This is a genomic window from Pseudorhodoferax aquiterrae, from assembly GCF_014652235.1.
Lineage (GTDB): Bacteria > Pseudomonadota > Gammaproteobacteria > Burkholderiales > Burkholderiaceae_C > Pseudorhodoferax > Pseudorhodoferax aquiterrae.
Map to the genome: position 1 here is coordinate 1 of NZ_BMYK01000029.1, position 55,655 is coordinate 55,655.

Annotated in this window: 56 protein-coding genes (1 of these 56 running past the window's edge); 33 read left to right on the top strand and 23 right to left on the bottom strand. The window is 68.6% G+C overall.

Going from position 1 to position 55,655, the window contains the following annotated elements; genetic code table 11:
- Positions 1-87: 87 nt before the first annotated feature.
- Complete coding sequence (locus tag IE209_RS28040; RefSeq protein WP_189690181.1) at positions 88-3,054, bottom strand: Rne/Rng family ribonuclease; 2,967 nt, start codon at positions 3,052-3,054, stop codon at positions 88-90.
- A gap of 552 nt (positions 3,055-3,606) precedes the next feature.
- Between IE209_RS28040 and IE209_RS28045 the strand changes: the two genes are divergently transcribed.
- The 4 genes from IE209_RS28045 to IE209_RS28060 are packed head-to-tail and all read left to right on the top strand — an operon-like array spanning position 3,607 to position 6,653.
- Positions 3,607-4,623: an RluA family pseudouridine synthase gene (locus IE209_RS28045; protein ID WP_373305447.1), complete on the top strand. Its 1,017-nt coding sequence runs from the start codon at positions 3,607-3,609 to the stop codon at positions 4,621-4,623.
- A 10-nt stretch (positions 4,624-4,633) separates the two neighbouring features.
- On the top strand, positions 4,634-5,293 hold the full coding sequence (locus IE209_RS28050) for an HAD family hydrolase (protein ID WP_189690183.1): 660 nt from the start codon (positions 4,634-4,636) through the stop codon (positions 5,291-5,293).
- Between the two features lie 20 nt (positions 5,294-5,313).
- A complete protein-coding gene (locus IE209_RS28055) occupies positions 5,314-5,676 on the top strand; it encodes a Rieske (2Fe-2S) protein (protein WP_189690184.1) in 363 nt (120 codons plus the stop codon).
- Between the two features lie 14 nt (positions 5,677-5,690).
- Positions 5,691-6,653: a S49 family peptidase gene (locus IE209_RS28060; RefSeq protein ID WP_189690185.1), complete on the top strand. Its 963-nt coding sequence runs from the start codon at positions 5,691-5,693 to the stop codon at positions 6,651-6,653.
- Positions 6,654-6,660: 7 nt separating this feature from the next.
- Here IE209_RS28060 and IE209_RS28065 read toward each other — a convergent pair whose 3' ends face one another.
- Together IE209_RS28065 and IE209_RS28070 are read right to left on the bottom strand one after the other, a co-directional pair.
- Complete coding sequence (locus IE209_RS28065) at positions 6,661-7,413, bottom strand: SAM-dependent methyltransferase (protein ID WP_189690186.1); 753 nt, start codon at positions 7,411-7,413, stop codon at positions 6,661-6,663.
- Positions 7,410-7,988, bottom strand: coding sequence for a Maf family nucleotide pyrophosphatase (locus IE209_RS28070; protein ID WP_189690187.1), 579 nt, complete (start codon positions 7,986-7,988; stop codon positions 7,410-7,412). The genes IE209_RS28065 and IE209_RS28070 overlap by 4 nt, the downstream gene beginning before the upstream one ends.
- 26 nt (positions 7,989-8,014) lie before the next feature.
- Here IE209_RS28070 and IE209_RS28075 point away from each other — a divergent pair, with 26 nt between their 5' ends.
- The 22 genes from IE209_RS28075 to nagZ all read left to right on the top strand — a co-directional run bounded on the left by IE209_RS28075 (position 8,015) and on the right by nagZ (position 27,081).
- The gene (locus tag IE209_RS28075) at positions 8,015-8,572 is read left to right on the top strand and encodes a YceD family protein (RefSeq protein WP_189690188.1); all 558 of its coding nucleotides are present in this window, start codon (positions 8,015-8,017) and stop codon (positions 8,570-8,572) included.
- A 160-nt stretch (positions 8,573-8,732) separates the two neighbouring features.
- The gene (rpmF, locus tag IE209_RS28080) at positions 8,733-8,915 is read left to right on the top strand and encodes a 50S ribosomal protein L32 (protein WP_005794249.1); all 183 of its coding nucleotides are present in this window, start codon (positions 8,733-8,735) and stop codon (positions 8,913-8,915) included.
- Between the two features lie 112 nt (positions 8,916-9,027).
- Positions 9,028-10,080: a phosphate acyltransferase PlsX gene (gene plsX, locus IE209_RS28085; RefSeq protein WP_189690189.1), complete on the top strand. Its 1,053-nt coding sequence runs from the start codon at positions 9,028-9,030 to the stop codon at positions 10,078-10,080.
- Between the two features lie 8 nt (positions 10,081-10,088).
- A complete protein-coding gene (locus tag IE209_RS28090) occupies positions 10,089-11,066 on the top strand; it encodes a beta-ketoacyl-ACP synthase III (RefSeq protein WP_189690190.1) in 978 nt (325 codons plus the stop codon).
- Between the two features lie 51 nt (positions 11,067-11,117).
- Positions 11,118-12,080, top strand: a complete 963-nt coding sequence (gene fabD / locus IE209_RS28095) for an ACP S-malonyltransferase (protein WP_189690191.1) — start codon at positions 11,118-11,120, stop codon at positions 12,078-12,080.
- Positions 12,077-12,823, top strand: coding sequence for a 3-oxoacyl-ACP reductase FabG (fabG, locus tag IE209_RS28100; RefSeq protein WP_189690192.1), 747 nt, complete (start codon positions 12,077-12,079; stop codon positions 12,821-12,823). Before fabD ends, fabG begins: the two co-directional genes overlap by 4 nt.
- Before the next feature lie 101 nt (positions 12,824-12,924).
- Entirely contained in the window at positions 12,925-13,164 is a 240-nt protein-coding gene (acpP, locus tag IE209_RS28105; RefSeq protein WP_056672556.1) for an acyl carrier protein, read from the top strand.
- Positions 13,165-13,185: 21 nt separating this feature from the next.
- Positions 13,186-14,430 (top strand): beta-ketoacyl-ACP synthase II, encoded by a 1,245-nt coding sequence (gene fabF / locus IE209_RS28110; RefSeq protein WP_189690193.1) that lies wholly within the window; start codon positions 13,186-13,188, stop codon positions 14,428-14,430.
- Positions 14,431-14,457: 27 nt separating this feature from the next.
- Positions 14,458-14,916, top strand: coding sequence for a hypothetical protein (locus IE209_RS28115; protein ID WP_189690194.1), 459 nt, complete (start codon positions 14,458-14,460; stop codon positions 14,914-14,916).
- The gene (gene rpoE, locus IE209_RS28120) at positions 14,913-15,536 is read left to right on the top strand and encodes an RNA polymerase sigma factor RpoE (RefSeq protein WP_189690195.1); all 624 of its coding nucleotides are present in this window, start codon (positions 14,913-14,915) and stop codon (positions 15,534-15,536) included. The genes IE209_RS28115 and rpoE overlap by 4 nt, the downstream gene beginning before the upstream one ends.
- Positions 15,537-15,570: 34 nt before the next feature.
- Complete coding sequence (locus tag IE209_RS28125) at positions 15,571-16,224, top strand: sigma-E factor negative regulatory protein (RefSeq protein ID WP_189690196.1); 654 nt, start codon at positions 15,571-15,573, stop codon at positions 16,222-16,224.
- Positions 16,225-16,252: 28 nt separating this feature from the next.
- Entirely contained in the window at positions 16,253-17,275 is a 1,023-nt protein-coding gene (locus IE209_RS28130) for a MucB/RseB C-terminal domain-containing protein (protein ID WP_189690197.1), read from the top strand.
- Between the two features lie 105 nt (positions 17,276-17,380).
- On the top strand, positions 17,381-18,790 hold the full coding sequence (locus IE209_RS28135) for a DegQ family serine endoprotease (RefSeq protein WP_229883098.1): 1,410 nt from the start codon (positions 17,381-17,383) through the stop codon (positions 18,788-18,790).
- A gap of 511 nt (positions 18,791-19,301) precedes the next feature.
- Positions 19,302-21,116: a translation elongation factor 4 gene (gene lepA / locus IE209_RS28140; RefSeq protein ID WP_189690199.1), complete on the top strand. Its 1,815-nt coding sequence runs from the start codon at positions 19,302-19,304 to the stop codon at positions 21,114-21,116.
- A complete protein-coding gene (gene lepB / locus IE209_RS28145; protein WP_189690200.1) occupies positions 21,116-22,084 on the top strand; it encodes a signal peptidase I in 969 nt (322 codons plus the stop codon). The genes lepA and lepB overlap by 1 nt, the downstream gene beginning before the upstream one ends.
- A gap of 11 nt (positions 22,085-22,095) precedes the next feature.
- Complete coding sequence (locus IE209_RS28150; RefSeq protein WP_229883094.1) at positions 22,096-22,464, top strand: DUF4845 domain-containing protein; 369 nt, start codon at positions 22,096-22,098, stop codon at positions 22,462-22,464.
- 9 nt (positions 22,465-22,473) lie between these two features.
- Positions 22,474-23,157, top strand: a complete 684-nt coding sequence (gene rnc, locus IE209_RS28155) for a ribonuclease III (protein ID WP_189690201.1) — start codon at positions 22,474-22,476, stop codon at positions 23,155-23,157.
- Positions 23,154-24,104 (top strand): GTPase Era, encoded by a 951-nt coding sequence (era, locus tag IE209_RS28160; RefSeq protein ID WP_189690202.1) that lies wholly within the window; start codon positions 23,154-23,156, stop codon positions 24,102-24,104. Before rnc ends, era begins: the two co-directional genes overlap by 4 nt.
- Before the next feature lie 4 nt (positions 24,105-24,108).
- A complete protein-coding gene (gene recO, locus IE209_RS28165; RefSeq protein WP_189690203.1) occupies positions 24,109-24,858 on the top strand; it encodes a DNA repair protein RecO in 750 nt (249 codons plus the stop codon).
- Positions 24,855-25,610, top strand: coding sequence for a pyridoxine 5'-phosphate synthase (locus IE209_RS28170; protein WP_189690204.1), 756 nt, complete (start codon positions 24,855-24,857; stop codon positions 25,608-25,610). The genes recO and IE209_RS28170 overlap by 4 nt, the downstream gene beginning before the upstream one ends.
- Complete coding sequence (acpS, locus tag IE209_RS28175; protein WP_189690205.1) at positions 25,607-25,999, top strand: holo-ACP synthase; 393 nt, start codon at positions 25,607-25,609, stop codon at positions 25,997-25,999. The genes IE209_RS28170 and acpS overlap by 4 nt, the downstream gene beginning before the upstream one ends.
- Before the next feature lie 2 nt (positions 26,000-26,001).
- The gene (gene nagZ / locus IE209_RS28180) at positions 26,002-27,081 is read left to right on the top strand and encodes a beta-N-acetylhexosaminidase (protein WP_189690206.1); all 1,080 of its coding nucleotides are present in this window, start codon (positions 26,002-26,004) and stop codon (positions 27,079-27,081) included.
- A gap of 4 nt (positions 27,082-27,085) precedes the next feature.
- Here nagZ and IE209_RS28185 read toward each other — a convergent pair whose 3' ends face one another.
- The 5 genes from IE209_RS28185 to IE209_RS28205 form a co-directional block, all read right to left on the bottom strand.
- Complete coding sequence (locus tag IE209_RS28185; protein ID WP_189690207.1) at positions 27,086-28,342, bottom strand: Hsp70 family protein; 1,257 nt, start codon at positions 28,340-28,342, stop codon at positions 27,086-27,088.
- A gap of 8 nt (positions 28,343-28,350) precedes the next feature.
- Positions 28,351-28,923, bottom strand: a complete 573-nt coding sequence (locus IE209_RS28190; protein WP_229883095.1) for a mechanosensitive ion channel family protein — start codon at positions 28,921-28,923, stop codon at positions 28,351-28,353.
- Positions 28,924-28,927: 4 nt separating this feature from the next.
- A complete protein-coding gene (gene lysS, locus IE209_RS28195; protein ID WP_189690208.1) occupies positions 28,928-30,457 on the bottom strand; it encodes a lysine--tRNA ligase in 1,530 nt (509 codons plus the stop codon).
- A gap of 63 nt (positions 30,458-30,520) precedes the next feature.
- The gene (locus IE209_RS28200; protein WP_189690209.1) at positions 30,521-31,081 is read right to left on the bottom strand and encodes a sugar transferase; all 561 of its coding nucleotides are present in this window, start codon (positions 31,079-31,081) and stop codon (positions 30,521-30,523) included.
- Positions 31,078-32,088: an NAD-dependent epimerase/dehydratase family protein gene (locus IE209_RS28205; protein ID WP_308433231.1), complete on the bottom strand. Its 1,011-nt coding sequence runs from the start codon at positions 32,086-32,088 to the stop codon at positions 31,078-31,080. The genes IE209_RS28200 and IE209_RS28205 overlap by 4 nt, the downstream gene beginning before the upstream one ends.
- Before the next feature lie 36 nt (positions 32,089-32,124).
- On the opposite strand from IE209_RS28205, the gene IE209_RS28210 reads away from it, so the two are divergent.
- Genes IE209_RS28210 through asnB form a run of 6 tightly spaced genes read left to right on the top strand, consistent with a single transcriptional unit; the run spans position 32,125 to position 39,720 of the window.
- On the top strand, positions 32,125-33,258 hold the full coding sequence (locus IE209_RS28210; protein WP_189690211.1) for a glycosyltransferase family 4 protein: 1,134 nt from the start codon (positions 32,125-32,127) through the stop codon (positions 33,256-33,258).
- On the top strand, positions 33,255-34,586 hold the full coding sequence (locus IE209_RS28215; RefSeq protein ID WP_189690212.1) for a lipid II flippase MurJ: 1,332 nt from the start codon (positions 33,255-33,257) through the stop codon (positions 34,584-34,586). Before IE209_RS28210 ends, IE209_RS28215 begins: the two co-directional genes overlap by 4 nt.
- A gap of 7 nt (positions 34,587-34,593) precedes the next feature.
- Positions 34,594-35,457, top strand: a complete 864-nt coding sequence (locus IE209_RS28220) for a class I SAM-dependent methyltransferase (protein WP_229883096.1) — start codon at positions 34,594-34,596, stop codon at positions 35,455-35,457.
- A gap of 22 nt (positions 35,458-35,479) precedes the next feature.
- The gene (locus IE209_RS28225) at positions 35,480-36,586 is read left to right on the top strand and encodes a glycosyltransferase (protein WP_189690213.1); all 1,107 of its coding nucleotides are present in this window, start codon (positions 35,480-35,482) and stop codon (positions 36,584-36,586) included.
- A gap of 3 nt (positions 36,587-36,589) precedes the next feature.
- The gene (locus IE209_RS28230; protein ID WP_189690214.1) at positions 36,590-37,753 is read left to right on the top strand and encodes a glycosyltransferase; all 1,164 of its coding nucleotides are present in this window, start codon (positions 36,590-36,592) and stop codon (positions 37,751-37,753) included.
- Positions 37,741-39,720: an asparagine synthase (glutamine-hydrolyzing) gene (gene asnB / locus IE209_RS28235; RefSeq protein WP_189690215.1), complete on the top strand. Its 1,980-nt coding sequence runs from the start codon at positions 37,741-37,743 to the stop codon at positions 39,718-39,720. The genes IE209_RS28230 and asnB overlap by 13 nt, the downstream gene beginning before the upstream one ends.
- Here asnB and IE209_RS28240 read toward each other — a convergent pair.
- Both IE209_RS28240 and IE209_RS28245 read right to left on the bottom strand, forming a co-directional pair.
- On the bottom strand, positions 39,690-41,660 hold the full coding sequence (locus IE209_RS28240) for a polysaccharide biosynthesis protein (RefSeq protein ID WP_189690216.1): 1,971 nt from the start codon (positions 41,658-41,660) through the stop codon (positions 39,690-39,692). The genes asnB and IE209_RS28240 overlap by 31 nt on opposite strands.
- A complete protein-coding gene (locus IE209_RS28245) occupies positions 41,660-42,328 on the bottom strand; it encodes an LON peptidase substrate-binding domain-containing protein (RefSeq protein WP_189690217.1) in 669 nt (222 codons plus the stop codon). Before IE209_RS28245 ends, IE209_RS28240 begins: the two co-directional genes overlap by 1 nt.
- 8 nt (positions 42,329-42,336) lie before the next feature.
- On the opposite strand from IE209_RS28245, the gene IE209_RS28250 reads away from it, so the two are divergent.
- Positions 42,337-42,891, top strand: a complete 555-nt coding sequence (locus IE209_RS28250; RefSeq protein WP_189690218.1) for a YggT family protein — start codon at positions 42,337-42,339, stop codon at positions 42,889-42,891.
- On the opposite strand, the gene accD is transcribed toward IE209_RS28250, so the two are convergent.
- From accD to IE209_RS28310, 13 genes are all read right to left on the bottom strand, one after another.
- Positions 42,888-43,760 carry an acetyl-CoA carboxylase, carboxyltransferase subunit beta gene (accD, locus tag IE209_RS28255; protein ID WP_189690219.1) on the bottom strand — a complete coding sequence of 291 codons (873 nt, stop codon included), beginning with the start codon at positions 43,758-43,760 and terminating at the stop codon, positions 42,888-42,890. The genes IE209_RS28250 and accD overlap by 4 nt on opposite strands.
- 37 nt (positions 43,761-43,797) lie before the next feature.
- On the bottom strand, positions 43,798-44,607 hold the full coding sequence (gene trpA / locus IE209_RS28260) for a tryptophan synthase subunit alpha (RefSeq protein ID WP_189690220.1): 810 nt from the start codon (positions 44,605-44,607) through the stop codon (positions 43,798-43,800).
- Positions 44,604-45,872, bottom strand: coding sequence for a tryptophan synthase subunit beta (trpB, locus tag IE209_RS28265; protein WP_189690221.1), 1,269 nt, complete (start codon positions 45,870-45,872; stop codon positions 44,604-44,606). Before trpB ends, trpA begins: the two co-directional genes overlap by 4 nt.
- Positions 45,847-46,551, bottom strand: a complete 705-nt coding sequence (locus IE209_RS28270) for a phosphoribosylanthranilate isomerase (protein WP_189690241.1) — start codon at positions 46,549-46,551, stop codon at positions 45,847-45,849. The genes trpB and IE209_RS28270 overlap by 26 nt, the downstream gene beginning before the upstream one ends.
- A gap of 59 nt (positions 46,552-46,610) precedes the next feature.
- On the bottom strand, positions 46,611-47,393 hold the full coding sequence (truA, locus tag IE209_RS28275) for a tRNA pseudouridine(38-40) synthase TruA (RefSeq protein ID WP_189690222.1): 783 nt from the start codon (positions 47,391-47,393) through the stop codon (positions 46,611-46,613).
- A 26-nt stretch (positions 47,394-47,419) separates the two neighbouring features.
- Positions 47,420-49,861 (bottom strand): FimV/HubP family polar landmark protein, encoded by a 2,442-nt coding sequence (locus IE209_RS28280; protein WP_229883097.1) that lies wholly within the window; start codon positions 49,859-49,861, stop codon positions 47,420-47,422.
- A gap of 259 nt (positions 49,862-50,120) precedes the next feature.
- Positions 50,121-51,284, bottom strand: a complete 1,164-nt coding sequence (gene asd / locus IE209_RS28285) for an aspartate-semialdehyde dehydrogenase (RefSeq protein WP_189690224.1) — start codon at positions 51,282-51,284, stop codon at positions 50,121-50,123.
- A 97-nt stretch (positions 51,285-51,381) separates the two neighbouring features.
- Positions 51,382-51,510 (bottom strand): hypothetical protein, encoded by a 129-nt coding sequence (locus IE209_RS34250; RefSeq protein WP_268245980.1) that lies wholly within the window; start codon positions 51,508-51,510, stop codon positions 51,382-51,384.
- 11 nt (positions 51,511-51,521) lie between these two features.
- The gene (leuB, locus tag IE209_RS28290) at positions 51,522-52,592 is read right to left on the bottom strand and encodes a 3-isopropylmalate dehydrogenase (protein WP_189690225.1); all 1,071 of its coding nucleotides are present in this window, start codon (positions 52,590-52,592) and stop codon (positions 51,522-51,524) included.
- Between the two features lie 23 nt (positions 52,593-52,615).
- Positions 52,616-53,269 (bottom strand): 3-isopropylmalate dehydratase small subunit, encoded by a 654-nt coding sequence (gene leuD, locus IE209_RS28295; RefSeq protein WP_189690226.1) that lies wholly within the window; start codon positions 53,267-53,269, stop codon positions 52,616-52,618.
- A gap of 14 nt (positions 53,270-53,283) precedes the next feature.
- Complete coding sequence (locus IE209_RS28300) at positions 53,284-53,406, bottom strand: entericidin A/B family lipoprotein (protein WP_189690227.1); 123 nt, start codon at positions 53,404-53,406, stop codon at positions 53,284-53,286.
- 11 nt (positions 53,407-53,417) lie between these two features.
- The gene (gene leuC, locus IE209_RS28305) at positions 53,418-54,863 is read right to left on the bottom strand and encodes a 3-isopropylmalate dehydratase large subunit (RefSeq protein ID WP_189690228.1); all 1,446 of its coding nucleotides are present in this window, start codon (positions 54,861-54,863) and stop codon (positions 53,418-53,420) included.
- 28 nt (positions 54,864-54,891) lie between these two features.
- A protein-coding gene (locus tag IE209_RS28310) for a LysR family transcriptional regulator (RefSeq protein WP_189690242.1) crosses the window boundary here: on the bottom strand, positions 54,892-55,655 show its 3' portion. Its footprint extends 205 nt past the window's final position; 764 of the gene's 969 nt are visible here — the last part of the coding sequence; its start codon lies off the right edge, out of view; its stop codon occupies positions 54,892-54,894.

Sequence of the window (55,655 nt, forward strand, 5' to 3'; positions counted from 1 at the left end):
TCCCTTTGTAGCCGCTATCAGCTTCGCCTGGGCTTAACTGACTGGCATTGCCCACGAGGCGGTCTTTTCGTTGGGGCGCTGCCGCCGTCAGAACGGCAACTGCATGCTGCCCAGGTCGCGGCGGGTCTCGACCAGAATCAGGGGCTCGTCGGAGATCTGGACCACGGGCGGACGCTCGCGCGGCACGTGCACGGGCTTGGGCTCGGCAGCGATGGCGGCCTGCACCGCAGCGCTCTTGGCGGCGTCGGTGGAGATCCACTGCAGGCCGGAGCCCAGCGCGATCTGCTCGAGTTCGCCGACCGGCAGCGTGAACGCCTGCACCGGGGGCAGGGCGCTCGCGGCAGGTGCTGCGGCGACGGGGGCTGGCGCCGGTGCCGCAGTGGCCACGGGGGCGGCGACGGCCGGCTGCACGACGGGTGCGGCAGCGGGTGGGGTGTCCGTCGGCACAGCGACGGGAGCGGCCTCGCCAGCTTCGGCGGCGTCGCCGTTGGCTTGCTCGGCCTGGCGCGGGGCACGCTCGCCATTGCGCTCGCGGCGGTCGCGGCCGTAGCGGTCACGCGAACGCTTCTCACGGCGCGGCGCCTCTTCGCCATCGGCACGCGGGGCGGCGGCTTCGTCCGCTTCGGCGGGCTGGGCCTCGGCAGCGCCTTCGGGCTGTTCCGTGGCTTCCTGTGCCTGGGGCGCCGAGAAGTAGGACGCACGCTCGGCGCGCTCCGGACGGGCCGGTGCCTCGTTCAGGGCTTCTTCGACGCCGTTGCCGCTGGCTTCGGCGTCGCCCACGCGCTCCTCGCGCTCGCTCCGGCCCCGACCGCGGCCCCGGCCGCCTTCGCGTGGTTCGCGCGGCTCACGGGGTTCGCGGGGTTCACGCGGCTCGCGTGCTTCACGGGCTTCGCCTCGCTCGCTGCGTTCGGCATTGCGCGGCGGGCGCTGGCGCTCGGCCGGGGCCTGCTCGGCACCGGCTTCGCCGTTCAACGGCAGCGTGGCCTGGCCTTCGTTGCGTGCCTCGGCGTCGGCGCGTTGGCGACCGCCCTGGCGTTCGCCGCGGCCGCGGCCGCGTGCCTCGGTGCCTTCGCCGCGGACCTCGTCGGTGCGCGGTGCGCGGGGTTCGCGCGGCTCGCGGGCTTCGCGCGGTTCACGCGCTTCGCGGCCTTCGCGCGGTTCCCGTCCCTCACGGCCTTCGCCGTTGCGGCTGCGGTTGCCGCGGCCGCCGCGGCCCTGGCCTTCGCCGCGCGGGCCCCGGCCTTCGGCCTTGGGTGCGGCCGCCGGCGCGGGCGCTGCCACGGGCGCGGGCGCCACGGGTGCGGGCACGGGTGCCGGACGGGCACCGAACAGGCTCTTGATGAAGCCGAGGAAGCCCTTCTCCTCGTGCACGGGCGGCACGTAGGCGGCGGGTGCCGGCGCAGGTGCCGGGGCGGGCGCCTCGACGGGCTTGGCCACGGGCTGCGGGGCCGGCGCGTCGGGCAGCACGCCCTTGATCAGCGGGGTTTGCTTGTTGGTGGGCTCCTGCGAACGGCGCGTGACGGCCGTGCGGTCCTCGACCTCTTCGGCGAGCTTGTAGCTGGCCTGCATCTGGTCCAGGCGCGGGTCGTCGTGCTTGAGCCGCTCCATGCGGTAGTTCGGCGTCTCCAGCGTCTTGTTGGGCACCATCAGCACGTTGATGCGCTGCTTCAGCTCGATCTTGGCGATCTCGGTGCGCTTCTCGTTGAGCAGGAAGGACGCCACCTCGACCGGCACCTGGCACAGCACCGAGGCCGTGTTGTCCTTCTGCGACTCCTCCTGGATGATGCGCAGGATCTGCAGCGCCGAGCTTTCGGTGTCGCGGATGTGGCCGGAGCCGCCGCAGCGCGGGCAGGGGATGGAGGCGCCTTCGGACAGCGCCGGGCGCAGGCGCTGGCGGCTCATTTCCATGAGGCCGAACTTGCTGATCGTGCCGAACTGCACGCGGGCGCGGTCCTGGCGCAGCGCGTCGCGCAGGCGGTTCTCGACCTCGCGGCGGTTCTTGGATTCCTCCATGTCGATGAAGTCGATCACGATCAGACCGCCCAGGTCGCGCAGCCGCATCTGGCGTGCCACTTCCTCGGCAGCTTCCAGGTTGGTGCGGGTCGCGGTCTCCTCGATGTCGCCGCCACGGATGGAGCGGGCCGAGTTCACGTCGATGGAGACCAGCGCCTCGGTGTGGTCGATCACGATGGCGCCGCCCGAGGGCAGGGTCACGGTACGGGCGTAGGCCGATTCGATCTGGTGCTCGATCTGGAAGCGGCTGAACAGCGGGGCGTCGTCGCGGTAGCGCTTCACGCGCGGCGCATGCTCGGGCATCACGTGCGCCATGAACTGGTGCGCCTGCTCGTACACGTCGTCGGTGTCGATCAGGATGTCGCCGATGTCGTGGTTGAAGTAGTCGCGCAGCGCGCGCACCACCAGGTTGGATTCCTGGTAGATCAGTTCGGGTTTGCGCAGGCTCTTGGCCGCTTCGTCGATGGCCTTCCAGAGCTTGAGCAGGTAGTTCAGGTCCCACTGCAGCTCGGGGGCGCTGCGGCCGATGCCGGCCGTGCGCGCGATGATGCTCATGCCCTTGGGGTACTCGAGCTGGTCCATCGCTTCCTTGAGCTCGGCGCGGTCGTCGCCCTCGATGCGGCGCGAGACGCCGCCGCCGCGCGGGTTGTTGGGCATCAGCACCACGTAGCGGCCGGCCAGCGAGATGAAGGTGGTCAGGGCGGCGCCCTTGTTGCCGCGCTCTTCCTTCTCGACCTGCACGACCAGTTCCTGGCCTTCGCGGATCACGTCGTTGATGCGCGCCTGGCTGACCGAGACCCCCTCCGCGAAGTACTGGCGCGAGATTTCCTTGAACGGCAAAAAGCCGTGGCGGTCTTCGCCGTAGTCGACGAAGCAGGCTTCGAGCGAAGGCTCGACCCGCGTCACCACGGCCTTGTAGATGTTGCCCTTGCGCTGCTCGCGCCCTTCGATCTCGATCTCGTAGTCGAGCAGTTTCTGCCCGTCCACGATGGCCAGGCGGCGCTCTTCGGCCTGCGTGGCATTGATCAGCATCCGTTTCATGGGTAGCGTCCTCTGGGCTCCAGCGGAGCCCGGTGTGTCGTCAAAACGTCGTGGTTCCGTGGGAACCTGTTTGATGCCTGAACGAACGCGCTTGAAACGAAGGGAATTGCCGGAGAGCCGTCACTCACGAGCCATCAGGCTCGCGCAGTGGGGCATGGGCGCGTGGATGGAGCAAGGGCTGTGCAAGGGCCTGTCCGGGCCGCGGGTGCGGTGGCCGGCCAGGCGTGCCAGGGCGGTGCGTGGCTCGCGCGCGAACCCGGCCGCGCGGGCGCACGCCCACTCTGGCAGGTTCGGGAAGGGGGCCTCCACACCATGTTCTTGCTTTGATCCGCCAGCCTGGCTGCGCTGCCATGGGCAGCCCGGCCAGGCCGGCTTGGGGTATTCCGTATCAGGGTTTCAATCGCGTCAGCCCGCCTTGCACGCCACCGGCCGCCATCTGGGGCCGCGCGGGCCCGGGATCTGCAACCGACGCCTGCAAGTGGCATCGCCTCCCAGCGGTTCGGAGTCGTGCTCTAAACTCGTGTCTTATCAAGCACTTAGGCCGAGGCGCTGGTGAAAAATATTATAGGTGCAGCGCAGGAGGTGTCGGCGCCGGTTGCAAAGCTCGTGGAAATCGGCCCCGATGCCGAGGGCCAGCGGCTCGACAACTACCTCTTGCGCGTGCTCAAGGGCGTGCCCAAGACCCATGTCTACCGCATCATCCGCAGCGGCGAGGTGCGCGTGAACAAGGGCCGCGCGGAAGCCGCCACGCGGCTGGCGCTGGGCGACAGCGTGCGGCTGCCGCCGCTGCGCCTGTCCGAGCGGGCCGAGCAGAAGTCCGATGCCATCGCGCGCAGCGCGCCGGCGCGCAACTTCCCGGTGCTGTACGAGGACGAGGCCTTCCTGGCCATCGACAAGCCGGCCGGCGTGGCCGTGCACGGCGGCAGCGGCGTGGATTTCGGCGTGATCGAGCAATTGCGCATGGCCCGGCCCGGCGCCCCCATGCTGGAACTCGTGCACCGGCTGGACCGCGAAACCTCGGGCGTTCTGCTGGTGGCCAAGAAGCGCAGTGCGCTCAAGCACCTGCAGGACCAGTTCCGCGAGCGCGAGACCGGCAAGACCTATCTCGCGCTGGCGTTGGGCCAGTGGCCGGCCAAGCGCAAGGTGCTGGACAAACCGCTCGTGCGCTACCTCTTGCCCGGCAAGCCCGGCACCGAAGGCGAGCGCCGCGTGCGCATCGCGGCGGCCGACGACCCCCAGGGCATGCGGTCCATCACCCTGGTCCGGGTGGCCGAGACCTTTGCCGACTTCAGCCTGTTGGAAGTGACCATCAAGACCGGCCGCACGCACCAGATCCGTGTGCACCTGGCCAGCGAGGGCCACGCGATCGCGGGCGACGATAAGTACGGCGATTTCGCGCGCAACAAGGCCTTGGCCCGCCAGGGGCTGTCGCGCATGTTCCTGCATGCCTGGCGGCTGCGCCTCACGCACCCCTCCAGCGGCGAAACGGTGCAGCTGGAGGCCGCATTGCCGCCCGAGCTGGCCGGTTTTCTGGCCGCCTGCCGGCCGGCTGTCACGGGCCAGGGGTGACAATCGCCGCATGCAAGCCCGACGCTTTGACCTGATCGCCTTCGACTGGGACGGCACGCTGTTCGACTCGACGGCCATCATCACGCGCTGCATCCAGGAGGCGGTGCGCGATGTCGGCGGCACCGTGCCCACCGACGCCGCGGCCTCGTTCGTGATCGGCATGGCCCTGCCCCAGGCCCTGGCCCATGCCGCGCCCGACGTGCCGCGCGAGCGCTACCCCGACCTGGCCGCGCGCTACCGCCTGCACTACATGCGGCACCAGAACGACATCGTGCTGTTCGCCGGCGTGCTGGAGTTGCTGCGCGCGCTCAAGCAACAGCAGATCCTGTTGACCGTGGCCACCGGCAAGTCGCGCCGCGGCCTGGACGAAGCGCTGCGCGTGGTGGAACTGCAAGGCCTGTTCGACAGCTCGCGCACGGCCGACGAGACCGCCGGCAAGCCGCACCCGCGCATGCTGCACGAGCTCATGCGCGAGTTCGACGTGGCGCCCGAGCGCACCCTCATGGTCGGCGATACCACGCACGACCTGCAGATGGCGCTCAACGCCGGCTGCCCCAGCGTGGGCGTGGGCTATGGCGCGCATCCGCATGGCGAGTTCGCCGCGCTGCAGCCCCTGTTCGTGGCCCATTCGGTCCGCGAGCTGCACGACTGGCTGCTGGCGCCGGCCTGAAGCTTGCAAGCAGCGCCGCCATGGACCGCGTTGCCCTGTGCAATTCCCGCGACCTGGTCGAAGGTGGCGAGGCCGTGCCCTTCGATGTGCTCTACCAGGGCCAGACCTGCCGCGCTTTCGCCGTGCGCTGGCGCGGCCAGGCCCATGCCTATCTGAACCGCTGCACCCATGTGGCCATGGAGCTGGACTACCAGCCCAACCGCTTCTTCGATGACAGCGGCGAATGGTTGCTGTGCGCCACCCACGGCGCCGCCTACCGGCCCGATTCGGGTGCCTGCGGCGGCGGCCCGTGTCGCGGCGGCCTGGTCAAGATCGCGCTGTCGGAGGAGGGTGGCGTGGTGCATTGGCATACTGGGCCCCAATTGCAACCTGTTTTCTTCTAGTCACCTGTAACGCCATGAGTGAACCGCACCCCTCCGGCTCCCCTCCGTCCGATCCCCAATGGGAGCGCAGCCTGCTGGAGCGGCTGGCCTTCGCATCGCTGAAGGAGCAACGCGCCGCCCGCCGCTGGAAGATCTTCACGCGGCTTGCCTGGCTGGGATTCTTCATCGCCCTGGCCTGGCTGCTGCTGTTGCGCGCCGCGCCGACGGCGGACACCTCGTCCTCCCACACGGCCGTGGTGGAGATCAAGGGCGAGATCGCCTCGGGCGCCGATGCCAGTGCCGAAGCCATCGTGGCCGCCATGCGCAGCGCCTTCGAGGACCAGGGCGCCCAGGCCATCGTGCTGCTGATCAACTCGCCGGGCGGCAGCCCGGTGCAGGCCGGCATGATCAACGATGAGATCCTGCGGCTCAAGGCCAAGCACAACAAGCCGGTCTACGCGGTGGTGGAAGAGGCCTGCGCCTCGGCGGCCTACTACATCGCTGTCGGCGCGGACAAGATCTTCGTCGACAAGGCCAGCATCGTGGGCAGCATCGGCGTGCTGATGGACGGCTTCGGCTTCACCGGCCTGATGGACAAGCTGGGCGTGGAGCGCCGGCTGCTCACGGCCGGCGCCAACAAGGGCTTCCTCGACCCCTTCAGCCCCATGAGCGAGACCCAGCGCGCGCTGGCGCAGAACATGCTGGACACCATCCACCAGCAGTTCATCGGTGTGGTCAAGAAGGGCCGCGGCGACCGGCTCAAGGAAACGCCCGAGACCTTCAGCGGCCTATTCTGGAGCGGCGAGCAGGCCGTGCAGATGGGCCTGGCCGATCAGCTGGGCAGCCTGGACTACGTGGCGCGCGACGTGGTCAAGGCCGAGGACATCGTGGACTACACGCGCCGCGAGAACGTGGCCGAACGCCTGGCCAAGCGTTTCGGCGCGGCCATGGGCGAGGGCGCCATGCGCGCGCTGAAGTCGGTGCCGGCGCTGCGCTGAGCGCTCTTCAGCGGCCGATCGCGAAAACCGCCGGCGCGTCGGGCAGCGGCGTGCCGTGCTGGCGCCAGACCTTCACGGTCTGGCTCAGGATGCTGGCCTGCCCCAGCGTCAGGCCGGTGGCGATGGCCAGCCGGGTGTTGTGCTGCAGCGTCTGCACCAGCGCGCGGCGCAGGGTCTCGGTGCGGTAGGGTGTTTCGATGCACAGCTGCGTCTGGCCGGTCCTGAGCGCCAGGGCTTCCAGCTCGCGCACGCGCGCAGTACGCGCCTCGGCCTCCTGCGGCAGGTAGCCGACGAAGGCGAAGTTCTGGCCGTTCAGGCCGCTGGCCGCCAGGGCCAGCAGCAATGCGCTGGGCCCCACCAGGGGCACCACCGCCACGCCCAGGGCGTGGGCCGCCCGCACCACCGAACTGCCGGGGTCGGCCACGGCGGGCATGCCGGCTTCGCTGACGAGGCCGATGTCTTGGCCTTGCAGCGCGGCCGCCAGCAGCGGTGTGGCGTCGAAGCCAGGGCCATGGTCCCCCTTCTTGTGCACTTCGCGCGGCAGTTCGGTCAGCACCTGCTGCTGCAGCGGTGTGGCAAGCGGCACGACGCCGTCGATGCGCTTGAGGTAGGCGCGCGTGCTCTTGGCGTTCTCGCAGATCCAGTGCGACAGGCGTGCCGCGATCTGCAAGGTGCCCAGCGGCACGGCGTCCTGCAGCGGCGCCTGCTCGGCGCAGCCGAAGTCCAGCGGCGCCGGCACCAGGTACAGGCGGCCGGTCACAGCAGTTTCACGCCGGCGGCGCGCAGCATGCGCGCGGTCTGGATCAGCGGCAGGCCGACCAGTGCGGTCGGGTCGTCGCTCGTGATCGCGTCCAGCAGCACGATGCCCAAGCCTTCGCTCTTGGCGCTGCCAGCGCAGTCGTAGGGTTGCTCGGCCTGCAGGTAGGCCTCGATCTCGGCGTCGTCCAGGTCGCGAAAGCGCACCTGGACGGGCACCAGGGCGGTCTGCGCGAAGCCGTCCGCGGCGTGGACCACCGACAGCGCGGTCTGGAACACCACGGTCTGGCCGCGCATGGCGCGCAACTGGGCGGTGGCGCGCGCGTGGTCGCCCGGCTTGCCGAGCGGCTGGCCGTGCAGGTCGGCGACCTGGTCGGAGCCGATCACGACGGCGTCGGGGTGTCGGGTGGCGACGGCCCGCGCCTTGGCCAGGGCCAGGCGGCGGGCGAGGTCGGCCGGCGCTTCGCCGGCCAGCGGGGTTTCGTCGACCTCCGGCGCCACCACGTCGAAGGCGATGCGCAGGCGTGTCAGCAGTTCGCGGCGGTAGCGTGAGGTCGATCCCAGGATGAGGCGTGGCATGCGGCGATTCTCTTACACTGCCCCGCATGACAGCCCCCAAGCAGGCACGCGGCCTGGACATCAAGGCCTTCGCCCAATCGGGCGGCAAGCGACAGCAGGAAGACCGTCTCGCGGACTACCCACGTTTGTTGGAAGAGGCCGCAGGCCGTGGCACCGACCGGCCCGTGCGCTGGCACGCGGTGGGCCAGCTGCGCCAGGCGGCGGGCGTGGCGCCACAGGTCTGGCTGCACTTGCAGGCCGAGGCCGACGTGCCGTTGACCTGCCAGCGCTGCCTGGAGCCGGTCGACGAGCCGCTGTCGGTGGACCGCTGGTTCCGCTTCGTGGCCGACGAGGCCCAGGCCGCGCGCGAGGACGAGGAGGCCGAGGAGGACGTGCTGGTGCTGGATCCGGCCTTCGACCTGCAGGCGCTGGTCGAAGACGAGCTGCTGATGGCATTGCCGCTGGTCCCGCGCCACGCCGTCTGCCCGGACGCAGTGCGGATGGAGGTGGCCGACCCCGGCTTCGCCCAGGCCGAGGCCGACAAGCCCAACCCTTTTGGCGTGCTGGCCGACCTCAAACGCAAACCCGACGAAAACCGCAACTAGCCGGAACGTTTGCAGCCGGGCTATAATGGCCGGCTTCGCGTGCCGCGGGCCCAGTGCAGATTGGGCTTCGTTTTGGCCAGATCGCTCCAGATATCTCCTCAGATGAGAGTTTCCGGGTTGCGATCCCCGCAAACCTCACCTTTGACCCAAGGAGCCAGACATGGCAGTCCAGCAAAACAAGAAATCGCCGTCCAAGCGCGGCATGCACCGTTCGCACAATGCGCTGAACGTGCCCGGCATCGCCGTGGAACCCACCACCGGCGAAACCCATCTGCGCCACCACATCAGCCCGAACGGCTTCTACCGTGGCCGCCAGGTGCTCAAGAACAAGTCCGAAGCCTGATCGTTTCGCCTGCAAGGCCCGTGGCTACCTGTCGTAGCGACGGGCCTTTGTTTTTGGTGACCGTTCACTTTTCTTCCGAATGCATGCGTCCCATGGACGTACAGTCGCGCCCATGATCACTCTGGCTGTCGACTGCATGGGGGGCGACCATGGACCCGGCATCACCTTGCCGGCGTGCCAGGCCTTTCTGGCCGCGCATGGCGACGCGCAACTGCTGTTGGTCGGCCTGCCCGAGGCCTTGAAGGGTTTCTCGCATCCACGCGCGCGCGCCGTACCGGCCAGCGAGGTGGTCGGCATGGACGACCCCGTGGAAGTGGCGTTGCGCAAGAAGCGCGATTCGTCCATGCGCGTAGCGATTGCCCAGGTCAAGGACAAGGCAGCCGACGTGGCCGTGTCGGCCGGCAACACCGGCGCGCTGATGGCGATCGCGCGCTACCTGCTCAAGACCGTTCCCGGCATCGACCGGCCGGCCATCGCCACGCAACTGCCCAATGCGCGCGGCGGTGCCACCACGGTGCTGGACCTCGGCGCCAACGTCGATTGCACGGCCGAGCATCTGCTGCAGTTCGGCCTCATGGGTGCGGCGCTGGTCTCCGTGCTGAAGGGGCACGACGAGCCCACGGTCGGCCTGCTCAACATCGGCGAAGAGGCGATCAAGGGCAGCGAGGTCATCAAGCAGGCCGGCGAACTGCTGCAGGCCGCGCATGTGGCGGGCCACCTGAACTTCCACGGCAACGTGGAAGGCAACGACATCTTCAAGGGAACGACCGACATCGTCGTCTGCGACGGCTTCGTCGGCAATGTCGCGCTCAAGAGTAGCGAAGGTGTGGCGTCGATGATCAGCGGCTTCCTGAAGGCCGAGTTCTCGCGCAGCATCTGGACCAAGGCTGCTGCGTTGGTCGCCTACCCGGTGTTGCAGGCGCTCAAGCGGCGTGTGGACCACCGTCGCTACAACGGCGCGGCGCTGCTGGGCCTGCGCGGCCTGGTGTTCAAGAGCCATGGTTCGGCTGACGCCTTTGCGTTCGAGCAGGCGCTGAACCGCGGCTATGATGCGGCGCGCAACAAGCTGCTGGAGCAGGTTCAGGCACGCATCGCCAAGACCGCACCGCAGCAGGCCGTGGACACCGCAACGTCGGTGCCGGCCGAGTTGGCAGCCCACCACTGACAACATCCATGCCCACCTATTCCCGCATCACGGGCACCGGCAGCTACCTGCCGCCGCGCCGCCTGAGCAATGCCGAGCTCGCCGCCGAGCTGGCCACCAGGGGAGTCGAAACCTCGGACGAGTGGATCGTCGAGCGCACCGGCATCCGCGCGCGCCACTTCGCCGCGCCGGACGTCACTTGCAGCGACCTGGCCGTGCCGGCCGCGCAGGCGGCCATGGAGGCCGCGGGCGTCGCGCCGCAGCAGATCGACCTCATCATCGTCGCCACGTCCACGCCGGACATGGTGTTCCCTTCGGCCGCTGCCATCCTGCAGCACAAACTCGGCATCGCCGGCTGCCCGGCCTTCGACGTGCAGGCCGTGTGCAGCGGCTTCGTCTACGCGCTGACCGTGGCCGACGCCATGATCCGCGCCGGCAATGCCACGCGCGCGCTGGTGGTCGGCTCCGAGGTGTTCTCGCGCATCCTGGATTTCAACGACCGCACGACCTGCGTGCTGTTCGGTGACGGCGCCGGCGCCGTGGTGCTGGAGGCGTCGGAGACGCCCGGCATCCTGGCCAGCGACCTGCATGCCGATGGCAAGCATGTCGGCATCCTGTGCGTGCCGGGCCATGTGTCCGGCGGGGCTGTGCTGGGCGATCCGCTGCTCAAGATGGATGGCCAGGCCGTGTTCAAGCTCGCGGTCGGCGTGCTCGAGGACGCGGCCCGTGTCACGCTGGCCAAGGCCGGCAGGACGCAGGAGCAGATCGACTGGCTGATCCCGCACCAGGCCAACATCCGCATCATGCAGAGCACGGCCAAACGGCTCAAGCTGCCGCTGGACAAGCTCGTCGTCACCGTGGACGAGCATGGCAACACCTCGGCCGCGTCGATTCCGCTCGCCCTGGACCATGCCGTGCGCCAGGGCAAGGTCAAGAAGGGTGACCTGCTGATGCTCGAAGGCGTCGGCGGTGGCTTCACCTGGGGCGCCGTCCTGCTGAACTTCTGAGGAGACCGTGCGCGGCGGGTGCCTGCCAGGGCATCTGCGCGCCTTCATGCCATGACCACACCATTCGCATTCGTTTTTCCGGGCCAGGGCTCGCAGGCCGTCGGCATGCTGGACGGCTGGCAAGGCCATCCCGCCGTGGCGCAGACGCTGGCCGAGGCCTCCGATGCGCTGGGAGAGGACGTTGCCAAGCTGATCCACGAAGGCCCCAAGGAAGCCCTGGCGCTGACCACCAACACCCAGCCCGTGATGCTGGTGGCCGGCGTGGCCGCCTACCGCGCCTGGATCGCGGAGACCGGCTTGGTGCCTGCCGTCGTCGCCGGCCATTCGCTGGGCGAGTATTCGGCGCTGGTCGCCTCCGGCGTGCTGACGCTGGCCCAGGCCGCGCCGCTGGTGCGCTTTCGCGCCCAGGCGATGCAGGAGGCCGTGCCCGTGGGGGCTGGCGCGATGGCTGCCATTCTGGGCATGGACAGTGCCCAGGTCGCTGCCGGGTGCGCCGCGGCGCAGGCCGCGCTGGGCCAGGCTGGCGAAGTCGTCGAAGCCGTGAACTTCAACGATCCGGCCCAGACCGTGATCGCCGGCAGCAAGCTGGCGGTCGAGAAGGCCTGCGAACTGCTCAAGAGCAAGGGCGCCAAGCGTGCATTGCCGCTGCCGGTGTCCGCGCCGTTCCATTCCAGCCTGATGCGCCCCGCCGCGGAGCGCCTGCGCGAACGTCTGGCCGGCCTGGCGCTGGCGGCCCCGCAGATCCCTGTGGTCAACAACATCGACGTGGCCGTGCAGCAGGACGCGGACGCGATCCGCGACGCGCTGTACCGCCAAGCCTTCGGCCCGGTGCGCTGGGTCGAGTGCGTGCAGGCCATCAAGGCCCGCGGCGTCGCCACGCTGCTCGAATGCGGCCCCGGCAAGGTGCTGGCCGGTCTGGTCAAGCGCATCGACGCCGAACTGGCCTCGGGCGCCGTCTACGACCCTGCCACGCTGGCCCTGGCCAAGGCACAACTCGAAGGAACGACGGCATGAGCGCCCCCACCATCTCCGAACAGGTCGCACTGGTCACTGGTGCCTCGCGCGGCATTGGTGCCGCCATCGCGCTGGAACTTGCGCAACGCGGCTTCAAGGTGGTCGGCACGGCCACGAGTGAGGCCGGCGCAGCGAACATCACGCAGGCGCTGTCCGGCTTCGCCGGCAGCAGCGGCCGCGTGCTGGATGTCAACGATGCCAAGGCCGGCGAAGCTCTGGTCGAGACCATCGCCAAGGACCATGGCGCGCTGCACGTGCTGGTCAACAACGCAGGCATCACGCGCGACATGCTGGCCATGCGCCTGAAGGACGAGGACTGGGACGCGGTGCTGGACACCAACCTCAAGGCCGTGTTCCGCATGAGTCGCGCCGTCATGCGCACGATGATGAAGCAGCGCTACGGCCGCATCGTCAACATCACCTCGGTCGTGGGCGCGTCCGGCAACCCCGGTCAGGCCAACTACGCGGCCGCCAAGGCCGGTGTGGCCGGCATGACGCGCGCACTGGCGCGCGAACTCGGTTCGCGCGGCATCACCGTCAACTGCGTCGCGCCGGGCTTCATCGCCACCGACATGACCGACAAGCTCTCGGACGAGCAGCACAAGGCGCTGCTCGGCCAGATTCCGTTGGGCCAACTGGGCAAGCCATCCGATGTGGCCCACGCCGTGGCCTATCTCGCCTCGCCCGAGGCCGCCTATGTGACGGGGCAGGAACTGCACGTCAACGGCGGGATGTACATGTAGCCGGCGGGGCGGCCGGTGGTTTCCCTGCAAAGCGCGGGAAAACAGCCGGGGAAACCGCCTCGCTAAAATCACCGATTCTTTACAAACCCTAAGAGGGAACCATGAGCGATATCGAAGCACGCGTCAAGAAGATCATTGCCGAGCAACTGGGTGTGGAGGAGTCCCAAGTCACGAACGAGAAGTCGTTCGTTGCCGATCTGGGCGCCGACTCGCTCGACACCGTCGAACTGGTGATGGCACTGGAAGACGAGTTCGGCATCGAGATTCCGGACGAGGACGCCGAGAAGATCACCACGGTGCAAAACGCCATCGATTACGCCAACAGCCACCAGAAGGCCTGAGGCCAGAGGGAATCGCCGCTTATGTCGCGTCGTCGTGTCGTCGTCACAGGTCTGGGCTGCCTGAGCCCGGTTGGAGCAACGGTGGAGTCGTCCTGGCAAGCCTTGCTGGCTGGCCAGTCCGGCATCGATCTGGTCCAGAGCTTCGACGCAAGCAACCTGGCCTGCAAGTTCGCAGGTGAAGTCAAGGGCTTCGACGTCGGCGCCTACATCCCCGACAAGGAAGCGCGCCACATGGACCGCTTCATGCACCTGGGCATCGCGGCAGCGTGCCAGGCGGTCGCGGATTCTGGCCTGGCCACGGGCGACGCATTGAGCGAAGAGGAGGCCACGCGCATCGGCTGCAACGTGGGTTCGGGCATCGGCGGCTTGCCCATGATCGAACAGACCCACGCCGAATTGGTGAACCGCGGCCCGCGCCGGGTGTCGCCGTTCTTCGTGCCGGCCTCGATCATCAACATGATTTCCGGCCACGTGTCGATCAAGTACGGCTTCAAGGGCCCGAACATCGCCGTGGTGACGGCCTGCACGACCGGTCTGCATGCGATCGGCCTGTCCGCCCGCATGATCGAATCGGGCGATGCGGACGTGATGGTGGCCGGCGGCGCCGAATCCACCGTCTCGCCGCTGGGCATTGGCGGCTTCGCCGCAGCCCGTGCGCTGAGCACGCGCAACGACGATCCCAAGGCCGCCTCGCGTCCCTGGGACAAGGGCCGCGACGGCTTCGTGCTGGGTGAGGGCGCCGGCGTGGTCGTGCTCGAAGAGTACGAACGGGCCAAGGCCCGCGGCGCCAGGATCTACGCCGAACTCGTGGGTTTCGGCATGACGGGTGACGCCTTCCACATCACCGCGCCCAACGTGGACGGCCCGCGCCGCTCCATGCAGATGGCGCTGCGCAACGCGGGCCTGAACCCCGACCAGGTCCAGCACCTGAACGCGCACGGCACCTCCACGCCGCTGGGCGACGTGAACGAGTCCAATGCCGTCAAGGCAGTGTTCGGCGAGCACGCCTACAAGCTGGCCATCAACTCGACCAAGTCCATGACCGGCCATCTGCTGGGCGGCGCGGGCGGCATCGAGAGCGTGTTCACGATCCTGGCGCTGCACCACCAGAAGATCCCGCCGACGATCAACCTCACCGATCCGGACCCGGAGTGCGACCTGGACTACTGCGCCAACACGGCCCGCGATGCCCGCATCGACGTGGCGCTGAAGAACAACTTCGGCTTTGGCGGCACCAACGGCTCGCTGGTGTTCAAGCGCGTCTGATCCATCGGCGACGCCCTCCTGTTCGGCATGCACAGCGCTCCGGCGGTCCGTTATCCGGTGCCGCGGCCCGCGCGTGCCGGCCGCGTATTGGCCCTGCTGTGCCTGGTGGCGGCCATTCCCTTGTTCCATGGATGGGCCTTGGGCCTGTCGGCCACGGCGCTGGCGGTCGTGGGTGCCAGCTGGCTGCTCGCCGCAGCGGCCGTCTTTGGCCAGTGGCGCGGCATGCGTGCCGGTCAGTTGCGTTGGGATGGCCAGGCCTGGTGGTGGCAGCCAGACGCTGCCGCGCACGCGGATGAGCATGCCGTGAGCATCGCCCTGCATCTGGATGTGCAAGCCGCCGTGCTCGTGCGCGTGGCGGGTGCGCCCGGGCGCGTGCAATGGCGCTGGCTCGCGCGCACCGCCGCGCCGTCGCGCTGGAATGATCTGCGCCGCGCGCTGTACCAGCGCCATGCCGCCCAGCCTGTGGTGCCGGAGCCCCAGCCGTGAGCGGCACCACGCCGCCGGCAGGCGACAGCGACCTGCTGCTGGTCGAGCGCGCCGTTGCCGGCGACCAGCGTGCCTTCGAACTGCTGGTCCTCAAGTACGAGCGCCGCATCCAGCGCCTGATCGCCCGCATGGTGCGCGACGTGGACCTGGTCGAGGACATCGCGCAGGAAACCTTCATCCGTGCCTACCGTGCGCTGCCGAAGTTCCGTGGCGATGCACAGTTTTACACTTGGCTGTACCGCATCGCGGTCAACACGGCCAAGAAGACGCTGATGGACTTCAAGCGCGATCCCACCGTCGCCGAAGCTGCGCTGCGCTCGGGCGACGACGACGATGAAACTTACCGGGCCGAAACCGAACCAATCAGCCATGAGACGCCCGACACCGTGCTGGCGGCCAAGCAAATCTCCTCGGTGGTGAACATGGCGATGGAAGCCTTGCCCGAGGATCTGCGCCAGGCCGTGACGCTGCGCGAGATCGAAGGTCTCAGCTACGAAGAAATCGCCGAAGCCATGAATTGCCCCATCGGAACCGTGCGTTCCCGCATCTTCCGTGCGCGCGAGGCGATTTCGGCCAAGGTCAAGCCCCTGCTGGAGAACCAGTCGGGCAAGCGCTGGTGACGGCGCGGCGCAAACAGTGATGCAGGTGACGACGATGAACCAGGACGATGTGTTGAAGCTGCATGAACAGCTGTCGGCGCTGGCCGACGGCGAGCTCGATGGCGACGAGGCGGCGCGGCTGATGGCGCTGCCCGAGGATGGGCGCGAAGGCCTGCACGCGACCTGGCAGACCTACCACCTGATCGGCGACGTGCTGCGCGGCGGCGAGCAGACCGCCGTGCATGCCTCCTCCGATTTCCTGTCGCGCCTGCAGACGCGGCTGGCCGAGGAGCCGCCGCCGGTGCCCGCACGCCCGGTCGCGGTGCCCGTGGCCGAGCCCGTGGTGCTGGCCGTGGACGGCCGCGAGCCGGCCAACGATGCGAGCTTCCGCTGGAAGATGGTGGCGGGCTGCGCTTCCTTCGTCGCGGTCGCGGCGCTGGCCTGGACCGTGGTCGGCGGCGCCGGCCCCGTGGTGCCGCAGCCCCAGATGGCGGCGGTCCAGGCGCCCGTGGTGGAGGCCAAGGCGGCGCCCCAGGTCGTCGAGCAGGAGGTGCGGTTGCCCAGCGGCGAGGCGCAGGTGATGCTGCGCGATGCACGCCTGGACGAATTGCTGGCCGCGCACAAGCAGGCCGGCAGTTCCACGGCGCTGCAGATGCCGGTGCCCGCCGGCCTGCTGCGCAGCGCCACGTTCACGGCGCCGGAGCGTTGATGGCCGGTCAAGGGTGAGTTTGCTGTCGATGTCCATGTTGTCGTCCGGCCGCGCTGCGGCGGCCGTGCTGTCCCTGGGGCTGGCCGCTTGCGCTGCGCTGGCGCAGATCGCCCCGGCGCCCGTCGATGCGGCGCCGGCTGCGGCCGAGCAGCGCAGCATCGGCGAGTGGCTGATGCGCATGCACGACGCCTCGCGCAAGCGCGCCTACACGGGCACCTTCGTCGTGTCGTCGGACGCCATGCTGGCCAGCGCGCGCATCTGGCATGCCTGCGAAGGCGAGCAGCAGATCGAGCGCGTGGACGCGCTGACGGGCCCGCCGCGCACCACGTTTCGCCGCAACGACCATGTCGTCACCTTCCTGCAGGACAGCAAGGTCGCGCGCATGGAAAAGCGCGAGGCTCTGGGGCTGTTCCCCAATTTGCTGCAGGCTGCCGACACCTCGATCGCCGAGTTCTACGGCGCCAAGCGGCTGGGCCAGGACCGTGTGGCCGGCTTCGAGGCCGACATCGTGCTGCTCAAGCCCAAGGACAAGCTGCGCTTCGGCTATCGGGTCTGGAGCGAGAAGAAGTCCGGCCTCGTGATCAAGCTGCAGACGCTGGACGTGGACGGCAAGGTGCTCGAGCAGGCGGCCTTTTCCGAGCTGCAGATCGACGCGCCTGTGCGCCTGGAGAGTCTGGCACGCATGATGAACAAGACGGCCGGCTACCGCACCGAACGTGTGGAGACGCTGGCTGTGGATCCGGCCGCGGAAGGCTGGACGCTCAGCGAGCCCGTGCCGGGCTTTCGCTCCATGAGCTGCATCAAGCGCGCACCCGAGCCGGGCATGGCGCCCAGCACCATGCAATGGGTGTTCTCCGATGGCCTGGCCTCGGTGTCGTTGTTCGTCGAGCCCTACGATGCGCAGCGCCACCTCAAGGAAGGCTTGGTCGGCATGGGCGCGACGCAATCCCTGATGCGGCGCAGCGAGGACTGGTGGCTGACCGCGGTGGGCGAGGTTCCGGTGGCCACGCTCAAAAGCTTCGCCGCGTCGCTGCAGCGCACCCGCAAATAAACGAGCCCTGGGGCAAGCCCCACGAACCCATTTGATGGAGAGAGGTGGATGACGATGTCTAGCTTCGCCGGACGACAACTGCGCGTGCAGGCCATGGCCTGGGCCATGGCGCTCACTGCAACCCTGGCGTTCGCGCCGCACCAGCCGGTCCAGGCGCAGCAGGTGCGGGGTCTGCCGGACTTCACCGACCTGGTCGACCAGGTCGGCCCCTCGGTGGTGAACATCCGCACGGTCGAGCGCGCAGCCGCGCGACCCGGACCGGGCGGCACGGACGAGGAGATGCTGGAGTTCTTCCGTCGCTTCGGCATTCCGCTGCCCAACATCCCGCGCCAGGGACCGCGCCCGCAGCAGCCCGATGGCGAGTCGCAGCCACGCGGCGTGGGCTCGGGCTTCATCCTGACGTCCGACGGCCTGATCATGACCAACCACCATGTGGTCGATGGCGCCGACGAGGTGCTGGTCACGCTGACCGACAAGCGCGAGTTCAAAGCCAAACTGATCGGTTCGGACAAGCGGACCGACGTGGCCGTCGTGAAGATCGATGCGACCGGCCTGCCTGCGGTCAAACTGGGCGACGTGAACCGCCTGCGCGTGGGCGAGTGGGTCATGGCCATCGGCTCGCCGTTCGGTCTGGAGAACTCGGTCACGGCCGGCATCGTCAGCGCCAAGCAGCGCGACACGGGCGACTACCTGCCCTTCATCCAGACCGACGTGGCGATCAACCCCGGCAACTCGGGGGGGCCGCTGATCAACATGCGCGGCGAGGTCGTCGGCATCAACAGCCAGATCTACTCGCGCTCGGGCGGCTTCATGGGCATCTCGTTCGCGATCCCGATCGACGAAGCCACGCGCGTGAGCGAGCAACTGCGCGCCACGGGTCGGGTCTCGCGCGGCAAGATCGGCGTGCAGATCGAGCAGGTCACCAAGGACGTGGCCGAGTCCATCGGCCTGGGCAAGCCCCAGGGCGCATTGGTGCGCAGCGTGGAGCCCGGCTCGCCGGCGGAAAAGGCCGGCATCGAGGCGGGCGACATCATCACGCGCTTCGACGGCAAGACCATCGAGCGCTTCGGTGAGCTGCCGCGGCAGGTGGGCAACACCAAGCCCGGCACCAAGAGCGCCATCACGGTGTTCCGCCGCGGTGCGACCAAGGAGTTGTCCATCCTGGTCGCCGAGATCGAGGCCGAAGCCCCCGTGGCCAAGGCACCTGCCAAGGAAGAAAAGCCCAAGGGTTCCGCCGCCGGCCAGGCCCTGGGCCTGGTCGTCAGCGAAGTGCCCGAGGCGCAGAAGAAGGAGATGCGCATCAAGGGCGGCGTCAAGGTCGATGCCGCCACCGAAGGCGCGGCGCAGGCCGGCTTGCGTGAGGGCGACGTGATCGTGGCCATCGCCAACACGGAGATCACCGGCGTGAAGGACTTCGAAGCCACCATCGCCAAGGTCGACCGCAGCAAGCCCGTGAACGTGCTGTTCCGTCGCGGCGACTGGGCGCAGTACGCCCTGATTCGCGTGCAGCGCTGAACGGATTGCCGCCGCTAAAGGCCCCAGCCTCTGCTCAGGTTTGCAGGAGATAGGGGTCGGCGATGGTGGCGTCGATGCCACTCCCGTCTGTTTTTTTTCACAGTATTTTTGGGCGGCCGCGAAGTTAGTGCGCGCCAGCTTTTTTGGGTCATCAAGCGGTTTCGATAGAATCAGCGGTGCGTTCACGGCGTCCTTGGCATATTGAACAGGTCCGTACCCCACGATGCGGGATGCCAACAGGCCGGAACCTGACGATCCACAGGGCGCCCACAAGTTGTCCAGAGACCTATTCCAAAGTCTTGTGGATAAGTTGTAGATAAAATGCTTGTTGTGACCCTGCAACGACCCCTTGGACCGGTTCCTGTGGCTATGCAGTTCAGCCTTTTTGCCTACAATGAAGTTCCAACTATCGCAGTTGCCAAAGATTGTTGGTTCTGGGCGCGTCGTTGATCGACGCGCCCTTTTTCTTTTTGTGCGCCCTCTAAATTCAATTACTTAAAGCTTCCCGTTGATGCAGCACATCAGAAATTTTTCGATCATCGCGCACATCGACCACGGCAAATCGACGCTTGCAGACCGCTTGATCCAACGCTGCGGCGGCCTCGCGGAGCGTGAGATGGAAGCCCAGGTGCTCGATTCGATGGACATCGAAAAAGAGCGTGGGATAACTATCAAGGCACAGACCGCGGCGCTGCAATACAAGGCGCGCGACGGCAAGGTCTACAACCTCAACCTCATCGACACGCCGGGCCACGTGGACTTCTCGTACGAGGTCAGTCGCTCGCTGTCCGCCTGCGAGGGCGCGCTGCTCGTCGTCGATGCGAGCCAAGGTGTGGAAGCGCAGACCGTGGCCAACTGCTACACGGCGCTGGACCTCGGCGTGGAGGTCGTGCCGGTGCTCAACAAGATGGACCTGCCGCAGGCCGATCCCGACACCGCGCGCGCCGAGATCGAAGACGTGATCGGCATCGACGCGAGCGATGCGATCCCGTGCTCGGCCAAGACCGGCATGGGCATCGACGAGATTCTCGAAGCCATCGTGGCCAAGGTGCCGGCACCGCGCGGCAACCCCGACACGCCGGCGCTGCGCGCCATGATCATCGACAGCTGGTTCGACGCCTACGTGGGCGTGGTCATGCTCGTGCGCGTGGTCGATGGTCGCCTGGCCAAGGGCGACCGCATCAAGATGATGGCCAGCGGCGCAACCTACAACGCCGACAACCTGGGTGTCTTCACACCGGCCAACCAACCGCGCGACGCGCTCGAAGCCGGCGAGGTGGGCTACATCATCGCGGGCATCAAGGAACTGCAGGCCGCGCGCGTGGGCGACACCGTGACGCTCGTGAAGGCCGGCAGCGGCGGCGCTGCGTACACGGCTTCCGAGCCGCTGCCGGGCTTCAAGGAGATCCAGCCCCAGGTGTTCGCTGGTCTCTATCCGACCGAGGCCAGCGAATACGACGCCCTGCGCGACAGCCTGGAGAAGCTCAAGCTCAACGACGCGTCGCTGCACTACGAACCCGAGGTCTCGCAGGCGCTGGGCTTCGGCTTTCGCTGCGGCTTCCTGGGCCTGTTGCACATGGAGATCGTGCAGGAGCGGCTCGAGCGCGAGTTCGACCAGGACCTGATCACCACCGCGCCCAGCGTGGTCTACCAGGTGGTCAAGAACGACGGCGAAGTGCTGATGGTCGAGAACCCGTCCAAGATGCCCGACATCGGCAAGACGGCCGAGATCCGCGAGCCCATCGTGACTGTGCACCTGTACATGCCGCAGGACTACGTGGGTCCGGTCATGACGCTGGCCAACCAGAAGCGCGGCGTGCAGATCAACATGGCCTACCACGGCCGCCAGGTCATGCTGACCTACGAGATGCCGCTGGGCGAGATCGTGCTGGACTTCTTCGACAAGCTCAAATCCGTGAGCCGCGGCTATGCGTCCATGGACTACGAGTTCAAAGAGTACCGCGCCTCCGACGTGGTCAAGGTCGACATCCTGCTCAACGGCGACAAGGTCGACGCGCTGTCCATCATCGTGCACCGCAGCCAGTCGCAGTACCGCGGCCGCGCCGTCGTGGCCAAGATGCGCGAGATCATCTCGCGCCAGATGTACGACGTGGCGATCCAGGCGGCCATCGGGGCCAACATCATCGCGCGTGAGACAATCAAGGCCTTGCGCAAGAACGTCCTGGCCAAGTGCTACGGCGGCGACATCACCCGCAAGCGCAAGCTCCTCGAAAAACAAAAGGCTGGCAAGAAACGCATGAAGCAGATTGGCTCGGTGGAAGTTCCTCAGGAGGCCTTCCTGGCCATTTTGCAGGTGGAGGACTGATGCCAGTTCTCACCGCTGCGATCCTCGCCGGCTTCGTCGCCTACGCGGGGGCCTGGTACCTCGGCCGCCTGGAGGGCAACTTCGCGCTGCTGTTGTTCCTCGCGACCCTCGTGACCGGCCTGTACTGGCTGGCCGAGCGCCTTTATTTCCTGCCGCGCCGGCGCAAGGCCGTGGCCCAGCTCGAACAGCAGACCGCGCGACGCCAGCAGGACCTGGCCGCCAAGGGCATCACCCAGGTCGACAACGTGGACCTGGCCGAGGCCAAGAGCCGGCTGCTCATGCAGCCCTGGTGGCTGGACTGGACCGCCGGATTGTTCCCGGTGATCCTGGTCGTGTTCCTGCTGCGCTCCTTCCTGTTCGAGCCGTTCAAGATCCCATCGGGCTCGATGATCCCCACGCTGCTCGTGGGCGATCTGATCCTGGTCAACAAGTACCACTACGGCATCCGGCTGCCCGTGCTCAACACCAAGATCACCGAAGGCAAGCCGCTGCAGCGCGGCGACGTGGTGGTGTTCCGCTATCCGCCCAAGCCCAGCCTGGACTACATCAAGCGCGTGGTCGGCGTGCCCGGCGACGAGGTGGCCTACCTCAACAAGCGCCTGACCGTGAACGGCCAGCCCGTGCCCATCAGTTCCGTGCCCGAGTTCTTCGACCAGGACGCGATGCGCTACTTCAAGCAGTACGAAGAAAAGCTCGGCGACAAGCCGCACCGCCTGCTGATCGACGACGACCGTCCGGCCTTCATTCCGGGCGTGGAGAACTTCGCCTTCAAGGACCAGTGCCGCTACAGCGTGGAAGGCGTGGTCTGCAAGGTGCCCGAGGGCAACTACTTCATGATGGGCGACAACCGCGACAACTCGCTGGACTCGCGCTACTGGGGCTTCGTGCCGGACGCCAACATCGTCGGCAAGGCCTTCTTCATCTGGATGAACTTCGGCAGTTTCGGGCGCATCGGCGCCTTCAATTGAGGAGGCAGACAGTGCGGACTTTCCTGCAGCATCGCCGTCTGGGCGGCCGGCAGACCGGCCTGAGTTTTTTCGGCGTGGTCTTCATCGGCGCCATCGTGGTGTTCTGCTTCGTCGTCGGCGCCAAGGTGGTGCCGACGGTGGTGGAATACCAGGCCATCCGCAAGGCGGCCGACCGTGCCGCGGCCGGTACCACGGTGGCCGAGGTTCGCTCGCTGTTCGACCGCTCCGCGGCCGTGGACGACATCTCGTCCATCAAGGGTTCCGATCTTGCCGTGAGCAAGGAAGGCGACAAGGTCGTCGTGGCCTTCGCCTACAACAAGGAGATCGCGCTGTTCGGCCCGGCCTACCTGCTGCTCAAGTACACGGGCCGGTCCCGCTGATGTTCCCGCGTGAATCCTGACCTGGCGGCGCTGCAGCAGCGCCTGCATTACCGCTTCTCCGACGAGCGCCTGCTGCTGCGCGCCGTCACCCACCGCAGTTTCTCGGCCGACCACAACGAGCGCCTGGAGTTCCTGGGCGATTCGGTGCTGAACCTGTCGATCTCCGGCCTGCTGTACCAGCGCCTGGCCGACCTGCCCGAAGGCGACCTCTCGCGCGTGCGCGCCAACCTCGTCAAGCAGGACACGCTGCACGGCATCGCCGTCGGCCTGAACCTGGCCGCGGTGCTGCGCCTGGGCGAGGGCGAGGCGCGCTCGGGCGGCTTCAAGCGGCCCTCCATCCTGGCCGATGCGCTGGAGGCCGTGATCGGCGCCACCTACCTGGACGGCGGCTTCGCCCCCGCCGAGGCCCTGGTGCAGCGTCTGTTCGCCAAGATCGCGATCAACCCGCAGATGCAGGCCATCGGCAAGGATCCGAAAACGGCCTTGCAGGAGTGGCTGCAAGGCCGCAAGATGAAGCTGCCGGTCTACACCGTGGTCAGCACGCTGGGCGCGGCCCACAGCCAGACCTTCGACGTCGAGTGCGCCATCGAGGAGCTGGGCCTGCGCGAACGCGGCATCGGCGGTTCCCGCCGTGCCGGCGAGCAGGCTGCCGCCACCGCCATGCTGGCCAAACTGAAAGCGATCAAGCCATGAGCGAAGAAGCCTCTCCTGCCACGCCCGAGATCCCGCCGGCGCCAAGCGCCGATGGCCAGCGCTGCGGCCTGATCGCCATCGTCGGCAAGCCCAACGTGGGCAAGTCCACGCTGCTCAACGCGCTGGTGGGCCAGAAGATCAGCATCACCTCGCGCAAGGCGCAGACCACGCGCCACCGCATCACGGGCATGCGCACCGTGGGCGCCACGCAGTTCGTGTTCGTCGACACGCCGGGCTTCCAGACCCGGCACGACAACGCGCTGAACCGTTCGCTGAACAAGACCGTGCTGGGGGCCGTCGGCGACGTGGACCTGGTGCTGTTCGTGGTCGAGGCCGGCAGCTTCACGCTGGCCGATGCCAAGGTGCTGTCGCTGCTCAAGCCTGGCGTGCCCGTGGTGCTGTTGGCCAACAAGCTGGACAACGTGCACCGGCGCGCCGAGATCGCGCCCTGGCTCAAGTCCATGCAGGAGCGCCATGCCTTCGCCGAGTTCGTGCCCATGTCGGCCAAGAACCCCAAGGACATCGAGCGCCTGTTCGGCATCTGCGAGAAGTACCTGCCCGAGCAGGCCTGGTGGTATGCCGAGGACGAGCTGACCGACCGCAGCGAGAAGTTCCTCGTCAGCGAAACCATCCGCGAAAAGCTGTTCCGGTTGACGGGCGACGAGCTGCCCTACACCTCCACCGTCGTGATCGACAAGTTCGGCGAGGAGCCCGGCAAGACCAGCAGCCGCATGGTGCGCATCGCCGCCACCATCGTGGTCGAGCGCGATGGCCACAAGGCCATGGTCATCGGCGACAAGGGCGAGCGCATCAAGCGCATCGGCACCGAGGCGCGCGTCGAACTCGAGAAGCTGCTGGACGCCAAGGTCTTCATCGAGCTGTGGGTCAAGGTGCGCTCGGGCTGGGCCGACGACGAGGCGCGCGTGCGCTCGTTCGGCTACGAGTGAGCATGTGGCCGTTCGACGCGTCCTCGACGAGCCAGCCTATGTGCTGCACCGCTACGACTGGAGCGAGTCCAGCCTGATCCTGGACGTGTTCACGCGCCGCCATGGCCGCGTGGCACTCGTGGCCAAGGGCGCCAAGCGGCCGAGTTCGAGTTTCCGCCCCGTGCTGCTGCCGCTGCAGGCGCTGCGCCTGGCCTTCGGCGGCGACGGCGAGATCCGCACGCTCAAGGGCGCGGAGTGGGGCGGCGGCCATGTCATGCCGACCGGCGATGCGCTGCTGGCCGGCTACTACCTCAACGAGCTGCTGCAGCGCCTGCTGGCGCGCGAGGACGCGCATCCCGAACTCTTCGATGCCTACGGCCAGGCCGTGGCGCTGCTGGCCTCCGAGCACGGCGAGGCGCTGCAGCCCGTGCTGCGCGCCTTCGAGTTGCTGCTGCTGCGCGAGACCGGCGTGCTGCCCGCATTGGACCTGCAGACCGCCACGCTGGCACCGCTCGATCCGGCCACCCAGTACACGCTGGTGCCCGAGGGCGGCCTGCGCGAGCGCCACGGCGACGATCGGGCCGGCCTGTCGGGTGCGCAATGGGCTGCGCTGCACGAGGCCATGCAGGACGCCGCGCCCTTCATGGCCACGCTGCATGCGGGCGCCCACCTGGCGTCTGCGCTCAAGCCGCAGCTGCGCACCCTGCTGCACTACCATTGCGGCGGCACCCCGCTGCATACCCGGCAGCTGATGATGGACCTGCAAGCCCTATGACCACCCACTCCCCCAAGCGTTGCGCGCTGTCCGTCAACGTCAACAAGGTCGCGCTGGTGCGCAACACGCGGCACCTGGGCATCCCGAGCGTGCTGCGCGCGGCGGAGCTGTGCCTCGCGGCCGGCGCGCAAGGCATCACCGTGCACCCGCGGCCCGATGCGCGCCACATCCGCGCCGACGACGTGCACGAACTGGCCGCGCTCATGAAAGCCTGGCCCGACCGCGAGTACAACATCGAAGGCAACCCGTTCCAGAACCTCATGGACTTCGTGCGCGCCGTGCGGCCCGCGCAGTGCACCTTCGTGCCCGACAGCGAAGACCAGTTCACGAGCGACCATGGTTGGGATCTGGCCAAGGACGGTGAGCGCCTGCGCCCGCTGATCGCCGAGGCCCAGGCCCTGGGTGTGCGCGTGAGCCTGTTCATGGACCCGCTGCCGCAAGCCATGGCCGCAGCGCGCGCCGTGGGCGCCGACCGCGTGGAGCTCTACACCGAGCCCTATGCCGCGGCCTTCGGCGGCCCACGCCAGGCCGAGGTGCTGCAGGCCTTCGCGCAGTCCGCCCAGGCGGCGGCTGCGGCCGGCCTGGGCGTCAACGCCGGCCACGACCTCAACCGCGACAACCTCACGCCCTTCCTGGCCGCCTGCCCGGCCGTGCAGGAGGTCTCCATCGGCCACGCCCTGGTCGCCGACGCGCTGGAGCTCGGCTACAGCGAGACGGTGCGCGCCTACCTGGCCTGCATAGCAGCCGCATGATCCACGGCCTGGGCACCGACATCTGCGACGTGCGGCGGATCCGCGAGAGCGTGGAGCGCCATGGTGAGCGCTTCGCCGAAAAGGTGCTCAGCGACGCCGAACTGGCCGTCTACCGCCGCCGCAGCGAACGCTGGCCCGACCGCGGCCTGCGCTACCTGGCCACGCGCTTCTCGGCCAAGGAGGCCTTCAGCAAGGCCATCGGTCTGGGCATGCGCATGCCCATGACCTGGCGCAGCTGCGAGATCGCCAACCTGGCGAGCGGCCAGCCCGTCATCGTGCTGCACGGCGCGCTCAAGAGCTGGTTCGAGGCGCAAGGCCTCAGGGCCCATGTCACGTTGACCGACGAGACCGACTACGCGGCCAGCTTCGTGGTGGTCGAAAAGAACTGAAGATGCAACACGCCCCCCTGATCCTCGACATCGCCGGCACGGCCCTGACCGACGACGACCGCCGCCGCCTGAGCCATCCGCTGGTGGGCGGCATGATCCTGTTCACGCGCAACTGGCAGGACCGCGCCCAGCTGACGGCCCTGTGCACCGAGATCCACGGCCTGCGCCCCGACCTGCTCATCTGCGTGGACCACGAAGGCGGGCGCGTGCAGCGCTTCAAGAGTGACGGCTTCACGCACCTGCCACCCATGCGCGCGCTCGGCGATCTCTGGCTCAAGGCCGAGGAGCAGCGGCCCGGCGAGGGCGCGATGGCGGCCATGGCGGCTGCCACGGCCTGCGGCTACGTGCTGGGCGCCGAGCTGCGTGCCTGCGGCGTGGACTTCAGCTTCACCCCCGTGCTGGACCTGGACCACGGCGGCAGTGGCGTGATCGGCGAGCGCGCCTTCGCGCGCGACCCGCGCGTCGTGGCGATGCTGGCGCGCTGCCTGGCCCAGGGCCTGCTGCAGGCCGGCATGGCCAACTGCGGCAAGCACTTTCCCGGCCACGGCTTCGTGCGTGCCGATTCGCACACCGACACGCCGATCGACCGCCGCAGCCTCAAGGCCATCCTGGCCGACGACGCCCAACCCTACCGCTGGCTGGATGGCGTGCTGACGGCCGTGATGCCCGCGCACGTGGTCTACACCAAGGTCGATGCGCGACCGGCCGGCTTCTCACCGCGCTGGCTGCAGGACATCCTGCGCGGCCAACTGGGCTTCGACGGTGCGGTGTTCAGCGACGACCTCAGCATGGCCGGCGCACGCCAGCTGGACGGCCGTACGCTGTCCTACACCGAGGCGGCCCTGGCCGCGCTGCAGGCGGGCTGCGATCTGGCGCTGCTGTGCAACCAGTCGCTGGGCGAGGGCGCGGCTCTGGACGAACTCATCGACGGCCTCGCCCAGGCCCAGCTGGAGGGCCGTTGGCAGCCGTCCGAGGCCTCCGAGCAGCGCCGCCTGGCGCTGCTGCCGCGCACCGCGGCCACGGACTGGGATGCGCTCATGACGCAGCCGGCCTACATGCAGGCGCTCTGGAAGCTGCCCTGAAGCTTCAGGCGCCGTACAGCGTACGGGCCTGGTAGGCGAGGCCGGCCGCCACGCCGCCGAACAGATCGCCCTCGACCAGCGGCACGCCCGCGAAGCCGGCCTGCAGCGCGGCCTGGAACGGCCGCAGCGCGGAGGAACCCCCGGTCAGGTACACGGCCTGCAACTCGCCGGGCGCGATGCCGGCCGCACGCACGCAGTCTTGCGCGCACGCGACGACGCGCGCAAGCAGCGCGTCGAGCTCCTCGGCCAGCTGCGCGGGCGTCAGCGCGATGGACAGACCCTGCTCGATGCAGTCCAGCGCCATCGCGCTCTCGGCATCGCTGCGCGAGGTGGCGATCTTGGCCCGCTCCACGGTCTCGGCGATCCGGTGGCCCTGGCCTTCGCCCACCACGCGCAGCAGCCGGTCGTGCAGGCGCAGGTCGCTGTAGTTCACGCGCAGGGCCCTCGCCTCGCGCAAGGCCCGCGGCCCCGACACCCAGTGGATCAGGTGCCAGGACGAGAGCTCGAAGAACATGGCGCTGGGCACCTCGCGCCCGTCCGGCCCGTGGTGGCCCAGGCCCAGCGCCGGCATCACGCGCGCGAGGTTGAGGCGCTGGTCGAAGTCGGTGCCGCCGATGTGCACGCCGCGCGTGGCCAGCACGTCGGCGCTGCGGTCCGTCGCGGCGGCGCGGCCGGGCGCCAGCCGCACGACCGTGAAGTCCGAAGTGCCACCGCCGATGTCGGCCACCAGCACCAGCGACTCGCCCGCGATGCGGCGCTCGTAGTCCAGTGCAGCGGCGATGGGCTCGAACTGGAAGGCAACGTCCTCGAAGCCGGCGCTCAGGGCGGCGGCGCGCAGGCTGTCTTCGGCCTGGCGGTCACGCGCGGCGTCGTCGTCGACGAAGTGCACGGGCCGGCCCAGCACCACGCGGCGCGGGCGGGCGCCGAGCTCGCGTTCGGCCCGCGCGGCCAGCTCTGACAGGAACAGCGCCACCACGTCCTGGAAGCGCACGAGCTGGTCTCCGATGGCCGTGGTCTCCTGCATCAGCGCGCTGCCCAGCACGCTCTTGAGCGAGCGCATCAGCCGGCCTTCCAGGCCCGCCAGGTACTGTTCCATTGCGTCGCGACCGAAATGGCGCAGGCCTTCCTCGGTGTTGTAGAAGACGGCGGTGGGCAGCGTGGTGGCCGCACCTTCCACGGCCAGGGCCTGGGCCAGACCGTCCGCGCCCACCCAGGCGACGGCGGAGTTGGACGTGCCGAAGTCGATGCCGAGTGCCGGCATGGCGGGCTTCACAGCGACAGCGTGCCCGGGTCGGTGCGCCAGCGGCGCAGCGACTTCTGGAAGAACAGCGCATTGGGCACTTGCAGCAGCGCGCCGGCGTGCTCGGGCGTCACGTCCTCCAGCGTGGTGTAGACCAGCTGGATGTCGACCACGCGGCCCTTGATGCCGGGCTTGTCGCCCGCGTCGATGAGCTCGACCACGTCACCCAAACGGAATGGCCGGGTGCTGAAGATCAGCACCGCGCAGAACAGGTTGGACAGCACGCTCCAGGCCGCGAAGAAGGCCACGGCGGCCACCGTCACGAAGCCCGTGAAACCCGTCCACAGCACGGTGGCCGACACGCCGAGCCGCTCCATCACGAGCAGGAAGGCTGCGCCGTAGATCAGGTAGCGCAGCATGTTGCGCACCGGCGCGACGAGGTCGGTCGGCAGCTGGTAGCGCTGGCCTACGCGCGCCACGATGCGGCGCAGCAGGTACTGCAGCAGCCAGGCCGCCACCAGGATGCCGAGGATCTGCAGCCCCGGCACGATGAGGTCGATCCACTCGTGCGCCCAGACGGGCAGGTAGTCGCGCAGCCGCAAGCGCTCAGCCCTCTCGGCGCAGCGCCGGGAACAGGATCACATCGCGGATGCTGGGCGAATCCGTCAGCAGCATCATGAGCCGGTCGATGCCGATGCCGCAGCCGCCCGTGGGGGGCATGCCGTACTCCAGCGCGCGCACGAAGTCGTGGTCGAAGTACATGGCCTCGTCGTCGCCGCTGTCCTTGGCCGCGACCTGGGCCTGGAAGCGGGCAGCCTGGTCCTCCGCGTCGTTGAGCTCGGAGAAGCCGTTGCCGAACTCGCGGCCCGTGATGTACAGCTCGAAGCGCTCGGTCACCTCGGGGCGCTCGTCGTTGGCCCGCGCCAGCGGCGAGATCTCGGTCGGATGCTCCATGATGAAGGTCGGCTGCCAGAGCTTCTCCTCCACCGTCTCCTCGAAGTACAGCACCTGCAGGCTGGCCAGGCTGCGCTTGGACAGGCGGTCCTTCTCCTCCGTCATGCCGAGCTTGCGCAGCGCGGCGACGAGCCACTCGGCGCTGTCCACGTTGTCGCCGGCATCCGTATGGGCCACGATGGCCTCGCGGATGGTCAGCCGCGCGAAGGGCTGGGCCAGGTCCACGGGCTTGCCGCCGTAGCTCAGGGCCAGCGTGCCGCAGGCCGTCTGCGCGGCATGGCGGATCAGCGCCTCGGTGAAGTCCATGAGGTCGCGGTAGTTCCAGTAGGCCGCGTAGAACTCCATCATCGTGAACTCGGGGTTGTGCCGGACCGAGATGCCTTCGTTGCGGAAGTTGCGGTTGATCTCGAACACGCGCTCGAAGCCGCCGACGATCAGGCGCTTGAGGTACAGCTCGGGCGCGATGCGCAGGAACATCTCCTGGTCGAGCGCGTTGTGGTGCGTGGCGAAGGGCTTGGCGTTGGCGCCACCCGGGATCGGGTGGAGCATGGGCGTTTCGACCTCGAGGAAGCCGTTGTCCACCATGAAGCCGCGGATCGCCGAGACGGCCTGGCTGCGCGCCGTGAAGCGTGCGCGTGCGTCGGCGTCGGTGATCAGGTCCACGTAGCGCTGGCGGTACTTCTGCTCCTGGTCCTGCATGCCGTGGAACTTGTCGGGCAGCGGGCGCAGCGACTTGGTGAGCAGGCGCACGCTGGTGGCCTTGACCGAGAGTTCGCCGGTCTTGGTGCGGAACAAGGTGCCCTCGCAGCCGACGATGTCGCCCAGGTCCCAGTGCTTGAAGGCGGCCAGGGCTTCGGGCCCTACCAGATCCTGCGTGATGTAGAGCTGGATGCGGCCGGTGGCGTCCTGCAGCGTGGCGAAGCAGGCCTTGCCCATCACGCGCTTGAGCATCATGCGGCCGGCGACCACGGCGTGCACGGCCTGGGGTTCGAGCTGCTCGTTGGCCACACCTTCGTGCGCGGCCTGCAGCGCGGCGGCCTTGTCCTGGGGCTTGAAGTCGTTCGGGAAGGCCACGCCGCCGCCCTCGGCCTGTAGTGCGCGCAGGGCCTTGAGTTTCTCGCGCCGCTCGGCGATGAGCTGGTTGTCGTCGGTGGCGGTGGGCGTGCTGGTGGGTTCGGACATGGCTGGAAAAGAACGGATGGCGCGCCGGCGGGTTGCCGGCGGCGAACCCGCCATTTTAGAAGCTCAATGCGACACGCCGTCGCGGGCCAGCACCTTGCGCGCGGTGCGCCACAGGATCAGCAGGTCCAGCCGCAGGCTGCGGTGCTGCAGGTACCAGTGGTCGAACTCGACCTTGGTGGGGATCGGCAGCTCGTCGCGGCCATTGATCTGGGCCCAGCCCGTGAGGCCGGGCGCCAGTGCGTCGACGCCGCGCTGGGTGCGCAGCGCGATGAGGTCGTGCTGGTTGAACAAGGCTGGGCGGGGGCCGACGAAGCTCATGTCGCCCCTGAGGATGCTCCAGAGCTGGGGCAACTCGTCCAGGCTGCTGCGGCGCAGGACGCTGCCGATGGGGGTGAGGTATTGCTCCGGCTGGTCCAGCAGGTGGGTGGCCACGGCCGGCGTGTCGGTGCGCATGCTGCGGAACTTGGGCATGCGGAAGATGCGGTTGTGGCGGCCGACGCGGTCGGACCAGTAGAGGGCGGGGCCGGGGGAGGTGAGGCGGACGGCGAGGGCGATGGAAAGCAGGGGGAGGGCGAGCAGGGGCACCAGGGCCAGGGCCAGGAGGAGGTCGAGCAGGCGCTTCATGGCACCAGCCCCGCCACCGCGCGGCGCAGGCCTTCGTCGACGCTGACGGGGGGCGACCAGTTCAACAGTGTGCGGGCCTTGGTGATGTCGAGCTGGAGGTTGCCGCACAGTCGATCGGCGGCTGCGCGGCGGCCCAGCAACGCTGCCCCGGCTGTCAGCAAGGGCGGCGGCACGGGCCACAGCCGGGCCGACCGGCCCATTGCGTTGCCCAGGCGGCGCAGCAGGTCGGGCGTGGACAGGTCCTCGCCATCGCTGACGAGAAAGGTCTGGTTGGCCGCCGCGGGATGCTCCAGGCACAGCAGCAGGAAGTCCACGAGGTTGTCGGTGCCGACCAGGCTGCGTCGGTTGTCGATGGCCGCCAGCGGCAGGGCCCAGCCGCTGGCCACCGCATGCATGAGCGCTGCGAAGTTGGCCTTGACGCCGGGGCCGTAGACCAGCGGCGGGCGCACGACCACGACCTCCATGCCGGTACGTGCAGCGATGGCGGCCAGGCCTTGCTCGGCTTCCCATTTGCTCTGGCCGTAGGGGTCTTTGGGGGCCGGCTCCTCTGCTTCTGAAAAGAGTGCACCGGGTGTTGTTGCTTCGCCATGGACCTTGGCCGTGCTGACGAAGACGAAACGGCGCGCGCCGGCGGCGGCGGCCTGCTCGGCCAGGTTCAGTGTGCCGGCGGTGTTGATGGTGCGGTAGGTGGAGAGCGGGTCAGGGTCGGCGTCGTGCAGGACGTGGGCACGGGCTGCAAGATGGAGCACCGCCCGGGTTCCCGCCACGGCTTGCGACCAGTCGGTCTGCGGCCCCAGGGCTGCGATGTGGACGCGCTGTTGCCCGCTTTGCATGGCGCCATGCCGGTGGGTCGAGAGTCGGCTGGAGATTCCGCGCTGTGCCAGCGCCGCAGCCGTGATGCGCCCTATGAATCCGTTGCTCCCCGTCAGCAGCAGTGACGGTACCGATGGGCCGGGCATGGTGCGAAAAGGTGCGGATGAAAGAAGGCGCACAATGTTAGTAGACATGGCGCGGTGCACGATCTGTGCACCTATCTGATTTCGATGGCGAAATTGCTGTACTTCATCTCCGAGGACTGGTTTTTCTGCTCGCACTTTCTGGAACGAGCCAAGTCCGCCCAACGTGCCGGTCATCAAGTCCTGGTGTTCACCCGCTTCAACAGCCATCAAGCGCAGCTGAAACGCGAGGGGTTTCGCGTGGTGCCCCTGTACATGGAGCGCAGCGGCATCAACGTGTTTCGTGAGATCGGCGTGCTCCGGCAGGTCTGGCGCGCCTACCGGGCCGAGCGGCCGGACCTGGTGCACCAAGTGGCGCTCAAGCCCATTCTTTACGGAAGCCTGGTGGCACGCTGGCTTGGCATCCGCTCAGTGGTCAACGCGCCGGTCGGCATGGGCTACGTCTTCACGGCCCAGGGCACTGGCCGGCGCATGTTGCGCGGCCTGGTGCGGCTGGCGTTGCGTGGCTTGTTGAATTCGCCGGGCAGCAAGGTCGTGTTCGAGAACGAGGAGGACCTTGAGAGCAGCGTGCGAAGCGGCAGCGTGCGTGCCCACGACGCCGTGCTGATCCGCGGGGCCGGCGTGGACCTGATGCGATTCACACCTGCCTGCGCACCGAGCGGGACGCCGGTGGTGGTGCTCGGAGCCCGCATGCTGCGGGACAAGGGGGTCGTGGAGTTCGTCGAGGCGGCGCGGCTGTTGCGCGCGCGTGGCGTTGATGTGCGCTGCGTGCTGGTCGGTGCTCCGGACCGCGCCAATCCCTCGTCGCTGACGCAGGAGCAGCTCCAGCATTGGCAGGCCGAGTGTGTGGTCGAGTGGTGGGGGCACTGCGCCGACATGGTGGAGGTCTTGCGCCGGAGCCATATCGCCTGCCTGCCGTCGTACCGGGAGGGCTTGCCGAAGTTCCTGCTGGAGGCCATGGCCTGCGGCCTTGCCGTGGTCAGCACCGATGTGACCGGTTGTCGGCAGGCGGTCGAGCCAGGTGTGACCGGTCTGCTCGTGCCTGCAGGCGAAGCGGGGGCGCTGGCCCAGGCACTGGAGCGGCTGGTGCGCAATGCGCAGGAGCGAGCGGCGATGGGGCGTGCGGGGCGGGAACGCGTGCAACGCCTGTTCGGCAGCGAACGGGTGATCGACGAAACGCTGGCCCTGTATGCCGCGCTGGCCGACCGCGCCACACCATGAGCATGCGAACGCGCATGGCGCAGCATCGGGCCGACGCGTCGTCCTATCACCGCCGCATCGTGGCCGCCTTTCTGGCGGTCTCCGGCTTTGTGGCGATTGCCAAACTGGTCGGTGCCTTCAAGGAAATGGTACTGGCCTGGCGCTACGGGACATCGGCCTGGGTCGATGCCTACGTCTTCCTGTTCAACGTCGTGACCTGGCCCATGGCCGTGTGGTTCAGTGTGCTGATGGCAGTCGTCGTGCCGCTCGTGGCTCGCTTGCGCTCGGTTTCCGAAGACCAGAGCCGCGTCTTCATCCAGGAACTCAATGGGCTGAACTGGGTGCTGTCGGGCGTCGCCGCGGTCGGTGTGGCGGCGGGATTGCCCCACGCGTTGCGGCATTGGTCGGGTTTGCACGGCGAGGCTCTGGAACTGGCGCTGGCCTGGGCCGGACCCTTTGCGCTGCTGTGCGGGCTGGGCATGGCAACGACGCTGCAGTCCGTGCTGATCCTGGCGAGTGAGCGCCATGACAACACCCTGCTCGAAGCCGTTCCGTCCCTGGTGCTGCTGGTGGTGTTGTGGCTTCCGGCCCACTGGATCGGGCAACCCTTGGTGTGGGGATCTCTGGCGGGCTTCGCCGCGCATCTGCTCTGTACGGTTGCCGTGCTGCAACTCCGTGGTCAGGCCGTGTGGCCACGCCTGGGTTTCCGGTCCCCGGGATGGCGAACCTTCCGCGCCGGTATGGGCACCATGCTCCTGGCCCAGATGCTTGCCAGTGGCACGGTGCTCATCGACCAGTGGCTGGCTGCGCCGATCGGAGAGGGGGCGGTGTCCACGCTGTCCTATGCCGGCCGGGTGCTGGCGCTGCTGCTGGGGCTGGGCGCGATGGCGCTGGGGCGCGCGACACTGCCGGTGCTGGCGGACGCACAGTCCGTCAGCGGCGCGCGCGCGCGGGCGGTCGCCATCCAATGGGTGAAATGGTCGCTGCTGGCAGGAGCCGCCGCCGCGCTGGTCGCCGTCCCCCTCGTCGGTCCGGGGGTGCGGCTCCTGTTCGAGCGGGGTGCCTTCGCTGCCGAGGACACCGCGGCGGTGGCCGGTGCCCTGCAGTTCGGCCTGTGGCAGGTGCCGGCATACTTCGGCTCTTTGGTGCTGATCAGCTTGTTCTCGGCGCAGGGCCGCTACCGGCCCCTCCTTCTGGCAGGCCTGCTGGGCATGGCGGCCAAGTTGGTGACGGCCTGGTGGCTGCTTCCTTCGATGGGCTTGCAGGGGGTCATGCTGTCGTCGGCGGCGTTCTACACGGCTGGCCTGGTGCTGCTGATGCAGTTGCAGCGCCCCGCAACACAGTCTTGATTCAGGAATGACCCGACAGCCGCAGGTGGACATGGACTCGACATCGCACCAGGCGGAGGTGGCCTGCGGGGAGCGCTTCCAGTTCGGTGCCAACTGGGCCGGCTTTCTGCACAAGCTGGATGATCGGCGCATCGCGTTGGCGGAGCGTTCGCTGCAGGCCATGCTGCGCACCGATACGTTGGTCGGCAAGCGCTTTCTCGACGCGGGTTCCGGCAGCGGCTTGCTCAGCCTTGCGGCACGTCGGCTGGGCGCCAGCGTGCACTCATTCGACTTCGACCCGCAGTCGGTGCAGTGCACACAGGAGTTGCGGCGCCGCTATTTCCCAGACGATCCGGATTGGGTGGTCGAAAGTGGCTCGGTGCTCGATCCCGTCTACTTGCGGCACCTGGGGCGCTTCGACGTCGTGTATTCCTGGGGCGTCCTGCACCACACCGGCGCCATGTGGGAGGCCATGGAGAACATGGCGCCGCTGGTTGACGAGGCGGGACGACTGTGCATCGCGATCTATAACGACCAGGGGTGGCGCAGCCGCATCTGGCTTGCGATCAAGCGGGTCTACAACCGGTTGCCGGTGGGCATGCGCTGGCTGGTGCTGGGGCCCGCCATGATGCGGCTGTGGGGGCCACGCATGCTGCTGGATGCCGCCCGTGGCCAGCCCTTCCATACATGGCGCCACTATGCAGACAAGAGCGCTAGGGGAATGGATGCGTGGCGCGATGTATTGGACTGGGTCGGTGGCCTGCCGTTCGAGGTGGCCAGCCCTGATGCGGTGTTCGAGTTCCATCGCCAGCGCGGCTTCGTCCTGGATCAGCTGGCGACGGTCGGTGGACGCCTGGGTTGCAATGAATTTGTCTTCAAGCGCAGTTGCTGATGCCCACGGCCGCCGTTTGCGCGTGCTGTTCATCCTGCCAAACTTGGCGGGAGGAGGGGCCGAGCGCGTGGTGTTGAGTCTGGCGCGCCATCTTGACCGTGCGCGCTTCGAGCCATTGCTGGCCGTCATCGATGGGGAGACCGCATCCTTGGATGGCGACGTCGCGGCGGATTTGCAGCGCATCGACCTGGGTTGTCGGCGGCTGCGCTATGCCTTGCCGTCGCTGCTTGCCCTGCTGTGGCGGTTGCGGCCCGACGTGGTGCTGACCACGCTGGGCCATGTGAACGTGGGCCTGGGTTGGCTGCGTCCCGTGCTGCCGCGGGGTATGGCCAGCGTGGCACGCGAGACGGTGGTGCTCAGCGAGGAGTTGCGGCATCGCCGTGCCGGATCGCTGTGGCCCTGGCTGGTGCGGCGTTTCTATGCGCGGCACGATGCCGTCGTGTGCCAGTCGCGCGACATGCAGCGCGACCTCGTGCAGGTTTTTGGCGTGTCCGAGCACCTCACCGTGCACATTCCGAATCCTGTGGACATCGGGCGCATCCGCGAGCACGCGGCGCCTGCCGAGTCCGGGCCGGCCGGGCGCATCCACCTGGTGGCTGCCGGCAGGCTGGTGCCGCAGAAGGGATTTGACCTGCTGCTCGACGCATTGGCGGTGCTGCAGGAACCTCGCCTGCATCTCACGATCTTGGGCGAAGGGCCTGGGCGCGGTGGCCTTGAACGGCAGATCCGTGCGCTGGGTTTGGAGGAGCGGGTGCTGTTGGGAGGCCATCGGCGCAATCCCTATCCCTGCATTGCCGGTGCGGATGCCTTTGTACTGTCATCGCGCTTCGAAGGCTTTCCGAATGTCGTGCTCGAAGCCATGGCCTGTGGCACGCCCGTGGTGGCCTTGCCTGCCCCGGGGGGCGTGCGCGACATGCTCGACGGCGTGCCAGGCTGCGTGGTCGCAGATGCCGTCACTGCACCGGCACTGGCTACGGCGCTTCGACATTGGCTCGTGCAGCCACGGCACCGCGTGCCGGCCGATGCGTTGGATCGCTACCGAACGCGACCGGTGCTTGCGCAATACGAGGCCATGTTCGAGCGGGTCGCCGCGGCACGAGCGCTGCGGTCCGGCAGGGAGGCTGGCTGAGCCATGGCACATTTGGTCGTGCTGCATGTGATTGCGGGTCTGGGCCGTGGCGGGGCCGAGGCCGTGATGGCGCGTTTGGTTGCCGCCTCGGCTGCGCAGTGCCGGCACGTGGTGGTGAGCCTGAGCGATGACGGCGTGCACGGCGCGCGCTTGCGCATGCAAGGCGTTTCCGTGCACACGTTGGGCTGGCGACGCGGCCGCGCCACAGCCGGTGGTTTGTTTCGGCTCTACCGCGTGGTGCGAGACGTGCGGCCCGATGTGGTGCAGACCTGGATGTACCACGCAGATCTGGTCGGTGGCCTGGCTGCCCGGCTGGCTGGCGTGCGGGCCGTGTCCTGGGGGATCCGCAATTCGGACCTGCATCCGCAGCGCTCGAGCCGTTCGGCCCGGATGGCATTGCGGCTCTGCGCGCTGCTGTCGGCGTGGGTGCCGCGCGTGATCGTGTCCTGTTCGGAGCGGGCAGCGCGGCTGCACGCCGCGCTTGGCTATCGGGCCGACCGCATGCAGACCATTTCCAATGGCCTGGACCTGCATACTTGGTCCGTGCGGCCGCAGGCGCGTGCCGAGCAGCGGGCGCGCTGGGGTATCGGCATGGCAGCCCCGCTTCTGGGCATGGTGGCGCGCTGGGATCCGCAGAAGGACCATGCCAACTTGTTCGAGGCGCTGTCCCAGGTCGCCCGCGCTTTGCCCGAACTCGTCTGCGTGCTGGTGGGGCCGGGAATGGACGCGGAGAACGCCAACCTGATCCGGGCGATCCGCGCGCGCGGCCTGCAGGGTCGGATCGTGCTGGATGGTCCCCGCGACGATGTGGTCGATGTCGTGGCCGCGCTGGATGTGCACGTGCTGTCCAGTGCATACGGCGAGGCGTTTCCGAACGTAGTGGCCGAAGCCATGGCATGTGGTACGCCATGTGTGGTGACGGACGTTGGCGACTCCGGCCGCATCGTCGGCGCATGCGGCTGGGTCGTGCCCCCGTGCGACGCACAGGCCCTGGGCGAGGCATTGCAGGAGGCGCTGACGGTGGTATGCGGCGATGGTGGAGCGGCATTGCGCGCCGCCTGCCGCCAGCACGTGGAAGAGCACTTCGGCCTGGACCGCATGGTGCAGGCCTACTTGCAACTGTGGGCGCGTCTGCGCACTGAGGGAGACGCGCGATGTGCGGCATAGCTGGCCTGGTGCGCATGGGTCAGGGCCATGGTGCGCTGGCCGATATCGCACGTGCGATGGGCGACGCCGTTCGGCACCGTGGGCCTGACGACGGCCGCGAGTGGCTCGATTCGGAGCACGGCGTGGCCCTTGCCCACCGCCGCCTGGCGATCATCGACCTGTCGGCCGCTGGTGCCCAGCCCATGGTTTCCGCGTCGGGGCGCTATGCCATGGTGTTCAACGGCGAGATCTACGACCACCTGGAGCTGCGCGACGCGCTGGCTGCCGAGGCGAAGGCACCGGCCTGGCGTGGCCACTCCGATACCGAGAGCCTGCTGGCCGCGATCGAGGCCTGGGGGCTGCCGCAGGCGCTGCAGCGTGCCAGCGGCATGTTCGCGTTTGCGCTGTGGGACCGGCACGCGCGCAACCTGCAATTGGTGCGCGACCGCATGGGCGAGAAGCCGCTGTACTACGGCTGGGCAGGCCGCGATTTCGTGTTCGCCTCCGAGTTAAAAGCCCTGCGGGCGCATCCGGCGTTTCAAGGGGGCATCGACCGTGGCAGCCTGTGCCTGCTGATGCGCCACAACTACATCGCCGGTCCGCGCAGCATCTACCAGGACGTGCGCAAGCTGCAGCCGGGGGCGATCCTGCGCCTGTATGGCGGCAATCGGCCCGGCGATCTGCCGCAACCGGTGCCGTACTGGTCGCTGGCCCAGGCCATAGAGCAGGGCCGTGCGTCGCCGTGGCAGGGAGCACCGGCGGAAGCGATCGATGGACTGGACCGCCTGCTGCGCGGGGCGGTTGGGCGCCAGATGGTGGCGGATGTGCCGTTGGGCGCATTCCTGTCCGGCGGCATCGATTCGTCGACGGTGGCGGCGCTGATGCAGGCCCAGTCCAGCAGGCCGGTCAAGACATTCACGATCGGTTTTCGAGAGCCTGGCTACGATGAGGCCGGCCATGCGCTTGCGGTGGCGCGGCATCTCGGCACCGAGCACACCGATCTGTATGTGACCCCGCAGGATGCGATCGACGTGATTCCCGGCCTGCCGAAGGTCTACGACGAGCCGTTTGCCGACCCCTCGCAGATTCCGACCTGGCTGGTGGCGCAGTTGGCGCGCCGGCATGTGACAGTCTCGCTTTCGGGGGATGGCGGCGATGAACTGTTCGGTGGCTATGAGCGCTACTTTCTGGCCCAAGCCTTGTGGCAGCGGCTTCAGCGGGTACCGGAGCATCTGCGCGCCGCACTGGCCCGTGCCGTGCTCGCACTGCCGGTGGCGACGCTGAATCGCCTGTTCGGCCTGGCCGGGCCGCTGTTGCCGGCGCGGGCAAGGCGCTACCAGAATCCTGGCGACAAGCTGCACAAGCTGGCGCAACTGCTGGCGTCCATGCGGCCGGAGACCGTGTACCGGCAACTGGTGTCGCACTGGGATGCGCCCGACCGGCTCGTGCTGGGGGGGGCGCAGGAGCCGCCGACGCCACTTGTTGGGCCGATGCCGGCGGCGGGCAGCTTCATCGAAAGCATGATGGCGCTCGACAGCCTGAGCTATCTGCCGGATGACATCCTGGTGAAGGTCGACCGGGCGGCGATGGCGCACGGCTTGGAGACGCGGGTGCCGTTGCTGGACCACCGTGTCGTCGAGTTCGCCTGGCGGCTGCCCGTGTCGATGAAGGCCCGTCCCGGCCATGGCAAATGGGTGTTGCGGCAGGTGCTGGCGCGCTATGTGCCAGAGCGGATCACCGATCGTCCAAAGATGGGTTTCGGTGTGCCTATCGATGCCTGGCTGCGCGGGCCCCTGCGGCCCTGGGCAGAGGCCTTGATCGACCCGGTGCGCTTGCGCCGGGAAGGTTTTTTCGATGCCGACGCGGTGCACGCCAAGTGGCGGGAGCACTTGTCCGGCCAGCGCGACTGGCACTATCGGCTCTGGAACGTGCTCATGTTCCAGGCTTGGTGGGAGCATCAACGCTGCCAGGCCGGCGGGCTGGTGTGACGCTGCGGTTCGGGTGAATAGCCCGGGACCAGATGCTGCAGCCACTGCCGCAGCTGCCCGGCCTCTCCATGCCGGGCGGCATCTGCCAGGGCCTGCAGCGGCTCTTGCAGCGCGACCCAGCTCAGGCACTCTTCCTGCGCCCGCAAAATCCGCGGGTGCTCCGTCGTCTCCGGGTTGTCCCCGATCAAAAGCTCCTCGTAGAGCTTCTCCCCCGGCCGCAGCCCCGTGACCGTGACCGCGATGTCCCCGTCTGGATGCTCTGCATCCCGCACCCGCAGCCCCGACAGATCCACCATGCGCCGCGCCAGATCCATGATCTTCACAGGCTGCCCCATGTCCAGCACGAACACATCGCCACCGCGTGCCATGGCGCCCGCCTGCAGCACCAGCTGCGCCGCTTCGGCAATCGTCATGAAGTAACGCGTGACCTCGGCATGCGTGACGGTGAGCGGCCCGCCGGCCGCCAGCTGCTTGCGGAATAGAGGCACCACGCTGCCGCTCGATCCCAGCACGTTGCCGAAGCGCACCATCGAGAAGCGGGTGGTGTTGCGCAGTTCGACCGACGGTGCGTCTCGTGGCGTATCGAAGGCAGCCACCGGCGCTGCCGCAAGCGCCTGCAGGATCAGCTCCGCCACGCGCTTGCTGGCGCCCATGACGTTCGTCGGCCGCACCGCCTTGTCGGTGGAGATCAGCACGAAGTGCTCGGCGCCGCCGGCCATGGCGGCGCGCGCCAGGTTCAGCGTGCCCAGCACGTTGTTCATGACGCCTTCGGCCGCGTTGTCTTCGACCAGTGGGACATGCTTGTAGGCCGCCGCGTGGTAGACCGTCGTGGGCTGCCAGCGCTGGAAAAGCGCTGCCAGCCGGGCGTAATGCACCACGCTGCCGAGCACGGGCACGAACTCCACGCTGGCGCCTTGCCGTGCGGCCAGACTCTGTAGCTCCTCATGGATGCTGTAGAGCGCGAACTCGCTGTGGTCCAGCAGCACCAGCCGCGCGGGCTTCTCCCGCAGGATCTGCCGGCACAGCTCGCCGCCGATGCTGCCGCCCGCGCCCGTGACCAGCACCGTGCGGCCGGCCAGGTTGCGCGACAGTAGCTCGGGCCGCGGCGGCACGGGCTCGCGGCCCAGCAGGTCTTCGATGTCGAGCTCGTGGATGTCCTGCACGCTCACGCGGCCGCTGGCCAGGTCGGCCAGGCTGGGCAGCGTGCGCACGTGCACCGGCAGCGGTTGCAGGCCCTTGAGGATCTGGTTGCGGCGCTCGCGCGCCGCGCTCGGGATGGCCAGCAAGATGTCCTGCACGCGCAGGCGCGCGACCAGCGTGGGCAGCTCGCGCGGCGCGAACACGCGCACGCCATGGATGCTGCGGCCGATCTTGGCGGCGTCGTCGTCGATGAAGCCGAGCAAGCGGTAGGGCATGCGGCCGTTCAGCAGCGCGGCCGCGGCCTCCGCGCCGGCCTGGCCCGCGCCATACACCATGAGCCGGCGCGGCGCGCGCAGGCCGCGCCGGGCCTGCGCGTCCAGCCATGCGCGCGCGAGCGTGCGGCTGGACAGCACCAGCAGCAGGAAGATCAGCGGCTGCAGGATGCCCAGGCTGCGCGGCACCACGGACAGCCCCGCGTTCTGCATCACGGCCAGGGCCGCCAGCAGCATCAGCGCGTACAGTGCTGTGGCCTTGGCCGTGGCAACCAGCGTGGCCACGCCCGTGTAGCGGAAGATGGCGCGGTACAGGCCGAAGCGCACGAACACCGGCACCGACAGCAGCGGCGCCACCGTGTACACGGCCCACTGGTCCTGCTCGGGCCAGTGCAAGGTGTCCAGGCGCAGCGTGAAGGCCAGCCAGGTCGCCGCCAGCGACAGAAGCACGTCCGTGGCGACGACCACGGCGCGCTTGACGGTGCGGGGCCAGCCGAGCACGGCGGCAGAGGCGCGCGTTGCCGGCATCAGGCCTGGCCGTGCCGCGCCAGCAAATCGCCCACCAGCTCCAGCCGCACCAGCGGGTTGTCCAGTTCCATGAGCTGCTGCTTCACGGCCAGCGGCAGCGGCAGCAGCTCGCACCAGCGGTTGGCCAGCCAGCCGCAATCGTCCCAGCGCCAGGGCGCGCGCAGCGGCCACTGGGCTTCGGGGATGGCGCGCGCGCGCCAGCTGTCCAGCAGCTGTTCGAGCGCCGTGGCCACCTGGCGCAGGTCCTCGGGCACGGCCACGGGCGCATCGTCGGGCAGAGCCTCCACGTCGGCCGTCCACAGGCCGTGCGGCAGCTGGCGCGCGGCCTGGACGCGAAAGCGCGCACCGCCTTCGCAAACGATGTGGAGGAGGCCGGGTTGCGGCCGTTCGAATTGGCGCACATGGGCCAGTGTGCCGACCTGCAGGAACTCCTCCGTCGGCGCGCCGGCGCGGCGCACCTCGCTGCCCTGGTGCAGCGCCACCACGCCGAAGGGCCTGCCTTCGCGCTGGCATTGGCCGATCAGGTCGAGGTAGCGCACCTCGAAGATGCGCAGCGGCAGCCGTCCGCCCGGATACAGCACGGTGGACAGCGGAAACAGGGGCAGGGGCGAGGGAATCAAGGGGCTGGCAGCAATGGGGCAGCCGCTATCATCCCATGCGCTTTTCATTCGATCGCATGCTGTACCAAATCTCCGCCTTCCTGCTCGAAGTCATCGCCGGGCTGCTGGGCAGCGCCTGCCTGCTGCGGCTGTACATGCAGCACCAGCGCATCCCGTTCGGCAACCCCATCGGCAGCTTGGTGTTCGCGTTGAGCGACTGGCTGGTGCTGCCGCTGCGCAAGGTGTTGCGGCCCGTGGGGCGTTGGGACATGGCCAGCCTGGTCGGTGCCTTTCTGCTGAAGCTGGCGCAGTACTTCCTGCTGTGGCTGGTGACGGGCGGCGCGCTCGTCGTGGTGCCGGTCATGGCGGTGTTCGGCGTGATCGGCCTCGTGATCTACGGCCTCACGGGCCTGTTGATCGTCTATGCCATCCTGTCCTGGGTGCAGGCGCAGTCGCCGCTGTACGACGTGATCGGCCGTCTGGTGGCGCCGCCGTTGCGGCCGTTGCGGCGCATGGTGCCGCTGGTGGGCGGCATGGACCTCACGCCGCTGGTCCTGCTGGTGCTGCTGCAGGTGGCATCCATCGTGCTGCAGCACGCCTTGCGTGGCGTGCTGGGCGGCATGGCGCTTTAGTTCACCGCGTCGGCCGGCTGGCGCTGCAGCATGGCCAGCGTGCTGGCGATGGTGCGGCGCAGGTCCTTGCGGTTGCAGATCAGGTCGACCGCACCCTTTTGCTGCAGGAACTCGGCGCGCTGGAAGCCCTCAGGCAGCGTCACACGCACGGTGGACTCGATCACGCGCGGGCCGGCGAAGCCGATCAGCGCCTTGGGTTCGGCGATGACCAGGTCGCCGACGAAGGCGAAGCCGGCGCTCACGCCACCCATGGTCGGGTCGGTCAGCACGCTGATGTAGGGCAGGCCCTTCTTGGCCAGGCGCGTCAGGGACGCGTTGGTCTTGGCCATCTGCATCAGCGACAACAGGCCTTCCTGCATGCGCGCACCGCCGGTGGCGGTGAAGCAGATGAAGGGCACCTTCTGGTCGATGGCGGCGTGCACGCCGCGCACGAAGCGCTCGCCCACCACGCTGCCCATGCTGCCGCCCATGAACTCGAACTCGAAGCAGGCGACCACCACGTTCAGCCCATGGAGCGCGCCGCCCATGACGACCAGCGCATCCGTTTCCTCGGTGTTGTCCAGTGCTTCCTTGAGCCGCTCGGGGTACTTGCGGCTGTCCTTGAACTTGAGCGGGTCCATGGGCAGGACCTCGTGGCCGATCTCATAGCGGCCCTCGGGGTCCAGGAAGCTGTCCAGGCGCGCGCGGGCGCCGATGCGGTGGTGGTGGCCGCAGGTCGGGCAGACGTTCAGGTTCTTTTCCAGATCCGTCTTGTAGAGCACGCTCTCGCAGCTCGGGCACTTGATCCACAGGCCCTCGGGCACCTGGCGGCGCTCGGCGGGGTCGCTGGGCTGGATCTTGGCGGGAAGCAGTTTTTCGAGCCAGGACATGGGATTGGCTACTCCGGTGGGACGAACGGGGGAAGGATTATGCGTCGAGCGCCGAACGGATGCCGCGCAGGAAGTCGGCGGCCGTGCCGGCGACCCGGTCACGCGGCTGGGCGTCGAGCAGCTGGATGATCCTGCTGCCGATGACCACGGCGTCGGCCACGCGGCCCACGGCCTGGGCCGAGGCGGCGTCGCGGATGCCGAAGCCGACACCCACGGGCAGGTGCACATGGCGGCGGATGCGCGGCAGCATGGCCTCGACGGCGGCCGTGTCCAGCGTGCCGGCTCCCGTCACACCCTTGAGCGAGACGTAGTAGACGTAGCCGCTGGCAACCTCGGCCACCTGGCGCATGCGCTCGTCGGTCGAGGTCGGCGCCAGGAGGAAGATCAGGTCGATGCCCTTGGCGCGCAGGCGGGCCGCGAAGTCCACGCACTCCTCGGGCGGGTAGTCCACGACCAGCACGCCATCGACACCGGCCGCCGCCGCCTCGCGCGGGAAGCTGTCAGCACCATGGCGCTGCTCGTAGCGCTCGACCGGGTTGGCGTAGCCCATCAGCACCACGGGCGTCTGCGCGTCCTGTTCGCGGAAGGTCTTCACCATCGCGAGGACTTCGGCCATGCCGATGCCCAGCGCCAGGGCCTTTTCTCCGGCGGCCTGGATCACGGGGCCATCGGCCATGGGGTCGCTGAACGGCACGCCGAGCTCGATCACGTCGGCGCCGGCCGCGACCATGGCGTGCATGAGTTCGGGCGTGACGTCGGCGTAGGGGAAGCCGGCCGTGACGTAGGGGATCAGGGCCTTGCGGCCGTCTGCCTTGAGTCTGGCGAAGGTGGCTTGGATGCGGCTCATGCCCGGCCTCCCTTCACGGCGTGGCCGCGCATGGAGGGCCGGTCGTAGAAGTCCTCGCCCGACAGGTCGGCCACGGTGCCGATGTCCTTGTCGCCGCGGCCGGACAGATTGACGAGGATGCTCTGGTCGGGCCGCATGGTCGGCGCCAGCTTGCGGGCGTAGGCGAAGGCGTGGCTGGATTCCAGCGCGGGGATGATGCCTTCGGTGCGGCACAGGTAGTGGAAGGCCTCGAGCGCCTCGGTGTCCGTCACGCCCACGTATTCCGCGCGGCCGATGTCCTGCAGGTGCGCGTGCTCGGGGCCCACGCCGGGGTAGTCCAGCCCCGCGCTGATGCTGTGCGTCTCGGTCACCTGGCCGTTTTCGTCCTGCAGCAGGTAGGTGCGGTTGCCATGCAGCACGCCGGGGCTGCCGCGCTGCAGCGAAGCCGCATGCTTGCCGCTGTCCAGGCCCTGGCCCGCGGCCTCCACGCCGATCAGACGCGTGCCCGCATGGCCGATGTAGGGATAGAAGATGCCGATGGCGTTGCTGCCACCGCCCACGCAGGCCAGCACCGCGTCGGGCTGCTCGCTCTTGCAGCCGGCCGCGGCCAGCATCTCGGGCATCTGCACCAGGCACTCGTTGCCGATCACGCTCTGGAAGTCGCGCACCATCATGGGGTAGGGGTGCGGGCCGGCCACGGTGCCGATGATGTAGAAGGTGTCGTCCACATTGGCGACCCAGTCGCGCATGGCCTCGTTGAGCGCGTCCTTGAGCGTCTTGCTGCCGCTCTCGACGGGCACCACGGTGGCGCCCAAGAGCTTCATGCGGAACACGTTGGGGCTCTGGCGCTTGACGTCTTCGCTGCCCATGTAGACCACGCACTCCAGGCCGTAGCGTGCGCAGATCGTGGCCGTGGCCACGCCGTGCTGGCCGGCGCCGGTTTCGGCGATCACCCGCGGTTTGCCCATGCGCCTGGCCAGCATGGCCTGGCCGATCACGTTGTTGATCTTGTGCGCGCCGGTGTGGTTGAGGTCTTCGCGCTTCAGGAAGATCTGCGCGCCGCCGTGTTCCTGGCTGCTGCGCGCGGCATGGTAGATGGGCGAGGGCCGGCCGACGAAGTGCGCCAGCTCGCTCTTGAATTCGGCGATGAATTCCGGATCGTTCTGGTAGCGGGCGTAGGCGTCCCGCAGCTCGGCGATGGCGTGGGTCAGCGTCTCGGAGACGAAGCTGCCGCCGTAGGGACCGAAATGGCCCGAGGCATCAGGCTGTTGATAAGGGGTCGACATCTTGAATCTTTGCAAAGTGCGCGTCGGCGGCGCGGACGGCCGCGACGAAGCGGTTGATCTTGTCGGCGTCCTTGATGCCCTTGGAGGCCTCGACGCCGGAACTCACATCAACGGCCAGCGACAGCGCGCGTGGCCGCACCTGCAAGATGCCATCGGTCACGTTTGCAGGCGTGAGTCCACCACTCAAGACGAGGTGAGAGTCGACGCTTGTTGGCAGGAGTGACCAATTGAATGCCTTGCCGCCGCCGCCGTATCCCTCGACATGGGCGTCGAGCAGGATGGCCTGGGCTTGGGAAAAGTCGGCCGCGAATCTTACCAAGTCGAACGGGTCTGCGTTTTCGTCCAGTGGTATGCGGGCCGCACGCACGAAGGGCCGGGCCGGCCGTGCCGTGGCGGCCAGGCACTGGGCCGGTGTCTCGTCGCCATGGAACTGCACCATCGCGCCGGGCACCTGGTCGCAGGCTGCGGCAACCTCTTGCGGCGGCGTGTTGACGAACAGCAGCACGGGCGTGACGAAGGGCGGCAGGCGGCGTGCGAGCTCGGCCGCGCGGCGCGGCGTGACGTAACGCGGGCTCTTCTCGTACAGCACGAAGCCGACGGCGTCGGCACCCGCGGCAACGGCGGCGTCCAGGTCCTGGTCGCGCGTGATGCCGCAGATCTTGATACGGGTTCTGGTCATGGGGAAAACCTCCGGCCCCTGCGGGGCCGCGGTGGGAGCGTTCTCAGTGCGAGAACTGCTCAGGGGAGCCAATCATAGGCAGCCGTGCGTTCCGGCAGGCCCCAATGGTCTTCGTAGCGCGGGCCCAGGAAGTACAGGCCGTCTGGAGAAAAGGTGGGCGCCGCCACCTGGCGGTTGCGGGCGGCCAGCACCTCGGCCATCCATTGCACGGGCCGGTCGCCCTTGCCGACCACGAGCAGGCAGCCCATGAGGTTGCGGATCATGTGGTGCAGGAAGGCATCGGCCTCGAACTCGAAGCGCCAGTAGGCGCCGCGCCGTGTGATGTCAATCCGGCGCATGGTCTTGACCGGCGTGCGCGCCTGGCACTGCGCGGCGCGGAACGAGGTGAAGTCGTGCTCGCCCAGCAGCAACTGGGCCGCCGCCTGCATGGGCGCCTGGTCCAGCGGGCGGTGCACCCATCCGATGCGGCCGCGCTCCACGCTGGGCCGCACGGGCGACTCCATGAGCACGTAGGCGTAGCGCCGGCCGATGGCACTGGCGCGCGCGTGGAACTGCTCCGTCACCGGATGGGCCCACTGCACGGCGATGTCGCCGGGCAGGTAGCTGTTGGTGCCGCGCACCCAGGCGTGCATCTCACGCTGGATGCCGGTGTCGAAGTGCACGACCTGCATGAGGCCGTGCACGCCGGCGTCTGTGCGGCCGGCGCAGATGGTGCCGATCTCCTGCTGCGCGAAGCTGCGCAGCGCCGCCTCGAGCTTGTCCTGGACGGTGTTGCCCGAAGGCTGGCTTTGCCAGCCGTCGTAGGCCTGGCCCGCATAGCTGACCCCGAGTGCCAGACGCACCGAATCCCCCCTTGCCCGCGCGCCGTTCAGCCGAGGTCGGTCAGGAAGCGCTGGGCCCGGGTCCTGAGCGGCCCGGTGGCCTCGGCCAGCACCTCTTCGGCCAGCGCACGTGCGCCGTCGTCGTCGCCGATGGCCTGGAACTCCTCGGCCAGGGCCAGCTTGGTGGCAAGCGGGTCGTCGGCGTCCGGTTCGGTAGCAGTCTCGGCAGCGGCAGGGGGGCTGGCCGAATCGCCCAGGTCCAGCGACAGCGAGCCCAGGTCGAAGGGCAGCAGGTCGGAATCGGCCGCCGGCGCGGGCGAGGGGGGCGACAGCGGTGCCTTGTAAGTGCTCTGCACGTCGAAGTCGAGGTCCATGGCCTCGGCCATGGGCGGCGCCGGGGGCTCGCCATCGGGCGCGGGCTTGGCCGGGATGGGCGGCGGCGGGGTGTCGTCGTCGCCGAGATCCAGGCTGATGTCCGGCATGGGCTGCAGCGCGGGTGACGGTGGCGTGGGCGGCGCCGGCGTGGCGTCCAGTTCCAGCGCTGCATCGTCGTCCTCGGCCGGCGACGGCGCGGGGGCAACGCCGGAGACGGCAGCAGCCGCGGCTGCGGCGCCGAGTCCCGCGATGGCGGCATCGCGCCAGAGCGGGTGTTCGGGTTGCAGCGCACGGCCCAGCGCGGCGGTGGCTTCCCATTCGGGGCCGGTGCCGCCGGTCAGCGCGTGCACTTTCTCGGCCGTGGCCTGCAGCGCGATCGCGTCGCGGCGCTTGGCGTAGATCTCGGCCAGCTTGGCATGGAGCGCGACGCGCTCCGGCGTGGTGCGCAGGGCCTCCTTGAGGATCTCCTCGGCCTGCAGGTCGCGGCCATAGGCCAGGTAGACCTCGGCCTCCGCCACCGGATCGACCTCGCTGCTGGTGTCGAACTGGCTGGGCGAGTAGACGGCCGAGGCCGCGGCTTCGCTCTCGGCGGCAGTGTCCACGTGCTGGCCACCGCTGCTGGCGAAGAACGACTCCACGGGCTCCTGCAGGCGGTTTTCCTCTTCGGCGGCTTGGCGGCGCTGGCGCGCACGGTAGATCCCCAGTGCAGCCAGCAGGGCGATCAGTGCCGCCGCTGCGGCCAGCAGCCAGGGGTTGCGGCGCAGGCCATCGAGCAGGCCGCCTTCTTGCTGGGCTGCCGGCAGGGGGCCGGGGGCGGGCAGGGCCTTGTCGGCGGCGGGCGGCTCGACCGCGGGCGCCGGTGCGGCGGGCTCCTGCGCGGGCGCGGCGGCTTCAGGGGCTGGCGCCGGGGTGGGAGCAGGCGAGGGGGTCGAGGTTGCGGGTTCCGGCGCTGGTGCGGGTGAGGGTGAGGGTGCCGGCGCGGAGGCCGCCGGCGCAGCGGTGCCGGCGCCCAGCTTGTTCAGCGCCTCGATATTGCGCGAGAGTTCCGCGACACGGTCGGACGCTTCCTTGCTGGCCTTCTCACGCGCGATCTTTTCCTCCTGCGCGCGGCTTTGCACGCCACCCTTGGACAGGGTCAGCCGGTCCGGTGCCGTCGCCGCGGGGCGGCTGTCGTCGACCTTGCCCTGCACGCGGCCGCTGGCCGAACGCTGGGCGCTGCCCGGGACCGTGGGCACCTGGCCGGCCATCTGGCTGCGGTAGGCGTTGAAGTCGCGCGCCTGGGCTGCAATCGTGCGCGTGGCCTCGTCCGCGGGGATGGCCGCGGCCTCGCTGGCACTGGGCAGGTCCAGCACGGCACCGGCGCGCAGGCGGTTGACGTTGCCGTCGATGAAGGCGTTCGGATTGCCGCGCAGCATGGCGACCAGCATCTGGTCGAGCGAAATGTTGGGTGGCCGGTTGGCGGAAGCGATGCGGCTGGCCGTGTCGCCGCGGCGCACGGTGGTGGTGCCGGGGGGCGTGGTCGATGCAGGTGGGGCGGCAGGCGCTGGCGCGGCCGCGCGTGGTGGCACCGGTGCCGCAGCGGGAGCAGGGGCTTGCGCGGGCACCGTGGTCGGTGCCGGCGGCGTCGCCGCAACAGGGGGTGCCGGCGGCGCGGGCGCTGGGGCGGGCGCAGTGGCCGCGGCGGGCGGCAACTGCGGAGCGGTCGGTGCTGCAGCCTGGGCCTGGCGCTGCGACGGCGGGTCCAGCAACAAGGTGTAGTCGCGCACGACCCGGCCCGAGGCCCAGTTGGCTTGCAGGATCAAGTCGATGAAGGGCTCGCGGACCGGCTGGTCGCTGCTGAGCCGCAGCACGGCGCGGCCATCGGCCCGGCGTGCGCGCTCGATGCGCACCGTGCCCAACGCTGCGTTGTATTCGAGCCCGGCCGCGCGAAAGGCCTGTGGCGTGGCAATCGCCGCCTGCAGTGTGCGGGACTCTTCTTCCGTGAGGTCTGGCAGTTCGATCTCGGCGCGCAACGGCTCGCCAAGCGCCGACTGCACCGTCGCCCGGCCCAGCGTCAATGCCTGGGCATGCTGCAGCGGCGCCAGCAGGGCCGCGGTGGCGGTCGCGGCCGCCATGCCGCGCCTCCAGCGCTGCGGCGCGGGCTTCACCTGGGGTTTGTCATCAGCCTGTTCAACAGCATTGGAACGTTTGATCATGCAAATGGACGGGCCGACTTGGTTACTAAAAAGAACGGTAGCAGCAATGCTTTAGGCTGACAAGCTCACGCGGGTTCGAAGCTGGCACTGCATTGGAGGGCGCATTCTCGCTGCACTGCGATGTTGCCAGACGACAACGGCCCGCCAGAGGCGGGCCGTGTCATGGGCGCGAGGCGGTTCAGGCCTGCAGCAGCACACGCAGCGTGCGGCGCAGCGGCTCGGCCGCGCCCCACAGCAGTTGGTCGCCGATCGTGAAGGCGCCCACGTACTCCGGCCCCATGGCCAACTTGCGGATGCGGCCGACCGGAATGTTGAGCGTGCCGGTGGTGACCACGGGCGTCAGGCCACGGAGCGTGTCCTCGCGCGTGTTCGGCACCACGCGGACCCAGTCGTTGTCCTGCGCGATCATGGCTTCGATGTCCGCGAGCGGCACGTTCTTCTTGAGCTTGAAGGTCAGCGCCTGGCTGTGGCAGCGCATGGCGCCGATGCGCACGCAGAAGCCGTCGACCGGCGTGATGCCGGTGCCGAAGGACGGACCCTGGCCCAGGATCTTGTTGGTCTCGGCGCCGCCCTTCCACTCTTCCTTGGACATGCCCCATTCGGCATCGTCCTGCGACTTGCCCAGGCCCAGGTCCTTGTCGATCCAAGGGATCAGGCTGCCGCCCAGCGGCACGCCGAAGTTGGCCGTCTCGTCGGCGGTGAGCGCCTTCTGCTTGGCCAGGACCTTGCGGTCGATCTCGAGGATGGCGGACTTGGGGTCGTTGAGCAGGTCGCGCACCTCGTTGTGGATGCTGCCGAACTGCGTCAGCAGCTCGCGCATGTGCTGCGCGCCGCCGCCGGAGGCGGCCTGGTAGGTCATGGTGCTCATCCACTCGACCAGGCCGGCCTTGTACAGCGCACCCACGCCCATCAGCATGCAGCTCACGGTGCAGTTGCCGCCGATCCAGTTCTTGCCGCCCTTGGCCAGCGCGCGCTGCATCACGGGCAGGTTGACCGGGTCGAGAACGATGACGGCATCGTCCTTCATGCGCAGCGTGGAGGCCGCATCGATCCAGTGGCCGTTCCAGCCCGCGGCGCGCAGCTTGGGGAACACCTCGGTGGTGTAGTCGCCGCCCTGGGCCGTGATGATGATGTCGCAGCGCTTGAGCGCGGCGATGTCGTAGGCGTCTTGCAGCGTGGTCTCGTTCTTGGCCTGGGCGGGGGCCTTGCCGCCCGCGTTGGAGGTCGAGAAGAACACCGGTTCGATCAGCGCGAAGTCACCCTCGGCCTGCATGCGGTCGATCAGGACCGAGCCGACCATGCCGCGCCAGCCGACGAGGCCGACCAGATTACCTACCTTCATCACATTGCCCTTTCAAGTAAAAAAACAAACAGCGCCGGAGGGACTGCTCGCCTGGCGCGTCGGAGGCCAGGAAGGGCGCACGACGAACCAGGCTGAGTCAGCCCTTAATGGTGGTCGTGGTTTTGGTGGAGATGTCGGCCGCCACAACCGCGCCGAAAGGCGTGGTTTCCCGCACCCACGTGCCGAACGGCACGGACAGGATTGCGGAGCAGGCGGCGGCGGACATGGGGCGCGATTCTAGCCCAGAGCCTTCAGGACTGCATCGCCCATCTCGCGCGTGCCGACCTTGGTCGTGCCTTCGCTGTGGATGTCGGGCGTGCGCAGGCCCTGGGCCAGCACCTTCTGCACGGCCGCTTCGATGCGGTCGGCCGCGGCCGCCTGGTTCAGCGAGAAGCGCAGCATCATCGCGGCCGACAGGATGGTGGCCAGCGGGTTGGCCACGCCCTTGCCGGCGATGTCGGGTGCGCTGCCGTGGCTGGGCTCGTACAGGCCCTGGTTGCTGCTGTTGAGGCTGGCCGAAGGCAGCATGCCGATGGAGCCGGTCAGCATCGCGGCTGCGTCGGACAGGATGTCGCCGAACATGTTGCCGGTCACGACCACGTCGAACTTCTTGGGCGCCTTGACCAACTGCATCGCGGCGTTGTCCACGTACATGTGGTCGAGTTCCACGTCCGGGTACTCTTTGCCGATCTCGGTGACCACGTCCTTCCAGAGCTGGAAGGTCTCCAGCACGTTGGCCTTGTCCACGCTGGTCACGCGCTTGTTGCGCTTGCGCGCGGCCTCGAAGGCCACGCGCGCGATGCGCTCGATCTCCGGGCGCGTGTAGCGCATGGTGTCGAAGGCTTCCTCGGCGCCAGGGAAGTGGCCGTCGGGCGAGACGCGGCGGCCGCGCGGCTGGCCGAAGTAGATGTCGCCGGTCAGCTCGCGGATGATCAGGATGTCCAGGCCCGCGACCAGCTCGGGCTTGAGGCTGGAGGCGCCCACGAGCTGCTCGTAGCAGATGGCGGGGCGGAAGTTGGCGAACAGGCCCAGGTTCTTGCGCAGGCCTAAGATGGCCTGCTCGGGGCGCAGCGGGCGGTCCAGCTTGTCGTACTTCCAGTCGCCGACGGCGCCGAACAGCACGGCGTCGGCTTCCTTGGCCAGCTTGAGCGTGGCCTCGGGCAGCGGGTGGCCATGGGCGTCGTAGGCGGCGCCGCCGACCAGGGCGGTTTCCATCTCGAGCTTCAGGTCGAGGGCGTTCAGGACGCGGACGGCCTGTTCGACGATTTCGGTGCCGATGCCGTCACCCGGCAGAACTGCAATCTTCATGGTGTGTGCTTGAGAGTGGAAATTTAGGCGGACAGCATGGTGTTGGCCAGCCAGGGCTTGGCCGCCAGGCGCTCGGCCTCGAAGGCGCGGATCTTGTCGGCGTGGCGCAGCGTCAGGCCGATGTCGTCGAAGCCGTTGAGCAGGCAGTACCTGCGGAAGGGCTGGACCTCGAAGGCGATCTCCTCGCCCTGCGGCCGCACGATGACCTGGCGCTCCAGGTCCACCGTCAGCTGGTAGCCCGGGAAGGCGAAGCACTCGTCGAACAGCTGGGCGATCGTGGCCTCGGGCAGCACGATGGGCAACAGGCCGTTCTTGAAGCTGTTGTTGAAGAAGATGTCGGCAAAGCTCGGCGCCAGGATGGCGCGGAACCCGTACTGGTCCAGCGCCCAGGGCGCATGCTCGCGCGAGGAGCCGCAGCCGAAGTTCTTGCGCGCCAGCAGGATGGAGGCGCCCTTGTAGCGCGGCTGGTTCAGCACGAAGTCGGGGTTGGGCTTGCGCTGGGACTCGGGCACGCCGGGCTCGCCTTTGTCCAGGTAGCGCCACTCGTCGAACAGGTTCACGCCGAAGCCGGTCTTCTTGATCGACTTCAGGAACTGCTTGGGAATGATGGCGTCGGTGTCGACGTTCTCGCGGTCCATGGGCGCGACCAGGCCCTGGTGGATGGTGAATTTCTGCATGGGTACTCCTGGGTTCATTTGGCCGAGCGCTCGATGGCCTCGCCGGCGCGTTGCACGTCCTTGCCCACGCCCTTGACGGTGTTGCAGGCGGCCAGCGCGATGGCGGCGGCCAGCAGCAATGCGGTGGTGGCTTTCACGGCGGACTCCTTCAGGAGAACTGGCGCACGTCGACGAAATGGCCGTGCACGGCGGCAGCAGCGGCCATGGCCGGGCTCACCAGGTGGGTGCGGCCCCCGGCGCCCTGGCGGCCTTCGAAGTTGCGGTTGCTCGTGGAGGCGCAGCGCTCGCCCGGCTCCAGCCGGTCGGCGTTCATGGCCAGGCACATGGAGCAGCCCGGCTCGCGCCACTCGAAGCCCGCGGCCTTGAAAATCTCGTGCAGGCCTTCGCGCTCGGCCTGTTCCTTCACGAGGCCCGAGCCTGGCACGACCATGGCGAGCTTGACGTTCTTGGCCACCTTCTGGCCCAGCTTCTTGACCACGGCCGCGGCCTCGCGCATGTCCTCGATGCGGCTGTTGGTGCAGCTGCCGATGAAGACCTTGTCGACGAAGACGTCGTTGAGCGGCTTGCCCGGCTCCAGGTTCATGTAGGTCAGCGCGCGCTCGATGGCACCGCGCTTGTTGGCGTCCTTCTCCTTGTCCGGATCGGGCACGCGGTCGTCGATGCCCAGCACCATTTCGGGCGAGGTGCCCCAGGTGACCTGCGGCACGATCTGCGTGGCGTCCAATTCGACCACGGTATCGAACCTGGCACCGGGGTCGGAGTGCAGCGTCCTCCAGTAGGCCACGGCCTGGTCCCAGGCCACACCGGTGGGCGCCAGGGGGCGGCCCTTGACGTACTCGATGGTCTTGTCGTCCACGGCCACCAGGCCGGCGCGCGCGCCGGCTTCGATGGCCATGTTGCACACCGTCATGCGGCCTTCCATGGACAGGCCGCGGATGGCCGAGCCCGCGAACTCGATGGTGTAGCCCGTGCCCCCGGCCGTGCCGATCTTGCCGATGATCGCCAGCACGATGTCCTTGGCGGTCACGCCCTTGGCCAGCTGGCCTTCGACCTTGACGAGCATGTTCTTGGCCTTCTTGGCCAAGAGCGTCTGCGTCGCCATCACGTGCTCCACCTCGCTGGTGCCGATGCCGTGGGCGAGCGCACCGAATGCGCCATGCGTGCTGGTGTGGCTGTCGCCGCAGACCACGGTCATGCCCGGCAGCGTGGCGCCGTTCTCCGGGCCGATCACGTGCACGATGCCCTGGCGCTTGTGCAGGAAGGGGAAGAACGCGGCCGCGCCGAACTCCTGGATGTTGGCGTCCAGCGTGGTGATCTGCTCCTTGCTGATCGGGTCGGCGATGCCGTCGTAGCCCTGTTCCCAGCCCGTGGTCGGCGTGTTGTGGTCGGCCGTGGCCACGATGGAGCTGATGCGCCAGACCTTGCGGCCGGCCTGGCGGATGCCTTCGAAGGCCTGCGGGCTCGTGACCTCGTGCACCAAGTGGCGGTCGATGTAGAGGATGGCCGTGCCGTCTTCCTCGGTGTGGACGGTGTGCTCGTCGAAAATCTTGTCGTAGAGGGTGCGCGCACCCGTGGGGCTGGTGGTGAGGCTCATGGGCTTCTTTCGTGGGGGACTGGTTTGTTCAAACGGCGACGGCCTGGTCCGTGGACTGCGGCTCATCGATGGCTTCGGGTGGCGGTGCCAGGTGCTCGACCAGCAGCCGTGCCGTGACCGGCAGCGTGGAGAAGTCGCGCGCCACCATGCGGATCTGGCGTTCGGCCCAGGGGTCGCTGAGCGGCACATGCTCGAGGTCGCCGACGCCGTGCATGAGCTCGAACGCGCGCAGCGGCATCACGCCGATGCCCAGGCCGTTGTGGATCATGCGGCACATCGCGTCCAGGCCCGTGACCTGGATGCGCAGCTTGATGGCGTGGCCCAGCTGCGCGGCGGCGCTGCGCGTGGCCAGGTGGATGGAACTGTTGCTGGGCAGGCCGACCTGGTCGAAGGCCAGCGACGCTTCGTAGGGCACGGCGCCACGGCCGGCCAGCGCATGGCCACGCGGCACGATCAGCACGAGACGGTCGCGCCGGTAGGCGCGCGTCTGCAGCGCGTCGCCCACGGACTCGGCCGCCGCGGCATTGCAGATGCCCAGATCGGCCGCGCCTTCCTGCACGGCGCGCACGATCTCGCTGGACAGGTGCTCCTCCAAATCGATCTTGATGCCGCCATGGGCGCGCACGAAGGCGCCGAGGTCTTCGGGCAGGAACTGCACGATGGCCGAGATGCTGGCGTGCACGCGCACATGGCCGCGCACGCCGTCGGCGTACTCGCTGAGTTCGCCCTGCATGCGGTCCAGGCTGAACAGCACCGAGCGGGCGTGGTGCAGCAGGCTCTCGCCGGCCGGCG

Excerpts from the sequence above, each read along its gene's own strand:
- IE209_RS28040 (WP_189690181.1), bottom strand. The coding sequence starts at position 3,054 with ATGAAACGGATGCTGATCAATGCCACGCAGGCCGAAGAGCGCCGCCTG.
- IE209_RS28050 (WP_189690183.1), top strand. The coding sequence starts at position 4,634 with ATGCAAGCCCGACGCTTTGACCTGATCGCCTTCGACTGGGACGGCACG.
- IE209_RS28055 (WP_189690184.1), top strand. The coding sequence starts at position 5,314 with ATGGACCGCGTTGCCCTGTGCAATTCCCGCGACCTGGTCGAAGGTGGC.
- IE209_RS28060 (WP_189690185.1), top strand. The coding sequence starts at position 5,691 with ATGAGTGAACCGCACCCCTCCGGCTCCCCTCCGTCCGATCCCCAATGG.
- IE209_RS28070 (WP_189690187.1), bottom strand. The coding sequence starts at position 7,988 with ATGCCACGCCTCATCCTGGGATCGACCTCACGCTACCGCCGCGAACTG.
- IE209_RS28075 (WP_189690188.1), top strand. The coding sequence starts at position 8,015 with ATGACAGCCCCCAAGCAGGCACGCGGCCTGGACATCAAGGCCTTCGCC.
- rpmF (WP_005794249.1), top strand. The coding sequence starts at position 8,733 with ATGGCAGTCCAGCAAAACAAGAAATCGCCGTCCAAGCGCGGCATGCAC.
- plsX (WP_189690189.1), top strand. The coding sequence starts at position 9,028 with ATGATCACTCTGGCTGTCGACTGCATGGGGGGCGACCATGGACCCGGC.
- IE209_RS28090 (WP_189690190.1), top strand. The coding sequence starts at position 10,089 with ATGCCCACCTATTCCCGCATCACGGGCACCGGCAGCTACCTGCCGCCG.
- fabD (WP_189690191.1), top strand. The coding sequence starts at position 11,118 with ATGACCACACCATTCGCATTCGTTTTTCCGGGCCAGGGCTCGCAGGCC.
- fabG (WP_189690192.1), top strand. The coding sequence starts at position 12,077 with ATGAGCGCCCCCACCATCTCCGAACAGGTCGCACTGGTCACTGGTGCC.
- acpP (WP_056672556.1), top strand. The coding sequence starts at position 12,925 with ATGAGCGATATCGAAGCACGCGTCAAGAAGATCATTGCCGAGCAACTG.
- fabF (WP_189690193.1), top strand. The coding sequence starts at position 13,186 with ATGTCGCGTCGTCGTGTCGTCGTCACAGGTCTGGGCTGCCTGAGCCCG.
- IE209_RS28115 (WP_189690194.1), top strand. The coding sequence starts at position 14,458 with ATGCACAGCGCTCCGGCGGTCCGTTATCCGGTGCCGCGGCCCGCGCGT.
- IE209_RS28125 (WP_189690196.1), top strand. The coding sequence starts at position 15,571 with ATGAACCAGGACGATGTGTTGAAGCTGCATGAACAGCTGTCGGCGCTG.
- IE209_RS28130 (WP_189690197.1), top strand. The coding sequence starts at position 16,253 with ATGTCCATGTTGTCGTCCGGCCGCGCTGCGGCGGCCGTGCTGTCCCTG.
- IE209_RS28135 (WP_229883098.1), top strand. The coding sequence starts at position 17,381 with ATGGCGCTCACTGCAACCCTGGCGTTCGCGCCGCACCAGCCGGTCCAG.
- lepA (WP_189690199.1), top strand. The coding sequence starts at position 19,302 with ATGCAGCACATCAGAAATTTTTCGATCATCGCGCACATCGACCACGGC.
- lepB (WP_189690200.1), top strand. The coding sequence starts at position 21,116 with ATGCCAGTTCTCACCGCTGCGATCCTCGCCGGCTTCGTCGCCTACGCG.
- era (WP_189690202.1), top strand. The coding sequence starts at position 23,154 with ATGAGCGAAGAAGCCTCTCCTGCCACGCCCGAGATCCCGCCGGCGCCA.
- IE209_RS28170 (WP_189690204.1), top strand. The coding sequence starts at position 24,855 with ATGACCACCCACTCCCCCAAGCGTTGCGCGCTGTCCGTCAACGTCAAC.
- acpS (WP_189690205.1), top strand. The coding sequence starts at position 25,607 with ATGATCCACGGCCTGGGCACCGACATCTGCGACGTGCGGCGGATCCGC.
- nagZ (WP_189690206.1), top strand. The coding sequence starts at position 26,002 with ATGCAACACGCCCCCCTGATCCTCGACATCGCCGGCACGGCCCTGACC.
- IE209_RS28185 (WP_189690207.1), bottom strand. The coding sequence starts at position 28,342 with ATGCCGGCACTCGGCATCGACTTCGGCACGTCCAACTCCGCCGTCGCC.
- lysS (WP_189690208.1), bottom strand. The coding sequence starts at position 30,457 with ATGTCCGAACCCACCAGCACGCCCACCGCCACCGACGACAACCAGCTC.
- IE209_RS28200 (WP_189690209.1), bottom strand. The coding sequence starts at position 31,081 with ATGAAGCGCCTGCTCGACCTCCTCCTGGCCCTGGCCCTGGTGCCCCTG.
- IE209_RS28205 (WP_308433231.1), bottom strand. The coding sequence starts at position 32,088 with ATGTCTACTAACATTGTGCGCCTTCTTTCATCCGCACCTTTTCGCACC.
- IE209_RS28210 (WP_189690211.1), top strand. The coding sequence starts at position 32,125 with ATGGCGAAATTGCTGTACTTCATCTCCGAGGACTGGTTTTTCTGCTCG.
- IE209_RS28215 (WP_189690212.1), top strand. The coding sequence starts at position 33,255 with ATGAGCATGCGAACGCGCATGGCGCAGCATCGGGCCGACGCGTCGTCC.
- IE209_RS28220 (WP_229883096.1), top strand. The coding sequence starts at position 34,594 with ATGACCCGACAGCCGCAGGTGGACATGGACTCGACATCGCACCAGGCG.
- IE209_RS28230 (WP_189690214.1), top strand. The coding sequence starts at position 36,590 with ATGGCACATTTGGTCGTGCTGCATGTGATTGCGGGTCTGGGCCGTGGC.
- asnB (WP_189690215.1), top strand. The coding sequence starts at position 37,741 with ATGTGCGGCATAGCTGGCCTGGTGCGCATGGGTCAGGGCCATGGTGCG.
- IE209_RS28240 (WP_189690216.1), bottom strand. The coding sequence starts at position 41,660 with ATGCCGGCAACGCGCGCCTCTGCCGCCGTGCTCGGCTGGCCCCGCACC.
- IE209_RS28245 (WP_189690217.1), bottom strand. The coding sequence starts at position 42,328 with ATGAAAAGCGCATGGGATGATAGCGGCTGCCCCATTGCTGCCAGCCCC.
- IE209_RS28250 (WP_189690218.1), top strand. The coding sequence starts at position 42,337 with ATGCTGTACCAAATCTCCGCCTTCCTGCTCGAAGTCATCGCCGGGCTG.
- accD (WP_189690219.1), bottom strand. The coding sequence starts at position 43,760 with ATGTCCTGGCTCGAAAAACTGCTTCCCGCCAAGATCCAGCCCAGCGAC.
- trpA (WP_189690220.1), bottom strand. The coding sequence starts at position 44,607 with ATGAGCCGCATCCAAGCCACCTTCGCCAGACTCAAGGCAGACGGCCGC.
- trpB (WP_189690221.1), bottom strand. The coding sequence starts at position 45,872 with ATGTCGACCCCTTATCAACAGCCTGATGCCTCGGGCCATTTCGGTCCC.
- IE209_RS28270 (WP_189690241.1), bottom strand. The coding sequence starts at position 46,551 with ATGACCAGAACCCGTATCAAGATCTGCGGCATCACGCGCGACCAGGAC.
- IE209_RS28280 (WP_229883097.1), bottom strand. The coding sequence starts at position 49,861 with ATGGCGGCCGCGACCGCCACCGCGGCCCTGCTGGCGCCGCTGCAGCAT.
- asd (WP_189690224.1), bottom strand. The coding sequence starts at position 51,284 with ATGAAGGTAGGTAATCTGGTCGGCCTCGTCGGCTGGCGCGGCATGGTC.
- IE209_RS34250 (WP_268245980.1), bottom strand. The coding sequence starts at position 51,510 with ATGTCCGCCGCCGCCTGCTCCGCAATCCTGTCCGTGCCGTTCGGCACG.
- leuB (WP_189690225.1), bottom strand. The coding sequence starts at position 52,592 with ATGAAGATTGCAGTTCTGCCGGGTGACGGCATCGGCACCGAAATCGTC.
- leuD (WP_189690226.1), bottom strand. The coding sequence starts at position 53,269 with ATGCAGAAATTCACCATCCACCAGGGCCTGGTCGCGCCCATGGACCGC.
- leuC (WP_189690228.1), bottom strand. The coding sequence starts at position 54,863 with ATGAGCCTCACCACCAGCCCCACGGGTGCGCGCACCCTCTACGACAAG.